Annotated in this window: 60 protein-coding genes (2 of these 60 cut by a window edge); 28 read left to right on the forward strand and 32 right to left on the reverse strand. The window is 46.8% G+C overall.

Annotated features, from left to right (window positions below; translation table 11 throughout):
• The 4 genes from QUA97_RS09420 to QUA97_RS09435 form a co-directional block, all read right to left on the reverse strand.
• A protein-coding gene (locus tag QUA97_RS09420) for a DNA cytosine methyltransferase (RefSeq protein ID WP_333194464.1) crosses the window boundary here: on the reverse strand, nt 1-476 show its 5' portion. It extends 667 nt beyond the left edge of the window; 476 of the gene's 1143 nt are visible here — the first part of the coding sequence; it begins with the start codon at nt 474-476; its stop codon lies off the left edge, out of view.
• A gap of 336 nt (nt 477-812) precedes the next feature.
• Nucleotides 813-1241: a hypothetical protein gene (locus QUA97_RS09425; RefSeq protein WP_333194465.1), complete on the reverse strand. Its 429-nt coding sequence runs from the start codon at nt 1239-1241 to the stop codon at nt 813-815.
• A gap of 330 nt (nt 1242-1571) precedes the next feature.
• Nucleotides 1572-3575, reverse strand: coding sequence for an FHA domain-containing protein (locus tag QUA97_RS09430; RefSeq protein ID WP_333194466.1), 2004 nt, complete (start codon nt 3573-3575; stop codon nt 1572-1574).
• 863 nt (nt 3576-4438) lie between these two features.
• Nucleotides 4439-4969 carry an FHA domain-containing protein gene (locus QUA97_RS09435; RefSeq protein WP_194065734.1) on the reverse strand — a complete coding sequence of 177 codons (531 nt, stop codon included), beginning with the start codon at nt 4967-4969 and terminating at the stop codon, nt 4439-4441.
• A 54-nt stretch (nt 4970-5023) separates the two neighbouring features.
• Here QUA97_RS09435 and QUA97_RS09440 point away from each other — a divergent pair, with 54 nt between their 5' ends.
• Together QUA97_RS09440 and QUA97_RS09445 are read left to right on the forward strand one after the other, a co-directional pair.
• Entirely contained in the window at nt 5024-5179 is a 156-nt protein-coding gene (locus QUA97_RS09440; protein WP_194065733.1) for a hypothetical protein, read from the forward strand.
• Between the two features lie 221 nt (nt 5180-5400).
• Complete coding sequence (locus tag QUA97_RS09445; RefSeq protein ID WP_333194467.1) at nt 5401-5559, forward strand: hypothetical protein; 159 nt, start codon at nt 5401-5403, stop codon at nt 5557-5559.
• A gap of 5 nt (nt 5560-5564) precedes the next feature.
• On the opposite strand, the gene QUA97_RS09450 is transcribed toward QUA97_RS09445, so the two are convergent.
• A complete protein-coding gene (locus tag QUA97_RS09450) occupies nt 5565-5795 on the reverse strand; it encodes a KGG domain-containing protein (protein ID WP_194012612.1) in 231 nt (76 codons plus the stop codon).
• 599 nt (nt 5796-6394) lie between these two features.
• Nucleotides 6395-7048 carry a deoxyribonuclease V gene (gene nfi / locus QUA97_RS09455; RefSeq protein ID WP_194065731.1) on the reverse strand — a complete coding sequence of 218 codons (654 nt, stop codon included), beginning with the start codon at nt 7046-7048 and terminating at the stop codon, nt 6395-6397.
• A gap of 397 nt (nt 7049-7445) precedes the next feature.
• On the opposite strand from nfi, the gene QUA97_RS09460 reads away from it, so the two are divergent.
• Together QUA97_RS09460 and QUA97_RS09465 are read left to right on the forward strand one after the other, a co-directional pair.
• A complete protein-coding gene (locus tag QUA97_RS09460; protein ID WP_194065730.1) occupies nt 7446-10457 on the forward strand; it encodes a bifunctional diguanylate cyclase/phosphodiesterase in 3012 nt (1003 codons plus the stop codon).
• 48 nt (nt 10458-10505) lie between these two features.
• Nucleotides 10506-11222, forward strand: a complete 717-nt coding sequence (locus QUA97_RS09465) for a Uma2 family endonuclease (protein ID WP_333194469.1) — start codon at nt 10506-10508, stop codon at nt 11220-11222.
• A 103-nt stretch (nt 11223-11325) separates the two neighbouring features.
• Here the strand turns inward: QUA97_RS09465 and QUA97_RS09470 are convergent, their stop codons facing one another.
• Genes QUA97_RS09470 through QUA97_RS09480 form a run of 3 tightly spaced genes read right to left on the reverse strand, consistent with a single transcriptional unit; the run spans nt 11326 to nt 15523 of the window.
• Nucleotides 11326-12780 (reverse strand): DUF1802 family protein, encoded by a 1455-nt coding sequence (locus QUA97_RS09470; RefSeq protein ID WP_333194470.1) that lies wholly within the window; start codon nt 12778-12780, stop codon nt 11326-11328.
• Between the two features lie 42 nt (nt 12781-12822).
• Nucleotides 12823-14751: a P-loop NTPase fold protein gene (locus tag QUA97_RS09475; protein ID WP_333194471.1), complete on the reverse strand. Its 1929-nt coding sequence runs from the start codon at nt 14749-14751 to the stop codon at nt 12823-12825.
• 49 nt (nt 14752-14800) lie between these two features.
• Nucleotides 14801-15523, reverse strand: a complete 723-nt coding sequence (locus tag QUA97_RS09480) for a hypothetical protein (RefSeq protein WP_333194472.1) — start codon at nt 15521-15523, stop codon at nt 14801-14803.
• 582 nt (nt 15524-16105) lie between these two features.
• Between QUA97_RS09480 and QUA97_RS09485 the strand changes: the two genes are divergently transcribed.
• Entirely contained in the window at nt 16106-16585 is a 480-nt protein-coding gene (locus tag QUA97_RS09485; RefSeq protein WP_194065809.1) for a rhodanese-like domain-containing protein, read from the forward strand.
• 298 nt (nt 16586-16883) lie between these two features.
• On the opposite strand, the gene QUA97_RS09490 is transcribed toward QUA97_RS09485, so the two are convergent.
• The 4 genes from QUA97_RS09490 to gpmI form a co-directional block, all read right to left on the reverse strand.
• Nucleotides 16884-17351 (reverse strand): bis(5'-nucleosyl)-tetraphosphatase, encoded by a 468-nt coding sequence (locus QUA97_RS09490; protein ID WP_333117429.1) that lies wholly within the window; start codon nt 17349-17351, stop codon nt 16884-16886.
• Between the two features lie 109 nt (nt 17352-17460).
• The gene (locus QUA97_RS09495) at nt 17461-18192 is read right to left on the reverse strand and encodes a peptidase (protein WP_333194473.1); all 732 of its coding nucleotides are present in this window, start codon (nt 18190-18192) and stop codon (nt 17461-17463) included.
• Between the two features lie 103 nt (nt 18193-18295).
• The gene (secG, locus tag QUA97_RS09500; RefSeq protein WP_194065723.1) at nt 18296-18535 is read right to left on the reverse strand and encodes a preprotein translocase subunit SecG; all 240 of its coding nucleotides are present in this window, start codon (nt 18533-18535) and stop codon (nt 18296-18298) included.
• A 400-nt stretch (nt 18536-18935) separates the two neighbouring features.
• Complete coding sequence (gene gpmI, locus QUA97_RS09505; RefSeq protein WP_194065722.1) at nt 18936-20534, reverse strand: 2,3-bisphosphoglycerate-independent phosphoglycerate mutase; 1599 nt, start codon at nt 20532-20534, stop codon at nt 18936-18938.
• A 368-nt stretch (nt 20535-20902) separates the two neighbouring features.
• Here gpmI and QUA97_RS09510 point away from each other — a divergent pair, with 368 nt between their 5' ends.
• Nucleotides 20903-21103, forward strand: coding sequence for a hypothetical protein (locus QUA97_RS09510; RefSeq protein ID WP_194065721.1), 201 nt, complete (start codon nt 20903-20905; stop codon nt 21101-21103).
• A 147-nt stretch (nt 21104-21250) separates the two neighbouring features.
• Here the strand turns inward: QUA97_RS09510 and QUA97_RS09515 are convergent, their stop codons facing one another.
• Nucleotides 21251-21964, reverse strand: coding sequence for a retropepsin-like aspartic protease family protein (locus QUA97_RS09515; protein WP_333194474.1), 714 nt, complete (start codon nt 21962-21964; stop codon nt 21251-21253).
• A gap of 224 nt (nt 21965-22188) precedes the next feature.
• Here QUA97_RS09515 and QUA97_RS09520 point away from each other — a divergent pair, with 224 nt between their 5' ends.
• Genes QUA97_RS09520 through QUA97_RS09530 form a run of 3 tightly spaced genes read left to right on the forward strand, consistent with a single transcriptional unit; the run spans nt 22189 to nt 25042 of the window.
• The gene (locus QUA97_RS09520; protein WP_194065720.1) at nt 22189-23604 is read left to right on the forward strand and encodes a hypothetical protein; all 1416 of its coding nucleotides are present in this window, start codon (nt 22189-22191) and stop codon (nt 23602-23604) included.
• Complete coding sequence (locus QUA97_RS09525; RefSeq protein WP_370588902.1) at nt 23601-24383, forward strand: MORN repeat-containing protein; 783 nt, start codon at nt 23601-23603, stop codon at nt 24381-24383. Before QUA97_RS09520 ends, QUA97_RS09525 begins: the two co-directional genes overlap by 4 nt.
• 35 nt (nt 24384-24418) lie before the next feature.
• A complete protein-coding gene (locus tag QUA97_RS09530) occupies nt 24419-25042 on the forward strand; it encodes a DUF6391 domain-containing protein (protein WP_194065719.1) in 624 nt (207 codons plus the stop codon).
• A 278-nt stretch (nt 25043-25320) separates the two neighbouring features.
• Here QUA97_RS09530 and QUA97_RS09535 read toward each other — a convergent pair whose 3' ends face one another.
• On the reverse strand, nt 25321-26091 hold the full coding sequence (locus QUA97_RS09535) for a Uma2 family endonuclease (protein ID WP_333194475.1): 771 nt from the start codon (nt 26089-26091) through the stop codon (nt 25321-25323).
• 190 nt (nt 26092-26281) lie between these two features.
• Between QUA97_RS09535 and cax the strand changes: the two genes are divergently transcribed.
• Nucleotides 26282-27379: a calcium/proton exchanger gene (gene cax, locus QUA97_RS09540; protein ID WP_333194476.1), complete on the forward strand. Its 1098-nt coding sequence runs from the start codon at nt 26282-26284 to the stop codon at nt 27377-27379.
• 114 nt (nt 27380-27493) lie between these two features.
• On the opposite strand, the gene QUA97_RS09545 is transcribed toward cax, so the two are convergent.
• Nucleotides 27494-29155, reverse strand: coding sequence for a DUF655 domain-containing protein (locus tag QUA97_RS09545; RefSeq protein WP_333194477.1), 1662 nt, complete (start codon nt 29153-29155; stop codon nt 27494-27496).
• A gap of 309 nt (nt 29156-29464) precedes the next feature.
• Between QUA97_RS09545 and QUA97_RS09550 the strand changes: the two genes are divergently transcribed.
• The 7 genes from QUA97_RS09550 (at nt 29465) to QUA97_RS09580 (ending at nt 35114) form a co-directional block, all read left to right on the forward strand.
• A complete protein-coding gene (locus tag QUA97_RS09550) occupies nt 29465-29866 on the forward strand; it encodes a DUF7682 family zinc-binding protein (RefSeq protein ID WP_194069079.1) in 402 nt (133 codons plus the stop codon).
• Between the two features lie 167 nt (nt 29867-30033).
• A complete protein-coding gene (locus QUA97_RS09555; protein ID WP_333194478.1) occupies nt 30034-30351 on the forward strand; it encodes a four helix bundle protein in 318 nt (105 codons plus the stop codon).
• Between the two features lie 193 nt (nt 30352-30544).
• Nucleotides 30545-31735 carry a cysteine desulfurase family protein gene (locus tag QUA97_RS09560; protein WP_333194479.1) on the forward strand — a complete coding sequence of 397 codons (1191 nt, stop codon included), beginning with the start codon at nt 30545-30547 and terminating at the stop codon, nt 31733-31735.
• A 216-nt stretch (nt 31736-31951) separates the two neighbouring features.
• Nucleotides 31952-32974: a hypothetical protein gene (locus tag QUA97_RS09565; protein WP_333194480.1), complete on the forward strand. Its 1023-nt coding sequence runs from the start codon at nt 31952-31954 to the stop codon at nt 32972-32974.
• A gap of 267 nt (nt 32975-33241) precedes the next feature.
• A complete protein-coding gene (locus tag QUA97_RS09570) occupies nt 33242-34162 on the forward strand; it encodes a hypothetical protein (RefSeq protein ID WP_333194481.1) in 921 nt (306 codons plus the stop codon).
• Between the two features lie 200 nt (nt 34163-34362).
• Nucleotides 34363-34668: a hypothetical protein gene (locus QUA97_RS09575; protein ID WP_333194482.1), complete on the forward strand. Its 306-nt coding sequence runs from the start codon at nt 34363-34365 to the stop codon at nt 34666-34668.
• Nucleotides 34653-35114 (forward strand): hypothetical protein, encoded by a 462-nt coding sequence (locus QUA97_RS09580; protein WP_333194483.1) that lies wholly within the window; start codon nt 34653-34655, stop codon nt 35112-35114. Before QUA97_RS09575 ends, QUA97_RS09580 begins: the two co-directional genes overlap by 16 nt.
• 94 nt (nt 35115-35208) lie before the next feature.
• Here the strand turns inward: QUA97_RS09580 and thiL are convergent, their stop codons facing one another.
• From thiL to QUA97_RS09600, 4 genes are all read right to left on the reverse strand, one after another.
• Nucleotides 35209-36204, reverse strand: a complete 996-nt coding sequence (thiL, locus tag QUA97_RS09585; RefSeq protein WP_333194484.1) for a thiamine-phosphate kinase — start codon at nt 36202-36204, stop codon at nt 35209-35211.
• A gap of 164 nt (nt 36205-36368) precedes the next feature.
• On the reverse strand, nt 36369-36683 hold the full coding sequence (locus QUA97_RS09590; RefSeq protein WP_194069063.1) for a hypothetical protein: 315 nt from the start codon (nt 36681-36683) through the stop codon (nt 36369-36371).
• A 216-nt stretch (nt 36684-36899) separates the two neighbouring features.
• Nucleotides 36900-38033: an RNA-guided endonuclease InsQ/TnpB family protein gene (locus QUA97_RS09595; protein ID WP_333194485.1), complete on the reverse strand. Its 1134-nt coding sequence runs from the start codon at nt 38031-38033 to the stop codon at nt 36900-36902.
• Nucleotides 38034-38278: 245 nt separating this feature from the next.
• Entirely contained in the window at nt 38279-39400 is a 1122-nt protein-coding gene (locus QUA97_RS09600) for a peptidylprolyl isomerase (protein ID WP_194069061.1), read from the reverse strand.
• Nucleotides 39401-39781: 381 nt separating this feature from the next.
• On the opposite strand from QUA97_RS09600, the gene efp reads away from it, so the two are divergent.
• The 3 genes from efp to QUA97_RS09615 all read left to right on the forward strand — a co-directional run bounded on the left by efp (nt 39782) and on the right by QUA97_RS09615 (nt 41498).
• Entirely contained in the window at nt 39782-40339 is a 558-nt protein-coding gene (gene efp, locus QUA97_RS09605; protein WP_194011576.1) for an elongation factor P, read from the forward strand.
• A gap of 185 nt (nt 40340-40524) precedes the next feature.
• Nucleotides 40525-41073 carry an acetyl-CoA carboxylase biotin carboxyl carrier protein gene (gene accB / locus QUA97_RS09610; protein WP_194069058.1) on the forward strand — a complete coding sequence of 183 codons (549 nt, stop codon included), beginning with the start codon at nt 40525-40527 and terminating at the stop codon, nt 41071-41073.
• Nucleotides 41074-41138: 65 nt separating this feature from the next.
• Nucleotides 41139-41498: an ArsR/SmtB family transcription factor gene (locus QUA97_RS09615; RefSeq protein WP_194069056.1), complete on the forward strand. Its 360-nt coding sequence runs from the start codon at nt 41139-41141 to the stop codon at nt 41496-41498.
• Between the two features lie 485 nt (nt 41499-41983).
• Here QUA97_RS09615 and QUA97_RS09620 read toward each other — a convergent pair whose 3' ends face one another.
• The 4 genes from QUA97_RS09620 to QUA97_RS09635 form a co-directional block, all read right to left on the reverse strand.
• Nucleotides 41984-42724: a GerMN domain-containing protein gene (locus QUA97_RS09620; RefSeq protein ID WP_194069054.1), complete on the reverse strand. Its 741-nt coding sequence runs from the start codon at nt 42722-42724 to the stop codon at nt 41984-41986.
• A gap of 73 nt (nt 42725-42797) precedes the next feature.
• A complete protein-coding gene (locus QUA97_RS09625; protein WP_333194486.1) occupies nt 42798-44030 on the reverse strand; it encodes an IS110 family transposase in 1233 nt (410 codons plus the stop codon).
• A gap of 708 nt (nt 44031-44738) precedes the next feature.
• Nucleotides 44739-45212, reverse strand: coding sequence for a hypothetical protein (locus tag QUA97_RS09630; RefSeq protein ID WP_333194488.1), 474 nt, complete (start codon nt 45210-45212; stop codon nt 44739-44741).
• Between the two features lie 84 nt (nt 45213-45296).
• Nucleotides 45297-46208 (reverse strand): hypothetical protein, encoded by a 912-nt coding sequence (locus QUA97_RS09635; RefSeq protein ID WP_333194490.1) that lies wholly within the window; start codon nt 46206-46208, stop codon nt 45297-45299.
• Between the two features lie 198 nt (nt 46209-46406).
• Between QUA97_RS09635 and QUA97_RS09640 the strand changes: the two genes are divergently transcribed.
• On the forward strand, nt 46407-46667 hold the full coding sequence (locus QUA97_RS09640) for a helix-turn-helix domain-containing protein (protein ID WP_194069042.1): 261 nt from the start codon (nt 46407-46409) through the stop codon (nt 46665-46667).
• Between the two features lie 145 nt (nt 46668-46812).
• Complete coding sequence (locus QUA97_RS09645) at nt 46813-47529, forward strand: hypothetical protein (RefSeq protein ID WP_333194491.1); 717 nt, start codon at nt 46813-46815, stop codon at nt 47527-47529.
• Here the strand turns inward: QUA97_RS09645 and QUA97_RS09650 are convergent.
• From QUA97_RS09650 to QUA97_RS09670, 5 genes are all read right to left on the reverse strand, one after another.
• Nucleotides 47418-48017, reverse strand: a complete 600-nt coding sequence (locus QUA97_RS09650; RefSeq protein ID WP_333194492.1) for a C39 family peptidase — start codon at nt 48015-48017, stop codon at nt 47418-47420. The two genes, QUA97_RS09645 and QUA97_RS09650, sit on opposite strands and share 112 nt — an antisense overlap.
• Before the next feature lie 200 nt (nt 48018-48217).
• Nucleotides 48218-48487 (reverse strand): hypothetical protein, encoded by a 270-nt coding sequence (locus QUA97_RS09655; RefSeq protein ID WP_333194493.1) that lies wholly within the window; start codon nt 48485-48487, stop codon nt 48218-48220.
• On the reverse strand, nt 48488-48820 hold the full coding sequence (locus tag QUA97_RS09660) for a hypothetical protein (protein ID WP_333194494.1): 333 nt from the start codon (nt 48818-48820) through the stop codon (nt 48488-48490).
• Entirely contained in the window at nt 48817-49362 is a 546-nt protein-coding gene (locus tag QUA97_RS09665; protein WP_333194495.1) for a hypothetical protein, read from the reverse strand. Before QUA97_RS09665 ends, QUA97_RS09660 begins: the two co-directional genes overlap by 4 nt.
• Nucleotides 49363-49455: 93 nt before the next feature.
• On the reverse strand, nt 49456-49701 hold the full coding sequence (locus QUA97_RS09670; protein WP_333194496.1) for a hypothetical protein: 246 nt from the start codon (nt 49699-49701) through the stop codon (nt 49456-49458).
• A gap of 183 nt (nt 49702-49884) precedes the next feature.
• On the opposite strand from QUA97_RS09670, the gene QUA97_RS09675 reads away from it, so the two are divergent.
• Genes QUA97_RS09675 through QUA97_RS09700 form a run of 6 tightly spaced genes read left to right on the forward strand, consistent with a single transcriptional unit; the run spans nt 49885 to nt 55491 of the window.
• Nucleotides 49885-50376 carry a hypothetical protein gene (locus QUA97_RS09675; protein ID WP_333194497.1) on the forward strand — a complete coding sequence of 164 codons (492 nt, stop codon included), beginning with the start codon at nt 49885-49887 and terminating at the stop codon, nt 50374-50376.
• Between the two features lie 23 nt (nt 50377-50399).
• Complete coding sequence (locus QUA97_RS09680) at nt 50400-51791, forward strand: hypothetical protein (RefSeq protein ID WP_333194498.1); 1392 nt, start codon at nt 50400-50402, stop codon at nt 51789-51791.
• A 14-nt stretch (nt 51792-51805) separates the two neighbouring features.
• Nucleotides 51806-53434: a hypothetical protein gene (locus QUA97_RS09685; protein ID WP_333194499.1), complete on the forward strand. Its 1629-nt coding sequence runs from the start codon at nt 51806-51808 to the stop codon at nt 53432-53434.
• Nucleotides 53427-53690, forward strand: coding sequence for a hypothetical protein (locus QUA97_RS09690; RefSeq protein WP_333194500.1), 264 nt, complete (start codon nt 53427-53429; stop codon nt 53688-53690). Before QUA97_RS09685 ends, QUA97_RS09690 begins: the two co-directional genes overlap by 8 nt.
• Nucleotides 53687-54628 carry a hypothetical protein gene (locus QUA97_RS09695; RefSeq protein WP_333194501.1) on the forward strand — a complete coding sequence of 314 codons (942 nt, stop codon included), beginning with the start codon at nt 53687-53689 and terminating at the stop codon, nt 54626-54628. The genes QUA97_RS09690 and QUA97_RS09695 overlap by 4 nt, the downstream gene beginning before the upstream one ends.
• Nucleotides 54629-54645: 17 nt before the next feature.
• Nucleotides 54646-55491 carry a hypothetical protein gene (locus QUA97_RS09700; RefSeq protein WP_333194502.1) on the forward strand — a complete coding sequence of 282 codons (846 nt, stop codon included), beginning with the start codon at nt 54646-54648 and terminating at the stop codon, nt 55489-55491.
• Between the two features lie 44 nt (nt 55492-55535).
• Here the strand turns inward: QUA97_RS09700 and QUA97_RS09705 are convergent, their stop codons facing one another.
• The 3 genes from QUA97_RS09705 to QUA97_RS09715 form a co-directional block, all read right to left on the reverse strand.
• Nucleotides 55536-56165 carry a hypothetical protein gene (locus tag QUA97_RS09705; protein ID WP_333194503.1) on the reverse strand — a complete coding sequence of 210 codons (630 nt, stop codon included), beginning with the start codon at nt 56163-56165 and terminating at the stop codon, nt 55536-55538.
• Nucleotides 56111-56446, reverse strand: coding sequence for a hypothetical protein (locus QUA97_RS09710; protein WP_333194504.1), 336 nt, complete (start codon nt 56444-56446; stop codon nt 56111-56113). Before QUA97_RS09710 ends, QUA97_RS09705 begins: the two co-directional genes overlap by 55 nt.
• A 131-nt stretch (nt 56447-56577) precedes the next feature.
• A protein-coding gene (locus tag QUA97_RS09715) for a tyrosine-type recombinase/integrase (protein ID WP_333194505.1) crosses the window boundary here: on the reverse strand, nt 56578-56849 show its end. It continues 319 nt past the right edge of the window; the window shows 272 of its 591 coding nt (coding positions 320-591); its start codon lies beyond the right edge, outside the window; it ends in the stop codon at nt 56578-56580.

Here is a 56849-nt window from a genome sequence, read left to right on the forward strand (position 1 = left end):
TTAAGCTTGAGTTCGTCGTAAAAAGCCTTATGTTTTTTAGTTCTCCACAAACCTTTGACATTTTCAAACAAAAAGAAATCCGGCTGCTGCTGACAAATTAATTCAATGTACGAAGCTGAAAGTTGACCTTTATCTCCTTCCCCACCTCGGTTTTTGCCACCAATAGAAAAATCAGGACAAGGTGGCCCAGCAATAAATCCAATAATATCGTGATGCTTGCGGGCATCCTGCATCAATTCCCGCAAGTGAAGTGCTGGTTTTCCCTCTATAAGTCGAGTCACATCTGCTTCCTCTCCTTCGCAGTATCCATATTCTGGTAACGGCAAATTCAGACACTGGCGAGAGTAGCGGTATGCTTGCATAAAAGGTGGGAAAATTTCATTGACATACACTACATTAAAGCCGCTCAATTCAAAACCGAGGTCAAGGAATCCCGAACCGGAAAAAAACGAAAATATACAAGGAAGAGAGTGCATTAAATCATCCCATTTATTTAATAAAAAGCTTACTATAAATCCGGCTTTGTTATCCCTTTTATCGCTGGGCGGTTGAAACCGCTACTATACACACAAAGTCGGCCTGCGCCGACTCAAAAATAAACAGTGTCTCAAACCCTGATTTCGTATTACTATAAATTCAGTTGAGCGTGTACCTTCGGCTGACCCAAAATAGACTTTTCCTTGTCGGTATGCGCTACCAAATTCTGCCTGATATGGAAAATCATCTGCGTTTATCTGTGTTTATCTGTGTTTATCTGCCTGATATCTGCGGTTTTACTTCAAATTACAAAAATACGCAACTAAAATCTATGCTTAAAACCACTGGCCGCCTCGAAAACGCCAGTAGGGAAAAAAAATCCGCATTAGTGTTTGGGATGCCAGATAAATAGCCAGCCACACTAAACTATAATGCAGTGCAAAAGCTCCCAAGTCAAAATCTTGGGCTGGTATTCCCGGCAAACCAATAATCTTGATTAAAAATAACACAAAAAGCGCTTCCCAAATGCCGGCAAGCAATTGAAATACGCCGGGCCAATCTCGATCCCAGCGAAACTGCTGGATATAGATATATAAGGCATCCCAGCCGAGACCAAAAATTGCTAGATAGCCTAAAATCAAGAAAAAGATTGAGCCGGATTTGGTTGTCATTAAACCCATAAAAAAGGGCAGTGTTACTAAAATGCCTACGGTTGCAAATAGTAGTAACCGGGTTTGCCAGCGGCCGAATAAGGTGGGGGTCATTCGATTTTAGATTTTGGGTTTTAGATTTTAGATTGAAGGCGAAGATTATTCGATGCTGGATTTTGAATTTTGAATCCCACATTCCGCACGTCAACTTGTAGTATACCAAGTAATACGAAAATTCTGAGTTATTTGACGTTTTATTTGTTTTGTTTGCGTATAAATATTTAGCTTTTTCTGTTTTGGTGTTTGCCAAACTACCAAACAGGTGTAATAATTACATATTACATTTTGAAGTGCGGAATGTGGGTTGAATTATAGATTGAAGACGAAGCTTTTTTAAATCCGTTAAATCCGTTAAAAAATCCGTGGCCGAACTTCTTTTTCAAATTATCCTGGAGATTTATTTAAAATCCACTTTAACCATTGTAGGAACGATCGCCAAACGCTCAATTTGCCGACACCCGGAACTCTGTCAACCGCCAGACTTTCAACAGAACGCAGGGCGGCGTATTGCAAGCCCAAAAAGCTGTCTACCGGCGCGTAAGCCCCGCCCAAAGTAATCGCGCCCGCTGCGTACACTCGCCCTTCTCCGTGGGTGGGGGAAGTGTTACGCAATTCGGGGACTTCAAAATTTTTGTGCACGCTCAGCCGCCCCAAATTGTTGAGGGGAAGATTGTATTGAACTACCAAATCGTTTAACAGGGGACTGGTTTTTACTTTAGCGTCCAAACCCGTAGCATCAATAATAAAATCAGCTTCTAACTTAATTTGCCCCTTGAGTTCTTTTTCCTGAATGTACGTCACGGTGCGGTTTTGAATGTCGCGCTCGACTCGCTCGACTTCGCCGAAGGTAATTTGATACCATCCTTGACTTAAACCTTCTTTGACTATCCGCCGCCAGTCGCTGCGGTTGGCTGTAGTGGTGCCGCCCCAGTCTGCGAGCAATTGCGGGCGCAATTCTGGTTGAGCTTTTTCTAAAAGTACGCGGAGTTCGCCGCCCCAGCAGGCTTTGGGCCAGTTGAAAGGTTGAAATTCGTAGTGATTTTCGACTTGTCGCACGGCGAGGTTAAATTTGTTGCCTTGGGGTTTTGCCGATCGCATCAAATGCAATACTTGAATGTTGCCGTTGCGCTGTCTGGCTTCGTAAATTCGCTGCACAACGCGAGAAGCTACAATCCCTCGGCCTCTAATTAACACGCTGCCGCCCTTAGCCTCCAATTTTTGGTAAACGCTGTCGTGGTTTTCATAGGCGTTGACAACAGAGTTAAAATCCTGGGTTTTTTCGCGGTATTCCTGCAAGTCTGGCAAAAATTGAATCGCGGGATAGCCGGTGGCTAAGTGTACGTATTTGGCGATTAAAAAAGCCCGATCGCGATGATCGGCATTCGATCGAGAATAAGCGATCGCGTACCTGCCGTCATCTGTTTTGCGAATGGCCCGCACTCTCCCGTAGCGAAACATCTGACTCCACCCAATTCGCAGAGTTTCCCTGTCAATCGCATCAAACACATTTCCGGCGCGAGGCGTATAAGTTTCGGCAAAAGTCGGTTCCGCAAACACCTGCCACATCAACTTTAGCGATACAATCAACCGCCCTTTGAGCAATTCCTGCCAAGCTTCCCGCAGGGCATAGGGAGGCCAGCCCCAAATGTTGTCTGGGCAAGCGTCAGAATTCGATCGCAGCCGTTCCCGCAGCGGAATTTGAGAATTTAGGCATAACCGGCGGTAGCGGGCGTAAGGCTGCTCTTCCAGGCCCAAAACCGCAATTCGATCGACTTTCACGCCGCAAATTCTCAGCAAATCCACCCACATAAAGCTGCCCAAGCCGCCCCCAACGGCGACCCAATCAACTTCGACTACAGGGATTCCCATCGATTGGAGCGATCGCATGGTTATTTGATTCGCCTGCAAAAATGCGATCGGCGGAAATTCTCCGCTGCTAGCTGTTTGAGGATGTGGCGACACCATTGGCGGCGCGATCGACGGGTCTGGCCCATTGGTCTGCGGGTTAAAGAAAATGTGAGAATTGACAGAGTGGATTTCTGCGGAGTTCACAGCAAAGGAAATGCCGATCGCGTAGGGCCCGATTTGCAGCATATCCCCGTTGGCCAGCACGCACCGATTTTGGCGGGTACCGTTGACAAAAGTACCGTTGCGGCTGCCGGTGTCAGTAATTACGATACTGTCGCCTTCGGTAGCAATGACTCCGTGAAAGCGAGAAATTTGACTGCTGCTGAGGGCAATTCGAGAAACTCGTTTCCCGTTGATTGTGGCGGGCATAGCTTCAAAAATTCGTCCCAAGGCGATCGGCAAGTCGAGTATCGGAGAGTGACAATCCCCGGTAGTTGTGTCTTTCCAAGTCAGTCGCAGGCGCAAGGGTTGAGGATTCATTATGATGATTTTTTAAACATTAGCCGTCGGCTTTGAGCTTTCTGTGAAAAAAGATTTTTGAATTTGAGGGTTCTGGTTTGATATCAAATTCTCTCTTCATCGGAATAGTAAATTCACTGTTGACTGTTAACTGTTAACCGTTAACAGTTAACATCATGTATGAGTGCAACGGGAATTGATTTGAGATGAGAGCTGATCTCACAAACTTTAGTAGTTTTAGAGGCACGGGGAGTTAGAAACTACGCAGTTCGGTAGACTTATGCAGGAATTACGCATTAAAACCCAAGAAACCTGGTTTTTTGCCCTTACTCTGGGTGACAACGCGCTTTTTGGTAAAAAAAAACCGGTTTATGACCCCCCGTCCGTCTAGAAATATTCTGGTTGCTGGGCCCGATATTTCCCTAGAAACCGGGTTTATACCATTTAGAAAAAATGTTGCAACAATAAAATTTTTGGACGCGGTGAAACGGAGGGTTGTTTAGTTCACCCAATGTATTAAGGTGCGTCGCTATTAGATTGTCACTTTTTTTTAGAGATTGTCGATTTATCCATACCCTACATATACTGTTGCATTAATTTGGAAAATTGGTATGAGTAAGGTAAATGGGCGGATATATTTAAGTGTGGGCGGCTTCGGTTCACTTTACCCGCGAGATTTTGAAGGGAAAATGAGCTGGGGGAAACGCTAGGATTTTAGCGAGAGCATCTGGGACATGGCAAAAAGGATGTTTTTTTGAGAGCGATCGCACCTCAAATGCAAAGCACAGATGTACCAGATCCTAGCATCGGCGATCGCCCTAGCCTCTGTCTCAAATCAAAAATTAAAAATCTCGCCACAATCAAAAATCAAAAATCAAAAGCCATCAAGGAGAAAGCACCACACTCATCGCCGCCGCCAGAGAAGTACCGCACCACGGACACCCCGCACTCAACTGCGCGTAAGGCGAAACGCGGCTGCACTTGGGACACTGCAAACCATATTTTGAAGGCCCTGTCGGCGGGGAAGAACTTGGAACCGCGGGCCCGCACAGCAAAACTGTCTGCGGCGCGGCTACTTGTACCGCAGGCGCAGACACCACATCGATTTGCACTTGGCCTAAATGGATCCGGCTGTCGGATCTCAATGTTGCTTCGCCGGAGGCGAGAATTTTTCCGTCTACCAGGGGCGGATTGGTGGGGCGCAAATTCCGCACTGCATATTCTTGCAATTCTCGATCGAAAAATATTTCGACGTGAAGTCCCGATACGCTGCGATCGTCCAATACTAGATCGCATTTTGCCCGATCGCGCCCCAGTCTTACGGTTCCCGGATTTTTGCTCGGCTGTCCGTGTTGAATCGTCTGAGTTTGACGCACCCCAGCCTCTGTCCATGTTAAAGTTAGCTGGTTTATCATAATTCTATTGTTTCCTGAACATATAAAATATTTTACCTATTTATATCAACACTTATGCTCGTTTTTGGACTCGCGCGATCGGGCAAAAAAGCCAGGTTTCTACGACGAGTTTTGGGTTTGGCAATCAGAAATCTGCAAAGAAACCCGGTTTCTGACGTCACAATGGCGATCGCCCAATGTATACCTCTGATATCATTTCCGGCAGATTAACCGCAATTAGTAAGGTTCGCAGTACGGTTTTTGTTATGGTAATCTATCGGACTTGATGTAAAAAAATATTTTGTTAACTTCAACAAAAAAGCCCCTACTTTGGGGCTTTTCGTATTCCTATCGGCTTTGTTTGAGAAATCGAATCGCGCAGTTTGCCAGCTTTTTTTCCTGAAAAATTCTGCACCCGACTGGCGCTTTGTTATTGATTTGCCGGCGATTGCTTGCTAATCACTAATGGCTGCGGGGTTTTTGCAGTTGTCAAGCGGTGCGCTGTTTGCGATTTTTTGATGTGGCGATCGAACTCGCTGATTGCGGGAATTCGATCGCTCCACTTCCTCAAACGCGAGCGTTTGCTCGTTTCGTTGCAGGCAAAGGTTTAAGAGAATTAACTTTCGCTCTTGCGGCTTTTCTTACCACCTTCTCGACCAATTTGAGCCATGTGTTCCCGATTTCTACTGACAGCTTCACCACCTTTTTGACCAGCTTGTCTGGCTTCTTCCGAAGTAAATTCGTGGGCTGTTCCTTTCGCGTGTGCAGCTTTTCCACCTTTGCTAGCAATTGCGCGCTGTTTTTCGGCATCCATAGAAGCGAATCCGCGTTTGCTTTTCTCAGCCATGACTGTCTCCTTGTGTTTTTTCTGATTTTTTAGCTCGATCGCGCCTTCGCCTCCCACTGTAATTGGTATTTCCAGTCAGTGGTGAGATATCAGACGGTAAATTATCAAACGCCATCGCGCGAATTTAAACTGTTGGTTTAAGTCACAGAATGACTGTTTTGTAATTTACAAATGTGAACTAAAAATAGTTCACGCCCGGGTACTGTAATTAGAGCCGCCCATGTTTAAGCAGTTTACCGTCTTTCAATCATTCTATAAATCCCTCAACTTTTATACCTCTTTCTCAGGTATAGTCATTCTTTAGTTCGCTAGAAGGATGGAACCGAAAGCTGATTGGCGGTAAACTCAGAGGATTTTTCGACAAGGGGGCGACACTTCAAAAATTTCAAGTCTAAAGACGGATACTTTTTTGGTCTTTTTACTTTTCTTTTTTTGTGTTCCCACCCAAAAATCGATACTTGCTTTCCGACTTCACCCCTAGAGAGATCGAAATTTTAGACAAGAGTTCAATCTCCGGTGATTCACGGCGCTGCAAGTCAAATCCCCCATCGAAAATGCGAAAAATGCCAAAATCCACCGAGCCCTTCCGGGTTTGCCAGTTATTCCGCTGTTAGTCGATCGGCCGATCGAGTGGTTTCAGGCAAGCGGTATCTTGGGGTGCAGCACAGGACGTACTCGATCGCACTTATCAAGTTTATTCTGTGACCGATCGATACATAAATCGGTTTTACCCCTGTTTGCGTCCTGAGTGCCGCACCTAAAATCGAGCCATCCTCCAGCAAGGGCTGCCAACTGCCCCGTTCGAGTCCTACTTCTGAATGTTCTCCAATAAATCGAGTTTTGGCAACTCCGATCGTCGCAATTCCTGTCAAAACTCCCAAATGGCAGGCAAGACCGAACCTGCGGGGGTGAGCGAGTCCTTGACCATCGCACAATATCAAATCTGGTTTCAAACTGATATTTTCTAAAGCGTCCAGGACTGCAGGCACTTCTCGAAAAGACAGGAAACCGGGAATGTAAGGAAAAGCTGTAGGACTGCGAACCACAGACTGCTGCTGCAATTGCAAGTCGGGAAAGCTCAGAACTGTGACAGCCGCCAGCGATAGGCTGTCTGCACTGTTGTAGCCGACATCTACGCCTGCGACATACCGAACTGTCTCAAGTTGATTTTCGGTAATTACCAATGGCCGGAGGTGTTCTTGAATGGCGATCGCCTCTTCAATTGTTTCGGGCCAAGGGTGTCGCTGCCACATTAGATATCTTGATTCAACCGTTCTCATCTAAGTTTAACTTATTTTCTGCCATTTTTCATCTGGGATTTTGATCCTTGGTCGTTTTGATGGGGGAGAAATTCAGGGTTTTTCACTGCGCGATCGCGAAGATGTGATTTTTTTAATGGCGCAACACCAACATTAGAAAAGACAACCAATACTATTTTTATAAAGATGTGCTGATGAAGTCTTAGCCCCCCCGATGTTTTGGGGGGTGGGGGATAATATCTAGCGCTACTTTATGAACTTGGTATCACAACGCTGGGTGAAATCCTACGTATTTTAACGCCAAGATACAATTTACGTGGCGGGCACCCAGAAAAACGCTAAAGTAAGAAACAACTCGGAAATTGTAAAGGTTTGCTTGAAAGTTCGGCTGATGGGAGATCGGGAAAACCAGTCAATTTCTAATTTAGGTGAAGTGGAAAGTGCGGCCGATCGCCATACGGCCTCAGATCCACTGTGGCTGCGCGATCGAGCTTTGGCAGTTACTAGCAACGCTATTATCATTGCTGATGCCATTGCACCAGACTGTCCCATACTTTATTGCAATCCTGCCTTTGAGCGGATCACGGGTTACTGCGCCGATGAAGTGTTGGGGCGCAACTGCCGATTTTTGCAAGGTTCCGATACCGATCGCACTACCGTAGCTAAGATCCGCGAGGCCTTGCGCCAAGGTCGAGAAATCCAGACAACAATCAAAAATTATCGTAAAGACGGCACTCCTTTTTGGAACAAATTGTTCCTATATCCCCTGCGAGACGACAGCGGTAAATTGACTCACTTCGTAGCCGTTCAGTCGGACTTGTCCGAACGCATAGAAGTACAGGAAGCTTTGCAGCAAGCTAACGACCAACTGCAAACGATTTTGGAAGCAGTTCCGGGAACAGTGTCTTGGATTAGCTCGGATTTGCACTATTTGGGGGTTAACCAGCACCTAGCCAAACTGCACGGTTTGCCGCCCTCGGCTTTTGTCGGTCAAGATATCGGTTTTCTGGGCGCGAGTGAGGATTTTCATTCTTTTGTGGTGGAGTTTTTTGCCGGCGACGCTACGGAAGCGATTAAAGAACTCAGCGCTAAGGTGAAAACCGACGGCGGACAGTCGGCGGGACATTATTTGATTGTCGCTCAAAAGTACGATCGGGGGAATGCAGCTTGTCTGGTAGGGATTGACATTACCGAGCGCAAGCAAGCAGAAGAAGCTCTGGTGCTGACTCGCAAGGCGGTGGAAAGTTCGAGCGACGCGATCGGCATGAGCGATGCCAACGGCACTCACATTTATCAAAATCCAGCGTTTTCTCAGCTATTTGAATGGGACACCGCAGAGGAATTGAAACTCGCTGGAGGTATACCGACAGTTTTTGTAGACCCCGCCGTCGCTAGGGAGGTACTGGACACGATCGCCCAAGGTTATTCTTGGTCTGGTGAAGTTACCAACCGCACAAAAAGTGGCGAAATTGTGCAAGTGCTGCTGCGGGCCGATGCTATTAAAGACCCGACGGGGAAAATTGTCGGTCTGATTTACCTGAATACCGACATTACCGATCGCAAGCGCACGGAACAAGAACTGCGGCAAAGCGAGAAGCGTTTTCGCTCGCTGATTGAAAATGCTAGAGACATTATTGTAATTCTGGACGAAAAAGGCTTTTGCCGCTATGTTTCTCCTTCCGCCGAGCGGATTTTGGGCTACCCGACGGCGGAAGTGCTCGGCCGCTCTGTATTTGATTTGATTCACCCTGACGAATTGCCGATGGTGGCTCAAGTTTTCCAAGGTGTCATCGAAATGCCGAGGGTTGGTATGGGATTGGCGGAATACCGAGTGTGGCACAAGGACGGTTTCTGGTGCGTTTTGGAAGCGGTGGCGACGAATTTGCTCGCGGAACCTTCGGTGCGGGGAATTGTCGTCAACTGTCACGACGTGACTGAGCGCAAGGCGGCTGAAGACCAATTGTTGCACGATGCTTTGCACGACGCGCTGACGGAGTTGCCGAACCGCGCTTTGTTGACTGACAGGTTGGGGCAAGCTTTTGCCCGCGTCAAACGGCATCCGAACTATCAGTTTGCGGTGCTGTTTCTGGATTTGGACAGGTTTAAGGTGATTAATGACAGCCAGGGACACGGTACGGGCGATCGGCTGTTGGTGGCTGTAGCCCGCCGTCTCTTGACTTGTTTGCGACCGGGCGATACGGCGGCTCGTCTGGGAGGAGATGAGTTTGTGATTTTGCTGGAGGAAATTCACGGTGTTGATGAGGCCATCGCCCAAGCAAAGGAAATTCTCAGGGCGATCGAACGACCGCTTTATTTAGAAGGTCATAAAGTTTTAATTACTGCTAGTATCGGCATTGCTTTGAGTACCGAAAAATATCAGTTACCTGGAGATATTTTGCGCGATGCTGATATTGCGATGTACCGCGCCAAAGCTCTCGGTAAAGCTCGCTACGAAGTGTTTACCAGTGCGATGCACACTCGGGCTGTGGCTTTGATGCACTTGGAACACGATTTGCGGCAGTCGGTTGAAGAACTGAATTTGACATATTCAATTGTGAATTTTGCAGGTGGGCTGGTGGGGGAAAATTCGCCTGTATGCGAAATCGATCGCCGGCGGGATCGTCTGAAATCACAATTGGCTCCTCCTCTTAAATTGGAATGTCCTTTTACTGTTTATTATCAGCCGATCGTTTGTTTAAAAAGTGGCTCAGTTATTGGATTTGAGGCGCTGGTGCGCTGGTTGCACCCGGAACGGGGTTTGGTTTCCCCGATGGAATTTATTGCGATGGCTGAGGAAACAGGCTTAATTATGCCTTTGGGTTTGTGGGTTTTGAATGAAAGCTGTCGCCAAATTATTCAGTGGCAAAGTTTGAATTTACCTGCTGACAATTCGCGTCTGACAGTAGCTGTAAATCTTTCGGGAAGACAGTTTTCGGCAACCGATTCGATCGAGCAAATGAAGCAAGTTTTGCAGAAAACTGGTGTTGATGCTCGCTGTTTGAAGTTGGAGATTACTGAGACTGTGGTGATGGCAGATGGGGAAGCGGCGGCGGCGATGCTTTCGCAGTTGAGAGAGTTGGGAATCGGGTTGTGTATTGATGATTTCGGTACTGGTTATTCGTCTCTGAGTTATTTGCACAAATTCCCGATTAATATTTTGAAGGTCGATCGCTCTTTTATCGGCCGCATCGGCTCTGCTGGGGAAAATTTGGAAATCGTGCGGGCGATCGTCATGCTGGCCCGCAGTTTGGGGATGGAGGTAGTGGCAGAAGGTGTCGAAACCGCCGTGCAATTGGCTCAAATGCGGGCGATCGGCTGCGAGTACGGTCAGGGGTACTTTTTCTCTAAACCTCTCGACAGTGAGGCAGCTACAGCCTTGTTGAGGCGATCGCCCAAATGGTAATCCGATCTACAATAGGAAATGTATCAAGGCCAACTAATATCAAAACCTATGTCTCAATCGATCGCCCCAGTTGTACTCGACCAGAAAATTGATACTTCCCCAACTTTAACCTTTGAAGAATACCGAGTTTATCAAGGAGATCCTGATGTAAAATATGAACTGTACAAAGGCAAATTAATCCCGATAGCAACGGCTAGCGCATTACACACAAGCATCGGCGAATTTTGGGTTTACAAATTACAGCGTTATCTCGCTGAACACAATCTCGATTTAGTAGTAAAAACTTCTGTAGGAGTGAGAACAGAAGATGCTACATCCCGCATTCCCGATGTAGTTGTCTGCACTCAAAGTTTGTGGGAACAAGCTCTTGCAAGACCCGGTTCCGGCATCCTTGGCTTTGATGAAACGCCGTTAGTAGTAATAGAAGTGGTCAGCCAAGATCGGCGGGCAGATTATATAACTAAACGAGGAGAGTACCAACTAGCTAACGTACCGGAATATGTAATTGTTGACCCAACAGAAAACAGACAACGGGTGCGAGTTATGGCATTTCTCGAAGGTGATGACATTTATACAGAGGTAAATTACTTGCCGGGTGAAGAAATGGTATCTGTAGTATTTCCCAATCTGAGATTATCAGTCAATGAAATTTTAGATCCGCCATTGGTGGAAGGGTTAATTAAGGCAGAACAAGCTCAATTGCAGAAAGCTGAAAGATTGGCGGCGAGGTTGCGGGAGTTGGGCGTAGATCCTGATACTGTGTAGGAAATTGGATGAAGTACCCGCGTGCAAAGCTATCCCGTTCTCCGAAGGAGTTCCCGTTCCCCGTAGGGGTTCCCGTAGGGTAGGGAATCGCTCTTTTTTAGTCTCAATCATCTAATTGCAAATCGCGCAGGAAATAAAAGCGATCGCGCCCTAAACTCTCGCCTTTAATTCGTCCTGCATAACCTGTCAGCGGAGAAGAAAGCTCTACTAACATTTCGTGTAACTCTTCGCGGGATAACTTCTTGGGTGGGTTAGACATTGAGTACGCACCGCTAAGAGCATCGACACTTGCTCGTTCAGAACCAGAATTTTCGTGATACTTTTTCAGAATAGCAAGAATGTGCGATCGCACTTTAATTTCTTGTTCAACTTGCTCAATATATTTAGCAACTTCATCATCAGATTGTCCCGGTTTTAAGTATTCTTTCAGTTTAAATAAGTCCACCGAGTTAGGATAGTTGCTTTGAAGTTTAACCAGTTTTTCAAGCGTCTCAGGGTTCATAATTGCCATACCGTGTTTTTTTGCTGCATCCATAAGTTGAGTAGTTGGAACGCCAGGGCCAATAATCAACTTAGTTGCTTTTGCGAGTGTTTCTTTATCTGGGAGGCGTAGCGTTCCTAAATTCAGCAATTGAACTGCTGTATCGTTAGGGATTTTTTTACCGGATTTGCACTCGCCAACTAAGGGGTAAGGTTTTGAGCATAATAAATCTAAGCCGCCAGCACCACCTTTGTGAGCATAATCTATTGTAAACCCCAAAAACTCAAGGCTATCGCGCACTACAATTTCAAAGTCTGTTCCTGCTTGATAGTTGCTTTTGTCTTTATCTAGTTCTTTGGTGCGATTTCCCAAAGCTGCTATGGTATTTATCCAAGCTAAATCCGGTTTGATTGGTTTTACAGGCTTATCGCTACTCCAACCTAGAAACATTTTGATTTCTGCGTCTAGTTGTTTGGCTTTTGGGTTGGTGGTGGATAAATGCACTAATGCACTTTGCAATTCTTCCAATTCTGGATGTTCGGGAGGCTCTAGTTTTTCCAGTTGTTTGCGACGTTTGGCAAAGATATTATCGCTCAACACTGGCGTTGAATCAGTAACAGTTAGGGGTTTTGGCAAAGATACAAAATTGCCGCTGGGATGCACAGGCATTGCAAGCGGCTGAGGTAGCAGATAAACCCGCAGGTAAGCTACAAAAATGTAAGGTTTTTCTAAGAGAATTTGCTGCAATCCCTCTGTTTTCCAGACTGTTAACCGCGACAAAGCTTCTAAGGATTCACAATCGTTCACCATTTGGCACAATTCGCACCTAGCCCAAGCTTTGATCGAAACTTTATCTGAATTTAACTGAGCAAGTGCCTTTTGAGCAACGGGTAAAAAATGCGATCGATAATATTGAGCGTAGGGCAAGTTACCTGAAACAGTGCCTGGATAGAGTGCATATTGTTCTCCCGGATTAAACGTTCGCCACACTATAGCTGCAATCATTCGCCCTTGGATTAAACCTTCTACGTCTGGGGCCGGCAAACGGATAGCCCTGTCAATATTGACTAGCGACATGAGAGTATTTGTCCCCATATGAAGTTGATAGTTTAGGAAGCCTTAATTAAACTCGCTCAGTAAATTCTCGCACGACTTATCTAATTCTTCTGACTCGGATAAGTCATCCATAATAGACTCCGCTACAGCTACGGGTTCATCTTCAATCAGATCGGTAGGAACCTGATAGGACGGATCGCTAAGAATCTCTGTAAGCAAGGGGTTGCTAGCCCCTAGCATTTTATCAGCACCTTTTTCTGCAATAAAATTGAAAATTTCCTCCTCACTCACCCCATAATCTACTTCGCGCTTCTGATGAACAGCCCGAATAGCTAACAGCGGTTTAATTTCATCTTTTTTCAGTTCGACATACTCTCCACCTTGCTGTTTAATGAGCGGGACAAGATACTGTTGCTCAAGGTAGGAAGTAATCTTTTTGCTCTGGGAACGAACCAAACAACCACGAGTCAGATTAAAAGCTTCGTAATCATTTAACCTTCTTAAACCCGCTCCTAACCCTTTGCCACCAGCATACTGAAGCACTGCTACTCCAATGATTACATCTTTTCCGTTGTCTTTGCCAATTACTTTGAAATTGATGTAATCATCCTTGCCTCCACGTTTTCTAACTCGATCTGTGGCTTCCTCAACTGTTACTCTTTCCACCGTCTGACCAATCAAACTCTGAAATCCAAATAAAATAGCATCAGCAAGCAGATAATTATCTTCTAAATCATTTCCTATGTCTTCCTCTAGCTCTTTGACAAAAGCAAGTTCAACGGGATTAGAAATATCGGGATTTTTAGTGCCTTCACCCGTAGAAATAGGAGGCTTACAATTTTCTTTACACCACTTCAAAACCTCTCTAACAGTGGGTTTTCCTTTGCCAAGCTCGCTAAGTTGAATTTGATTGAATGGATAAATTGGCTCAGGAGGAATTAAGTTTTGCCGTTCATAATATTTGTCTAACCAAAAGGTAGCTAAGTTAACAATTGATTCTCCATCCATGTATTTCAAGTCAATCGGATTTCCCTGAACCGAAACCTTAGTGAACACTCCACCAGGTAGCTGCTTTATTTTATTGCTCCATTGAGGAGGCATCATTACACTCAGTATCAAACCCCGGTTTAGATTTTGGAACAAATCTTTGATTAGTCCTGCAACAATCTGACTGATGTGTAAGCCACTAATATCGTCGTAGGCATCAGGCGTGTCTAACTCATCAAAGCAAATGACCAATTCCTTGTACTCACTAATCAAATCTAAGATTTGCAAAACCGCCTCAAAAGATTGGCATTGAGTTGGTAGTTCCAACTCATCGGCTTTGTATTTAGCAAGTTCTTGACCCTCTAACCATTTGATTGCATAAAGTGATTGCTCGTCGGAGAGTGTCCAAAAAATTGCCTTGACAATATCAGGATCGTTAACACTTTTCGCTTGCAGAAATGCTTTTGTTAGATCCTTAACCCACTTTTTTAGTTGCTTGGGCGTGCCTGCCTTAAATTTTCCCAATAACTCTTGAGAAGAAAAAACTTTAGCATTGGGTTTGGAAACCTTTAAAGCATTGTTAGCCATTGCCGTTGCTAGTTCTTGCCACTGTCTCACCCCATCTCTACCAATCTTTCCCAGGCTCTCAGCCAATATTCGCTGAAATCCTTGCTTAATTTGATTGATATTACCATATTTATTAGCGTAGACAAACAAGCCCCCGCCATGCTCTTGTAGGCGATGGCGAATGCGGCTAATAATGTGAGTTTTGCCTGTTCCATCCTGAGCAGTTATAGCGATGGAAGTTGTCTTGTAGTGACCAGCACGAATTTGAGCTAGCGCCTGAAATACAGCATCAGAGGCGTGGGCATTTATTGTCTCAACATCGAAGAATTCCTGGCCCCAAACATCACCAGCATTGAGAAAAGGAGGTTTAGCAAATGGATTTAGATTTAAAAGAGCCGCGTTCAGGTCTTCAATGGAAGAAAAAGAAGAATTAGTCATGATTTTTTGTGTGAGGTTAACGAATTTACAAAGGGATTTTAGGCCAATTTTAAGGATTTAGCCGTTTGACATAGTAACGGAGTGCACCAAGTGCAGTTTTGATGGAATCTTCAGCTTTATCGATCGAGATATCTGTCATTTCACCCCCGATTAGCTGAAAAATATCAGTAGCCTGCATTTCCAACAGCCACTCGTTGAATTGAGAACGGCTGACTTTTTCTCCCATCGCCCGACGCATCCGATAAATCGGCACTAAATCATCTAAGTTATAATCCCGGTTCAAGGTGTCATACACATCGATCGCCACAGCCTTAAAATCGTCATAGGAGGCGATCGCCCCTACATCCCCTTTCCCCGCCTCAACCCCAACACCCGCCGCACCATCCTGATGCCGAATCCACTTCAACAAAGCATTTCCCAGCCGAGTACCGATTTGAGAACCATCAAACTCAAACAGAGAATCGGGACTTTTCAAGCCATCCGCCAAAACTTGTTTCCCCTTCGCACTCAACTCCACCAGCGTCACCCGATTTACTAGCGAATACTCGATCGCCCCAGTCGCCTGCAACTCGCCCAGCACTCCCAGATATCTCTGACTCGTCTCATTAGTGCGAACAATCCGCTTAGTCAACTCCCCCTTTTTAACCTGCATCTTCCCACCGCCCAAATCCCACAAATTCAGCAGCACCCGAACCTTCGCCTTCGCATCCCAAACCGCCTGCTGTTCCGGTGTCAAAGTTTTAGACACCGCAATTTCACTGTTTTCAGACATATCCATACCTTTAAATACCTATTGTTAGTATCAAATCTTACCAGAAATTTTGCAGAAAAACCTCTCAATTTTTCAGCAAAATAGCGCACCATACCGCCCACAGCATCCAGCAATTTTCATTTTAAAATAATTAGGATTGACCAAAGTGTCATCATTTGATACAATACTCAACCAAAAGGGCGATCGCACTTCAAAACATCCGCTGCAAACAATACCAATTTTCAAAATTCATACCAGAGAATTCCCAGGCTGCGGATACCGCAATAAATCCCCACAGTCCATCGACTTTTCGAGTAGATCCGCACCTCAACAACAAAGTAAAAAAACACAAAATTTCTTTTTTAGCATAGTTTTAAACAACTGGTATAAAATCGCACTTTTAAATCAAAACAATCCGCAGCCGGGCCGGAACAGGTTAACAAACTCAACAAATATAGCGTTCCCAACAGCAGTCAACCACCAGCAATTCAACTCAACTGCGACTTTAGTTAAATACCCGATTATGCCTTTAGAAAGACGCATTCAACTTACACATCTCGTTACATTGCAATTGCAATCAAAACAGTGAACAATTCTTTTCCTATGAAAACTATTCCCGACCAAATTGCCGACATCAAAGAAAAACTTCCCGACCTTACTTCCACCCCTCCCGCTTTAAGAGCCCAAGTATCCAGCCACGACCTCAAAGCCCGTTTAGATTGGGGCGAACCAGGACTCACAATCATCGACGCGCGCGATTTTGAAAGCTTCAACAAAAGTCGCATTACCGGCGCAGTACCGATGCCAATTGACGAATTAGTAGAGCGCGCAAAATCTAGTCTAGAAACCGTTCGCGACATCTACATCTACGGCGAAACCGACGCACAAACAGCAGAAGCCGCCAATCTTCTCCGCGCCGCCGGCTTTAGAAAAGTAGCCGAACTAAAAGGCGGAATTCCAGCTTGGAAAGCCATCGACGGCCCCATCGACGGCGCAGTCGAACACGGCAATCCAGGGCCCGATGCCTACAACGTTTTCGCTCGCCTAGAACATCACGCCAAAACCCAGAAAACCCACAAATAATCTCACATAATACCTATAGCAATCCTAAATCATTATCACGTGCGGCGAACATAAATGTGATTTCCCCAAAATCCATCTGTAGGGACACGGCAGTGCCGTGTCCGGGAGACGGCAATGCCGTGTCCCTACAGACAATCATTTAGGATTGCTATAGATACCCGACTTCTTCAAGAAGTCGGGTATCTAACAGAACAATTTGTTTGCATTCAGGACTTCAGCCCTTAGCGAATTAAAGTTTTAAAAGAGAACTAAAGTCCTGACTGTAAACTTAATTATGCTTAGATAACCGGATTTGATATTAACTATTTTTTTTATCGTCCAAAAATGCTTTAACTTCCCTCAAAATCTGCCGATTCCCATCAAAAGTAATCAGCTTAACTGCATCCTCAAAGGAACTCCAGGCCGAATTTTGAACTTCCTCTACTTGCAACTGAACTTCCATTGAATTTACAAAAGCCAAAAAGTAAGTAACAGTTTTTTCAATTGATTCTCCTTCCTTCGCAGAGGAATAATGTTGCACAGAACTAGGCTTCCCTTCCTTAACAAAGGAATAACGTTCCACAAAACTAGGCTCCTCCAGCACTTCACAATCGCGGATGCCAGTTTCCTCCTCAAACTCCCGCTTCGCAGTTTCTAGCGCTGATTCCCCCGGATTTGCGTGACCTTTAGGAAACGCCCAATGTCCGGCTTGATGTTGAATCAACAAAAACAAACTATCAGTTTCTGTCGCAAAAACTGGCACAATTCCAAAAGCTTCATCTTTCATCTTTCTTCTCTTTGCTATGAATAACTAATCGGAATCTTCTCTTAGTCCACGCAGGTGGACTTCGTTTGTGTAGACGCGATTTCCAAGAGCCGGGAATTTGTGGTTTAAACTACAATTCCCACCCCAACCGAGTTGGCTGCTGATAAACCCGCTTCAAAGTATTAACATCCCTCGCAGAAATAGGCGGAGGATTGCGTACCTGAGAAAAATAAAGCACATCAGTCTCCATCGAACTGTGGCCCCAAATTCCCAAGGCGTGGCCCAACTCGTGTCGCGCCGTCGCCGCAACATACTTACCCACTTGATTGGGATTCAAATAAACCGAAAATCGGTGAGATAAAACAGTTTTATCACCATCTTGACGGGTGTACAATTTATAGGTAGATTCCCCAGAGCGCGATCGCAAAACCCCTTGACGCAAAGGCGGAGCCCGACGTAAAATTGTAATATCAGCTACCTCCGAACTATCCACCACCTCCAAAGGTAAATAAACGCCCCATTCCCGCACAACATCCAACACAGCGGTCATCCATTCTTCAGACTTATTAGCATCAGCGGGACGCTCAACATAAACCTGAATCGGGAACTTCGACCACAGCAAATGACCAACATTCGGTGGCTTAACCCGATCGAAATAATCACCGCTATTTGTTGAATCCTGCCAATTTTCCAGCATTGGCGGCAAAGGGTGAACCTGTGGAGCAGGCCAACTATTCTCCAGAATAGAAACACTAGCAGCAGGAGTATTAACCTGACTAAAAATTATCAGGCTAAAACAACATAAAGCCAATCCCAAACCAGCCCGCAATCGATTTTTGATCCTAACTTTCCACAACCGCATTGTTCCGCCCGGAGATAAACACAAATAAACGCAGATTAATGCAAACTATCTCACATTTATATCTGCGTCAATCTGCGTTTATTTGCGGTTCAAAATCCTCATCTTACGACGCAGGAGTCAACCAACCAGCACTCAAAATTACAGTCAAACCCATAAAAACAATACACAAACCCCAAGTAATGCGATTCAGAGTCGTTTCCGCACTCTTAGCGCTAGTAAACAATTGAGCTTGTCCGCCAATCCCTCCAATACCATCGCCTTTAGGGCTGTGCAGCAACACCAAAACCACAAGTCCTAGAGCAGACAAAGACCAGATCATTTGTAACAGAGAAACAATATTCATAATCGGGGGGGGTAATTGGTAATTAGTAATCAGTAATTTATTATGATATCAAATTCGGTCGATCGCGCACAACCTCGGTTAGACACGGCACTGCCTTTCATCGTGCCAATTTAACCCTGAAAACCTTGAGAAATCTCGCTTTTACCCGAAGCCCGATCCCCCTAGCATAGCTTAATAAGGGGGGGACAGGATTCTTCTCAAAGTCCCCCGACCTAAGGAGGATTTAGGGGGATCTCCGAGGATTTTGGTTCTACACAGAGATGTGTGTACACCGTAGCTTAAGAAGGGGGGGGACAGGATTCTTCTCAAAGTCCCCCGACTATCCGGGGGATGCGAGGGGGATCGGGCCTTGGCTACAAACCAGACTTATCAAGGGTTTTCAGCCTTAACCTGACACCTGCTACAGTCGCACCCGCACCGGAGTGCGATTGGCGCGAACTTCAAAATCAGCCGGTTCAATCATAGAACGTCCGGTCATTTCCGGCGGCTGAGGCAACCTCAACAGATCCAGAATAGTCGGCGCAATATCAGCCAAACAACCGTCCTCCCTCAGAGGAACATCAGTGCCGTGAGCCGGAATTTGCACACCTTCGCCTTCTACCAGAATAAACGGCACGGGGTTAGTAGTGTGAGCCGTCCAAGGATTGCCATTCTCATCGAACATCAACTCAGCATTGCCGTGGTCAGCAATAATAATTGCCGTACCCCCAGCCTTATTAATGCCAGTCAACAGCCGCCCCAAACATTTATCCACAGTTTCGATCGCAATTATCGTCGCACCCATCATCCCCGTATGACCAACCATATCCGGGTTAGCGTAGTTAAGCACCACAAACGAATAAATCCGCTTAGACAAAGCAGCCAGCGCCACATCAGTCACCAGGGCCGCCGACATCTCCGGTGCCGTATCGTAAGTCGCCACCATCGGGCTCTGCACCAACTCGCGGTCTTCCCCCGGAAAAGGCTCTTCCAGACCCCCATTAAAAAAATAAGTTACGTGAGCGTACTTTTCAGTTTCCGCCATCCGCAACTGCCGCAAACCGTGACGAGAAATCACCTCGCCCAGAATATTGTCCAAATTCTGCGGTTCAAAAGCCACCAACACCGACAACTTCGGGTCGTACTGAGTAAAAGTCGCAAAACTGAGCGGCTCAATTAAATGCCGTTCAAACCCCTTAAAATCCGGCGCTACAAAGGCCTGAGTCAATTCTCTAGCCCTGTCCGGGCGAAAATTGAAAAAAATCATCCCATCGCCGGATGCCACCGCGCCCGGAGCAATCCGAGTCGGAAGTGCAAACTCGTCGGTCAATCCGACCGCATAGGATGCTTGCAACACATCAACTGCCGATCGACCATCAGGCGCGCCCTCAATCGTCATCACCTCATAGGCACGCTGCACCCGATCCCAGCGTTTGTCCCTGTCCATCGCGTAATAGCGGCCGCTGATGGTAGCAATCCGGCCAATTCCCACCTGTTCGATATAACCTTGAATCTTGCCGAGAGCTTCCACGCCCTCTTTCGGAGTAGTATCCCGGCCGTCAGTAATGGCGTGAATGCAAACTTCAGAAATTCCCTGGGCCTTTGCTAGCTTTAGCAAACCCAAAATGTGACTCAGGTGCGAGTGAACCCCGCCCTCGGAACAAAGACCAGTCAGGTGCAATTTGCCGCCCCGACTGCGGACTTCGGAGCAAAGTTTAAGTAGGGCGCGGTTGTCTAGCAAAGAACCATCTTCGACAGCATCCGAGATCCGCACCAACTCTTGAGGAACCACGCGGCCCGCGCCCAGATTCAAGTGACCGACTTCGGAGTTGCCCATTTGCCCGTCAGGAAGCCCTACTGCGCGGCCCGATGTTCTAATCAGAGTTCTGGGATAAGCGGCCCAGAGACTGTCCATTACGGGCGTGTTCGCCGCGGCGATCGCATTTCCGTCTTTTTGTTCGCGATAACCCCAGCCATCGAGAATAATCAGCACTACAGGAGATACAGACGTTTGTGCCATGCGAATACCTTATTTACAATAACTAATTTCTCGATCGTCATGAGTTCCGAGTTTGGGGAACATCTTCCGCAAATCAGTTTACATACTTTCTACGCTTTGGCCCAACAAAGCCAACCTAAATTCCCTCAGATGCAGCATTTTGGGAACTGATTTCGACCTGATTGGCGAATTGTCTTGCGTGGAACAATTTTGAATCCAAAGTCTGAGACTGTTACCGATCTCACCAACAGCCGCCGTGCTTTTGCGACCGGATTTTCAGAAATAGTTCAACGGTCTACGGCTCTGCAAACACTCAATAAAGTACCACACTTGGCGGCGTTTGACTACTGCCTCAAGAAATAAATATAGCTTTTATAGGGGTTCTAGCGATGAGGTACTATCGGGCATCGGCCCGCGCAGGGCATTGGGAATTGGCCCGCGCAGGGAGTTGGGAATTGGGCGGAGCGAAGCGGAGGGATTGGCCCGCGCAGGGCGAGCGCGAAGCGGAGGGATTGGGCGAGCGCGAAGCGGAGGGATTGGGAATTGGGCTATCCTCACCACGCTTGAGAACCGGTATATCAACAAAATGAGAAGCCCGTCTATTTTAGATTTTAGATTGATGGATTGGGGAATTGATCGATCGATACCTCAATCTAATTGCTATAAAACAGCTTTGAGGGGGCTGCGAATAATTTTATAGGAGTCGATCGACTATCGGTTTCCGCATCGGCTCGCTCTCAGCGGACATAAAATTCTACAACATCTTTTTTAATTTTCACATCGTAATTGCCAAAGAAATCGTGACCGAGTAGACCAATTGGCATTTGTTTGGCGATCGCCACTTCGACATTTTGGATCGCAGCACCTCCAACCCGAATCGATCGCACTAAGCCGATCGGAAACTCGACAACGCTACCGTCAGCGATCCCCGCCCTGACGGTGCGTACCGGCCTCACTCCCAGTACAGCAGCCATCCGCTGAGTAATCAAAGTGCCACTGGCCCCCGTATCGACAATCATCTCAAAAGTCTTGTCACCGTTAAATACCACGTCAATCACCGGCGTTCCACCATCGCGGCGCTTGATTTTAGCTTGAAATACCTTTGGATTGGCAGATGGAGATGCCGGCGGTTGGACGCGATTTGACGGGCCTCGGCGAAACTGAGAGTACACATTGCCAGTTGTGGCGATCGAGCCTGGTGTGAAAGTGCGATCGAGCTGCTGGTAACTCCGATCCGACACCAATGCGATCGCATTGGTTTCACGCTGCGGGAGCGCCCGATCTTCTAGGTTTTTCATCAATAAACCCGGTTTCTCAAGTTTTGTTGAAAATGCCGCCGGATGTGAAGGAGAATGCAGTTCGCCACCTCCTACTAAGCCAACTGCGGTCAAAACAGCAGCAGAAACAATGCCCGATCGCCAAATCCCCTTGGAAAAAACTTTTGCCACCATAAAATGCCTTTAGTAATTTAAGTATGTCGAAAGAAGACCGCCATTGATATCCTAACCCGCTCCCGAAAACCTAGCGCCCGCTGCAACATCAGATCGTCGGGAAAACTTGGCAATTTAAAAGCGATCGCATACCATCAAACACAGGTAAACTTAAAACCGCAAATGGCAGCAAAGTCGCTAGTCATTTGGATCACTTAAAAGTCAGGCGTTTAGGGCGATCGGCAATGCGTAAACTTTTATATTTTGCAACTATAGGAATGTTGGCTTTCTGGACTGCAGGATGCGGCGGCGACGGCGGCGGCAACACTCCCAGTCCAACTCCCACTCCCGGTGCAGCATCTCCGTCACCGGCCACCAACGCTCCCGGAACTCCCGGCGCCTCCGCCAGTCCCAGTCCTGGAGCTCAGACATTTCCTTCTCCCGTAGTCGCGGCCCAGCCCCCCGGCTTGATCCGATCTACAAACCCCGACGAACGGGCCAGACAAGCTCAAGCAGACATCCAAGGCAAAAAGACAGCATCTGGAGCTATTGTAAACGGGACGGGAATTCCACAGACCACAATCCCCGGCTTAGGAAACGACCCATTCTCAGTCCTTCCTCCTCAACCGCTCAAAATAGACGGTGGCGTGGGCGGCAACGAACTTCCAACCCTGCCAGCCAGACAAGTGCCAAGTCTGCCCAAGCTGCCAGACGAGAGAAATCCGCCTCAGTGGACACCAGCACAGCGCAATAGCACACCGGGCGGCGGTGAAATTGCCCAACTTCCCCAATCTCAAACCCCCGTACAGGTGTCGAGTGTTCCCAACCTGCCGTTAACCTCCTTACCCCAATGGAGACCGCCAATTTCAGCGCGTCCCCAAGCAGCCCCCGGACGCCCCGGAGCCAGACCGGGACGCCCCGGAGCCAGACCGGCAGGCTCCCCAGGCATAGCAGGAGATCCGGCATCTATACCCGGACTGCCATCTATACCGGGCTTCCCAACAGGTAGCACCGGACGGCAGCCAGCGGGCCCCGGACGCCCCGGAACTAGACCGGCAGGCTCCCCAGACATAGCAGGAGTTCCCGCCTCATCTATACCCGGACTGCCATCTATACCGGGCTTCCCAACAGGCACTACCGGACGACCGGGAACCTCACCGGGACGACCGGGAGCCTCACCGGGACGACCGGGAACCTCACCGGGACGACCGGGAGCCTCACCGGGACGATCGCCAGCGATCGCGGCTCGCCCGCCCAGCCCTCCCACAATTCCTAACATCGCTACCAGAGAACTGCCCGGTCTGCCCCAGTTGCCAGGATTAACGCCACCGCCCTCTTGGCAAGACCCAAACCCACCACCGCCCCCACCGACTCCAGCACCCCCACCGCCTCCGCCTTCGACAGACAATGCCAGAGGAGTTGAAGTTAGTGGCGTAGTCAGAGTTGGTAATGACATACTGGTAATTGTGAAAGCACCTAACGAGCCAACCAGTCGATATATCAAAGTAGGACAGCGGATTGCCAGCGGGCAGGTGCTGATCAAACGAGTTGATTTCAAATCTGGAATCGAGCCTGTTGTGGTTTTAGAAGAAAACGGTGTAGAGGTGTCCAAAATTGTGGGAGAAAAATCTCCCCAAGTTGCCCAGAACTCTGTGAAATGAAAAATTTACCTCAATCCTTGGAACGAAAATTGAGAACATTGATGCTTCGCTCAATTCAAAAACTTGGAATCCTGATGTTGGTTAGTTCGGGGGTAGGATACCTCTCGTTGGTAGCCAGCACTCAGCCCTCATTGGCGGAGCCAGCATCAGACCAAACCCGCCCTCCCGTTTGCGAAGGCTCTCCCCCGAACGGTCAAGTCAAGTGCAACTACTCGAATGGTGACAATTATCAAGGAAATTTCGTCAGCGGCAGACCCCAGGGACAAGGAATATACGTCTACTCGAATGGCGATCGCTATGAAGGACTGTTTCGTAACGGCGTGCCCAACGGTCAAGGCGTGTTTCTGTTCGCCAGCGATGCCCGCATGGTGGGAGAGTTCCGCAACGGTCTGATCGTTAGGGGAGAAGCTATTTTTGCCAATGGCGATCGCTACCGGGGAACATTTCAAATTGTCGAACAAATTGGCGGGGGGGCCGCTAGCAGTCAGCCGCACGGCCAAGGGCAATTTATCTTTGCTAACGGCGATCGCTACGCCGGACAGTTTTTCGCAGGAAACCCGTTTGGTCGGGGAGTCTTCACCCGCACTGACGGCACCCGCTGCGACGGTCAGTTTTTTAACGAACAGCTAGACGGCAAAGGTAGTTGCAGTTTCCCAAACGGCATTCGCTACCAAGGCGAACTGCGTAAGGGACTCCCTCACGGTAGAGGAGTAATTACAGATGCTAAAGGCAGACGGTTTTCAGGAGAGTTTCGCGCAGGCAAGCGCGTTCAACCCTAAAATTTAATATCTGATATTAGTGGAGCTGTTTTGAAATGACGACAAATACTGCTTCTGCTTCCGATCGCGCTAACGAGTTTCCTTTCGACTTTGCCCCGCAGCCGACTCAAGATGCTGACTTGTTGCGGCAACTCGATTTCGTGCCCGGTTTGAAGCAAATCTTGACTGTGCGCCAAGTTCATGCTTTAGAACACGCTACCGTTTGGGTACTCAGTCAATCTGGCCCTGCGGCGGCAGCAAAAGCCGATAATCAGTTATTGGGCGGGATGTCCACAGACGAAGGATTTTATCTTTACGGTCACGTTGACATCGCACAGTTGCGCCGCGCAGTGGACGAAGCTTTGCACCGGATTGCTGGCGGAGAGTGGGATTTAGCCGTACATCCCCGCTGCGGCACCAATTTGTCCGTGGCAATGCTACTGACTGCTGGACTTGCTGTCGGTATCAATTTAGCCCTGCCGAAAGGGCCCATCCTGCAACTTTTAGGTTTGGGTGCTGCGGCTGCGGCTGCGGCTCAGTTAGCTCCTGACGCGGGTTCTCTGGCTCAGCGTTACGTCACAACTGCTATTCCGTTTAATTTGAGTGTGGTTGATATTACTGTAAGTCATGACTTCTGGGGACGCGAAGCTCATTTTGTGCGGGTGCGTTGGGTTGAATAGCTGCACAGTATCAAGCCCGATCGATCGCAGTCACGGACACAAAAAAGTGTCAACGATCGCGGACTGTGCAACCGGAATATATCTAACTCATCTGCGTGAATCTGTGTTAATCTGCCTGTATCTGCGGTCAAAAAAAGAGAATTTCTTCACCGTAGATGACAAACGATTGACGCGGATTCACGCAGATGAATAGAATAGATATCTGAATAATTCCGATGCAGCGCGGATTTAATCTAACTAATAACAATTAACTCATAACTTCTGGGTCATCGAAGCTCCTAAATGCGATCGGGATCTACTCCTAATTCTCGCAACCTCGCCGCCAATCTTTCAGCCCGTTGGCCATGCTCATCAGCCCGTTGGCGCTCCACCGCAGCTTGCTGCTCAAGTTCGTGGAACCGAGCTTGTTCTGCTTTAATCAACCCTTCAACTAATGGCGGAGACAGTATTTCATTCACTGATAATGTCAGATTGGGAAATACTACAGATACCATTTGTTGCTCCGCCCTAAAATCAGTCTGGGTATAGATGTCTTCCCCTTCAGGAAAGGCTAAGACTCGCACCAATTCTTTGTTAGGTGTAGGGTCAACAATGATATATTCGGGCACGTTAGCTAGTTCGTACTCTGCTCGTTTAATCACGTAATCGGCGCGCCGATTTTGACTCACTACCTCTATAACTAACAGGGGCTTTTCCTCAAAATCGAGGATACCTGCACCAGGCCTAGCAGCAGCTTGTTCCAAAAGACTATGAGTGCAAACAACTACATCAGGAATCCGAGAGGTATCTTCTTCTGTTCTTACTCCTAAACCTGTTTTTGCTACTAAATCAAGATTGTTTTCAGCTAGGTAACGCTGCAATTTGTAAACTAAATATTCGCAAATTTTTATATGTAAAACTGTTGCGGTTGGCATCGGAATTAATTTGCCTTTGTACAGTTCATATTGTAGATCGGAATCAGTTTGATAAAATCGGTATTCTTCAAAGGTCAAGGTGGGTGAAGTATCAATTTGCTTTGATTCAACAACTGGCACTACAGAATGAGACATATCTTTTCACCGATGTCGATATAATTCTATTATATTCAATCTGCCTCGATCTGGGTGGATTTGCGGTTAAAAATTCCCAAGAGTCGCACTCGCCACCAGAATTGTCAGAGAATAGTTGAATAGTGTAAAATCAATTTGGCGATCACCCCGATAACTCGATTTCACGCTTCAATACACCATCCGACGCCCTATGTCAATCAAAAAAATTCTTTCCATAGCCCTGTTAGTTTTCATCCCCATTTCCATCGCCGCTGAGTATTTGCACTGGGGTTCCCTGGCAGTTTTTATCACATCCGCTTTAGGTATTATACCTCTGGCGATTTGGTTGAGCACAGCAACAGAAGAAGTGGCGATCGTCACAGGGCCATCCATAGGCGGCTTATTAAATGCAGTCTTCGGCAATGCTACGGAATTAATTATTGCCATAGTTGCCCTGAAAGCAGGCTTGATTGACATTGTAAAAGCCAGCATCACCGGCACAATTATCAGCAACTTGCTATTAGTTATGGGATTGTCCATGCTGCTAGGAGGACTCAAGTACAAAGAACAAGAATTTAAGCCAGTCATCGCGCGGGTGAACGGTTCCACAATGACTTTAGCGGTGATTGCAATTCTGCTGCCGGCGATGGTGATTTACACCTCAAACGGAGTGGAACCAGCAGCCATTCAGAATCTTTCGTTAATAACTGCGATCGTCCTAATTGCAGTTTACGGTCTAACTCTGCTATTTTCCTTAAAAACTCACAGCTATCTTTACGAAGTCAGCTTACTAGAACTAGAGTCAGAAAATACTCAAAATACCGATGAAACTACAGCGCACAAACCGAATTTGTGGCTGTGGGTAGGGGTGTTAGTTGCCTCAACTGTTGCCGTTGCTTTTGAATCAGAAATTTTCGTGGGCGTTGTCGAAGAAACTACTAAAGGATTGGGATTAACACCGCTGTTTACAGGAGTTATTCTGTTGCCGATTGTGGGCGGCGCGGCCGAATATGTAACTGCGGTGGGAGTTGCGATGAAAAACAATATGGATTTGTCAGTTTCTGTCGCGATGGGTTCGAGTTTGCTAGTGGCTTTGCTGGTAGCGCCGATATTGGTGATTATTGGATTAGTGATTCATCAGCCGATGGATTTAAACTTTAGTCCGTTTGAAGTAGTCGCAGTTGCGATCGCGGTGACAATCGCTAATCTAATCAGTCTCGACGGGCGCTCTAATTGGCTGGAAGGAGTGCTGCTTTTAGCAACATATATTGTGTTAGCATCGGCATTTTACTTTCACCCCATTACTTGAATCAATCATTGCTGGCAGATAGGACGGCGAATATAATTCGCGCCTATACAAAACCTGCCGGCGCAGGTTGAATCAATAATTGTCGTCCGATCTTGAAGATGCGACTAAATCCTTTTAAAATGCGACTAAATCGCGCCATTTGTCCGCTGTCTTTCTTCCGACTCCCTGCAACCTTTCGACATCCTCCCAAGACTCGAAAGGCTGTTTTTCTCGCGCTGCAATAATTTTTTCCGCTAACTTCGGGCCTACTCCCGGTAAGGTTTCTAATTCTTGTTTAGTGGCTGCATTCAAATTAACTAACTTTTTTCCTGCAATTTGAGGTTTAGCATTCGCAGATTTTGAGGCTGCTTGTAGTGAATCGCATTCTTGTTTCTTAGCGTCGATTTTCTTTTTGATGCGGTGGGGAATTCCCAAGATTGCACCTTTGTAAAGCCGATCGAACTCCCGCTCAAAATGGGCGGCAACTATCGGACTCTCGATCGCCAGCAGCGTCTCATCATTCCCGTGATTTGCAGCCTCACTCCAGTTGTGAGAACCTGTAAGCACCGTATTTCCGTCGATAACGCCGAACTTGTGGTGCAGGCGATCGCCCATTGGTAACAGCGGCACCCCCACCGTAGTCAGCGGCTTTCTCCACGGGCGATTGTCCGCTTCCCAGCGGCAATCTTGCATCAAAGTCGCCCCCATCATGTCTAAACCTTCGCTGTAAGGGCGATAAATGAAATTTGAGTCAATCAAACCTCGCACCGCAACACCCCGCCTAGCGGTAATTTCCAGAGTATTTGACAACCGCTGAGCCGAAAATACAAACAGTGCCAAATCCACCGACTTTTTCGCACTGCCCAATTTTTTGTTAATCAAACTATTGACGCTGTTTTCCCAAGGCAAAGTCGTAGTTGTCGGCGAGAATTGCACCGCAACAGTGGCATTTCCTACTATTACTTTTTGGACAGAGCGAAACGGTTTTTTGATGCCAAATTTGCTGTCCGGTTTACCTCCCGGCCCGTCGCCCCACATGATGTTAAATTCTTGAGTAAATATTTTTGCTAATTCAGGGCTGGCAATTTTTAATAAATTGTTGGCATTGCCGCGACTTGCTGCTGTTTTGAAATCGCCGTGGATATCGCTGGTTGTAAAATTAGCAGAAGTTACGATTACTGTTTTGTTATCAATGACTACAAATTTGTGGTGCATCAAACCGCTGCCTTTACTGCCGTCAGCAGTATCGTCAATGACAGGAATTCCCGCATTTTTGACAATTACTAAAGCATCGTTTTGTTTGATTTCTTCCGGGCTTAATTTGCCGTCTTTATTGGTATCGGCAAGTTGGACGAATTCGTTGTAACGATCGCGATCTCGTTCGGGTAATTTCGCTAACTCTAGGGTTGTATAATCGCTCCAAGGGCGTGTATACAGATGTTCGACTATTAATCTGACTTTAATGCCCGATCGCGCGCGATCGGCCATTTGTCGCGCAATACCGGGCAAGCGAAACTCTTGAACCGCTACATCTACTGTCGATCCAGCACTGGCTACTGCCTCGGCGACCAACTTTTCTAAATCATCCCCAGGTCTAGTTTGCGCGCGATAAGGCTCTGTATAATTAGAAGTGAGGGACTGATTGAAGTATACTTGCAACAAGGCGTCTTGAGGCAGCGGAGGCAGACTCGGAGGCAAATTCTGCACCTTTTGCTTTGCTTGTCCGCAACCCGCCAGAGCGATCGCCAGCAGTCCAGCACAACACAAACCGAGTAAATTATCATAAAGTACAGTCACAAAATTTAAAAAATTATTGAGGTTAAGATGTTGTGCAAATAAACATTGTATATTTTGACGATCATAAAAAATCGTCAAATCCTCTCCCCCTCTCCCCCTCTCCCCCTCCATCGCCATACACAATCTATATGAGCAACAGCTTATAGGCTTACCCACAATTCAAACATATTCGATAAAGTCAACTTAGAACCTATAAATTTTATGAAAGGGAATAGATTTTACGTCTTGTAGAACTGCCTCGATGCCGGAAGCATCACTGGTAGGGTAGCAGCATTCAGGGGCGTGGGTCAAACCCGATACTGCTGCTTTATGGCTAAAAGAAAAACAATTTTTGATTGCGGTCACAAAGGATATGGTAAAGCGTGCCATCGCTGCACGCAAGAGTTGGCAGCGCAGCAGCAATATGTTGAAATGCTGGCAGAAAAACAAACTAAAAAACAAGAGAGGGAAGCATCATTTGCTAAAGATGCGATCGATCTCAGAGGTCTACCCGACCACGTAGTTACTAAAGCTCGCGCAATTATAGCAGCTTTGGGGGAAAATAAGAATTACAGAGATTTCGGTGGCAAACGCCTGCGTCACAACCGATGGATTGTGAGCATTCCTGTAACACGCAACTACAGAATGCTTTGTGAAGATTGCGGCACTTTCTTAATTCCCCAAAAAGTTTTGTCCCACGAAGACTACAACGTTTGCAAACCAGGAAGTTAGTTAGTTGTTATTGGTTATTGGTTATTGGTTATTGGTTATTGGTTAGTTGTTATTGGTTAGTTGTTATTGGTTAGTTGTTATTGGTTAGTTGTTATTGGTTAGTTGTTATTGGTTGTGCTTTTTTTGGGGGAGATGTTATAATTGTTCAATGTTCAACTTGTAAATGTATGGTTAGGTTTCAAGAGTTGCAGGTTTATCAATTAGCAGAGCAAATTTCTAATGAAGTTTGGTTGATTGTTCAATCCTGGGATTTCTTTGCTAAAAATACAGTGGGGCAACAATTGGTTAGGTCAGTCGATAGTATTGGTGCTAATATTGCCGAGGGGAATGGGCGGTATAACTACAATGATAATCAACGTTTTATCAAAATAGCCAGGGGGTCACTGCATGAAACAAGACACTGGTTAAGATTAGCTTGTGCCCGACCTGCTAACCACGGAGCAAATCGAGCGCCTAAAACCTTTAATAGACGAACTATCTCCTAAACTCAACGCTTACCTAAACTCAATTCAAAGCAAAGCAAATACTCAAGCGTTGAAAATCAAGAAAATACCCAAAAGCAAACTACCCACAGACTCTTGACAACTAACAAATAACCAATAACAAATAACAAATAACAACTAACAACTAACCAATAACAACTAACAACTAACAACCAACAACTAACTCATTAAAACCATGCAAATTTACCTCGACTATAGCGCTACAACCCCAACACGCCCAGAAGCAATTGAAGCCATGCAAAAAGCCCTCACTCAGCAGTGGGGAAATCCTTCTAGCTTGCACGAATGGGGACAAAGAGCGGCCACTACTTTAGAATTAGCTAGAATGCAGGTTGCTAGCCTAATTAACGCACTACCGGAATCGATAATTTTTACCAGCGGGGGAACTGAAGCGGACAATTTGGCAATTATGGGAATTGCCCGTCTTTATACAAAGCCGCAGCATATCATTATTTCCAGCGTAGAACATTCCGCAGTCGCAGAACCGGCGCGACAACTCGAACAGTGGGGATGGGAAGTAACGCGATTACCGGTGGATAAATTGGGGCGAGTTCACCCCTTGGATTTGCAAGAAGCATTGCGATCGAATACAGTGTTAATTTCGATTGTTTACGGGCAAAGTGAAGTTGGCACGCTGCAACCAATTGAAGCATTATCACAAATTGCCCGATCGCGCAATATCATATTTCATACCGATGCAGTTCAAGTAGCCGGGAAACTGCCAATAGACGTGCAGAAATTCCCCGTAGACTTGCTTTCGCTTTCGAGTCACAAACTTTACGGGCCGCAAGGTGCAGGCGCGCTTTACGTGCGTCCGGGACTGGAATTAGCGCCAATGTTGGGGGGGGGCGGACAAGAGTTGAAACTGCGTTCAGGGACGCAAGCGCTGCCCGCAATCGTGGGTTTTGGAGTGGCGGCGGAGTTGGCTTTGCAGGAAATAGATACAGAAACAGCGAGATTGATTGAATTGCGCGATCGACTTTTTGACAAATTAGCCCACATATCCAGTTTAGTACCAACGGGCGATCGATATTGCCGACTGCCGCACCACACCAGTTTTTGCATTGTCTCCCCCCAATGTAGCCCTTACCAAGGGATAGATACAGGGCGAATCACAGGCAAAACTCTCGTGAGACAGCTAAACTTAGCAGGAATTGGCATAAGTTCCGGTTCCGCTTGCAACAGCGGCAAACTAACAGCAAGCCCAGTTTTGTTAGCAATGGGATATAGCGAAAATGATGCTGTTTGTGGAATTCGCTTGACACTCGGACACCAAACAACCGAAGCTGATATTGATTGGACAGTAATTGCGATCGGGCAAATATTAGATAGATTGATGCCCAAAGTAGCATTGTGCAGGCATTAGAAACAATCTCAGAAACCGGGTTTTTTCCACTATCTTCGCATCACATCGAATATCTTCGCAAAAACCCGGTTTCTCGCTACCCACGCACAATCTCAGAAACCGGGTTTTTTCCAATATCTTCGCATCACATCGAATATCTTCGCAAAAACCCGGTTTCTCGCTACCCACGCACAACCATGATAAAATAAATCCTGATATTATTCACAACTCCCCACAATGGAAGAAAAGCGCGCCCAAGCCTACCTAGAACTAATTCATACCCTGCTGAATTGCCCCAGCGGATCGGAACCGCAGATATTGCAAGATAATATAGAATTGTTGGATGTCGAATTTCTGGAAACTTGCGAGTTGGTAGCAGAAAAGATGGCACAGCAAGGAGGAGAAAACGGCGCTAGCTTCCTGCGAAATCTGATTAGTCAGCTATTACAATTAATCGATATCAACGATGGCGATAACTCCGAAGGTGAAAATCCCCAAGAGTATGCAAACTTTATCCTAGAATTATTGCAAGCAGAAGATGCTAGCACTAGCACTGCAGCAGCAATTCACCCCATGCTAGCTGAAAGACAACATCTCCTCAATGACAGTTTTCCTGGGATTTTAGAGCAAGTATTGCAGAGGTTAATTGCTGGCGAAAATGCCCAAACCATTGACTCAATGGTCAGCCTCGTGGAAGACTTGGCCATTAATATTAGCAATTTTTCGGGTGGGAATAGAGCGAATAATATTGAAATTGCCATTGCTGCTTATCAGATTGTTTTGAATAATCGGCAACCCGGAAGCCAAAAGTTTGCTCAAACTCAAAACAATTTAGCTGCTGCCTATATTAGCAGAATAAAGGGTTCGCGGGCGGAAAATGTGGAAATGGCGATCGCCCTTTATGGTGCTGCTTTAACAGTCTACACCCTTGAGGCTTTCCCGGAAGATTGGGGAATGGCTCAAAATAACCTAGCTGCTGCTTACGCCAACAGAATCAACGGTTCGCGGGCGGAAAATATCGATCGCGCGATCGCATTTTTTGAGGCTGCTTTAACTGTTCGTACCCCCGAACAGTTTCCTGAAGATTGGGCAATGATTCAATATAACCTAGGTAATGCCCATAATGACAGAATCAACGGTTCGCGGGATGAAAATCTTTCCAAAGCGCGATCGTTTTATGAGGCAGCTTTAACAGTATATACCCGTGAGGATTTCCCTGAATATTGGGCAATGATTCAAAAGAAGCTGGCTAATACCTAATGTGAGGCTGCCTTAACAATCTCAGAAACCGGGTTTTTTCCGATATCTTCGCATCTCATCGAATATCTTCGCAAAAACCCGGTTTCTCCCTAGGACGCACAACCACGATCAAATAAAAGCTGGTGTTATTCAGAACTCCCCACAATGGAAGAAAACCGCGATCGACTTCAATCCGAAGGTGCATATTCCCAAGAGTATGCAAACTTTATCCTATAATTATTACAAGCAGAACAAGATAGCAATAGCTATATTAAAGTAATTTATCCGATGCTGGCCGGGCGGCAACATCTCCTCAATGCCCGTTTTGCCGAGACTTTACAACAAGTAGCCCAGAGGTTAATTGCCGGCGAAAATTCAGAAGCAATTGAGTCAATTGTCGCCATCATTGAAAAATTAAGTGCTCATATTCATCAATTTACCCTTGGCAGTATAGCGAATAATATTGAAATTGCAATTACTGGTTTTCAAATAGTTTTAAATAATCGGCAACCGGGAAGCAAAGAGTTTGCTGGAACTCAAAATAACCTAGCTATTGCTTACAAAAACAGAATCCAAGATTCGCGGGCCGAAAATCTGGAACGGGCGATCGCCTTTTATGACGCTGCTTTAACTGTTCGTACCCTTGAGGATTTCCCGACCGATAATGTAGAAACATTAAATAACCTGGGCTGGGCTGATCTGGCAAAACTAGACCACATCAACCAACAAAAACCCGTAGACACAAACCAAAAAGCAGCAACTCTCCAAAGTGCCTACGATACCTTTAAAACTGCCATAATCGGAGCTACCCAACTGCGGAAGTTGGAATCGCAAAATGAAAGCAAGCAAAAACATGATTTGCAGTGGGACAGACTCTACAAAGGCATGGTGCAAGTATGTCTCGATCGCCAAAGCAATCAAGAAGCACTCTTATATGTCGAAGCCAACAAAGCCCGCAACCTTGCCGAATTAATCGCCCAAAAACAGGAAATTCCCACAACCCTAGCACCCATCACCTTCACCGAAATTACCCAACTCCTCACCCCAGACACCGCCCTAATAGAGTGGTACATCACCGACGCTGAAATCATCACCTTTGTAGTCACTTATCCCGACGTGCTGACAGTGCATCGCCATCGTCAACAGGATGAATTAACCGACTTAGTTAATGAGGGGTTGCTTAATCAGGGTATGAAAAAAATAAGTTGAAAATTCAGAAATTTTGTGGATTCTGGTTTCTATGACTTGCATATTTAGCCTTTCATACCGTAAATCAGCAACGCCGTTAATGAATAGCGGGAATCCTAAAAAACCAGCAAAACCGACTGGCCAAAACAACTTGCTACCTATCTCCAGCGCCTCGTCGCAGCAATTATGATTTACTTAAGAAACTCTATGCAGAAATTGAGGTGACAATCGCTAGCTTAGAAACAAAAATCGCTGACTTTGAATCGAGCAATGATGTTGATTCCCAGGAAAATGTCGCTCTAGATAAGTGTTTAACCTATCTCAAAATCAAACTAAAAGAGTTACTTGGAGAAAGTTTGAATTATGAAAGAGCGTTAGAAGATCTCGAAGCTTTTAATAATACGATTAATCTTCATGTTTACCATTATCAGGAAAAGCTGTCTGAGATTTCTTATAAATGGCAATTTTCAACGGATAAATTGAGCGCATTTAATTTTTTTATTGAGAGAAGTTGTCCGTATTTTTAACGACAAATTCAGGGGATTTAGGCTATTTTAAACATGGTACTGATTTGATTAAGATTGCGGTGGATTTGGTAGCGGGGATTGTGGATATAGAACAAGCAGAAATCGATCGCTCTTTAGAGAGAACTATTCAAATATGGGGTACTGGATTAGGGGCTGGAGGCCTTGTGGTGTCTGCGGTTTCAGGTTATATCGAGACACCGGTAGTGTTCAGAATACCTCAAAAAGGGGATGTGCTTCATCCGGCTGTAGCTAGTCTGTTGTTGAGTCTCTTGGTTGTAATTCTGGTTTCTGGATTGATGGGCTGGATTAATGGTGCGTGGAAGATTAATCAGTTGAGATGGTTGCGGCGCAAGTCTCAACCTCCGAGATTGCCCGATTCCCAACGTCCACCAGTTAATGATATTTTACAGGAAGCGGCCCAAGTGCGGGAGACTTCTGAACAATAAGGCCAAAGAAACCGGGTTTTTACCGAATCTTTGCGCCACAATTAATGATTTTTCCCAAAAACCCGGTTTCTGACTCCGCCGGCTAAGAGATAATTTAAAAGTGTTGAAATCCTCGATCGATCTTTAAGCCAACATCAGGACAAATACCGCTGCTATCACTCAACAAAATATCGTTGCTTTCGGTAGTGATTCCCACGATCGCAGCACCATCACCAATTCGATCGACCAATAGCTTAGCATGGGCGATCGGCAAAAACAACACTAACTCAAAATCTTCGCCGCCGTACAACGCCCAATCTAAAGCTGTTTCGGTTGATACGATTTCCCTTAAAATAGGAGGAATTGGTATTTGGGCGCGATCGACTTTTGCACCCACACCGCTAGCCCGACAAACTTGCACAATCGCATCTGCTAAACCATCGCTGCTATCCATTCCGGCGATGGAAAATTCACCCGCAGCATCTAAAATTTCCCAAACAACCGGCAAAACATCCAGCCGCGGTTTAGGCCGCTGATGAGCGAGAATTAGAGAAGTTCGATCGCCCTTTTCCAGATTGAGCCCAAATTCTGGATTTAACAACAATTCTAATCCCGCGCGGGAGGCTCCGTGCACGCCAGTCGCCACAATCGCCCAATTCGATCGCGCATTTGACCGACAGATGGTACGATCGCACTCAACTTGTCCAAAAGCCGTAATCGCAACTGTCACCACGGGCGATCGCACCACATCCCCACCCACGATCGGCGTATGATAAACTTCCAAACAAGCCGTCATCCCCCGATAAAACTCTTCCACCCAATCCACAGCCGTATCCGCACTCACAGCCAGGGCTACCGTCACCGCCACAGGGGTTGCTCCCATTGCCGCGAGATCCGACAAATTTGCCGCTGCGGCGCGCCAGCCTGCGTAATAAGGGCCTGTGGTGCGATCGCTAAAATGCACTCGATCTACCAACATATCAGTAGTAATAACTAAAGAGCGATCGGCTGGAACGGCAATGACTGCTGCATCATCTCCCACAATTTCCGCAGCGCAAAATCTCTGCAAAATTGTTAAAAGTCCCTGTTCTCCAATCTCCTTAATTTTCATACCTTCTTTCTCCTGCCTTCTTCCTGACAACCAATAACCCACAACCAATAACTACTAACCAATAACCAATAACCAATAACTAATAACCAATAACCAATAACCAATAACTACTAACCAATAACTACTGACTACTGACTACTGACTACTGACTACTGACTTCCCAATTACCATTCCTTGCCAGAAATCGGCGGCAAGCGCAACCTAGGAAATCGATAAAAAGTATCTCCTTCATCATCCACCTCTAAAATCGCAGAAAAAATCTTCACTTGCCGGTTTAAATACTCCTGAGCAACTTCAGCCTCCACCCTAGCGCTGGCGGCCAACTGAATCAGCGACATCTGACTGTTTTGATTTTCCAACAACTGATAAAATGCCTCATCTAACTGTCGCTTTTGCTTGCTTTCATTCAGATTATTGACAATCAACAAGCCCGCGAATCCGCCCAAACCAATTACCAATAAAAATTCTAAAATTGCCATAAAATCGATTGCATTGCGAGTTTGAATAACGCTGAATAAACCTAAATGAAATAATGATGTTAATTCACCTTCTACTTATCTAATAAAATTTTGCAGCCTGCGGAGGCAGGCTTTGTTTTTGTAGAAGTGATGTGAACTACCAGACGCTGACCACTTAATTGGTACAGCGCCAGCTTCCTGATTCAACGGGGCGGGGCGTCCAACAAAACCGAAGTTTTACTCTTGTCCACTTACATCCCCTCTACAGGCAGAAGCGCTAGTTCCTAACGCCAAAATCCGCAAGGCTTGATTCCTAATGTTGATGGCGGCGTTGACATCGCGATCGTGGTGATGACCACAATGCTGACAACTCCATGCTCTAATATCAAGAGTGAGATGATCGACGCGATTTAGGCATATATGGCAAGTCTTAGAGCTAGGAAACCATCTATCGATTTCGACATATCGTTTTCCTTCACTCTCGGACTTGTACTTAAGCATCGTACAGAACATACCCCAACCAACATCGCTAATAGCTTTGGCTAAATTATGATTCTTTACCATGCCTTTAATATTGAGATTTTCCACTGCAATAACTTGGTTTTCGTCAACTATCTTGCGGGATAGCTTGTGCAGAAAATCTTCGCGACACCGGGCTATTTTGGAGTGGACTTTTGCCACCGCCAGTTTTGCCTTTTTCCTGTTTTGACTGTTTTTAGTTTTGCTAGCAAGCTTTTGCTGCTTGCGTTTCAAGTTTCGTTGACCCTTGACAAAGTGTTTGGGATTGCCAAACTTAGAACCATCACTGGCGATCGCAAAATGAGTTAACCCTACATCGATGCCAATAGCTTGATCCGCTGGAACGAATTCAGGTTTTTCTTTCCCATCCGAGATCAAAACAGAAACAAAATGTTTACCGTCCCGGTTCCGAGACACGGTAACAGTCTTAATGTTTCCCTCAAAGTCACGATGTCGCCGACAGAAAACTAAACCAATCTTAGGTAGATGGATATAGTCACCGTCAAATTTAACATTTTGAGGATAACTAATCGACTGCCTACCGTGCTTGGCTTTGAATTTGGGCGGCATCGCCCTCTTGTCAAAGAAGTTTTTATAGGCAGTAGATAAATTGAGGGCAACCACCTGCAAACATTGAGAATAAGGCTCTTTTAACCATTCGTATTCTTTTTTAAGTGCAGGGAGTAAGCCTTGTATATACCCTCTAGTTAATCCCTTGCCAGTATTCTTGTAAGTTTCTTGACATAGATTTAAAGCGTAGTTCCAGAACCATCTCGCGCAGCCAAAAGACTTTGCGAGCAAGACTTCTTGTCCACCTGTGGGATAAATTCTGTACTTGTAGGCTTTATACATTTATCAAGATTGCCGAATACAGATAAAAACATCATAGCTCACAAAAACAAAATTGATTCGCGGTTGCTCAATTTATTTTCACCGCGAGTTTTCATCCTGGCGCTCACCTTCGGTAGAGCGCGGGACTTCCCATTCGCATTAGTTAAATCACCGTCTTAATTGATTATTGCAGCCCGCAGAAGCGGGCTTTGTTTGTGCGATCGCGTTGCTAGCGATTTAAATCGCCGTCTGTGTTTGCCTGTCGCTCAAACTTGAGGTTGAACTAAATTTTCCTTACCTTTAATCACCTTAGCAGATACAATCTTGTCTCCCTGCTTCAGTTGCTCCAAAACCTCTTTTCCTTCAGTCACGTAACCAAAAACAGCATATCTACCGTCCAACAGATTCAAACCAGCGGGCGTAAGTTCAGGTTCAAACAAGAAAAAGAAAAATTGAGAAGAACCGCTGTCGGGATCGGCTTCTTCCCTAGCCATCGCCACAGTACCGAAAGCCGAAAAAGGCAAAACCGGTTCGTCGCGATAGCGCCCCGCATCTTCTAGAGTAATCCCGTAAACAGGTTCTTTTTCGTCCCTAACGAGCACTTCTAGCGGAATATTCCGATATTTGCCAGTAGCTGGGTCAATAAAACCCACTTCCTTGCCTTCAGGGTCTCCCGTTTGCAAAACATAGGATTCTTCCGAGCGAATAAACGGCAAACCGTCATAAAAACCTCGATCGACCAAATCCACAAAATTACCAGCAGTCACCGGCGCGCTGTAACCGTCAACCACAAGAGTCATTTTTCCCTTTTGAGTTTCCACAGCCACAGTAGCGCGCCCTTTCAGTTGAGGCAGATTAGCATACTTTGCCGGTACTTCAAACGGAAACTCTGTCACCATCAACTCTTGGATTTCGCCTACCGAACCGAGGATTGTGGCTTTCAAATCAATCACTTTTTCCCTGTCTTTAGCCTCAACAGCCTTTTCCAGTTGGGCAACTCCCTCCTTGACTCGCACGACTAGCGCCTCAGCTTCCGGCTTTTGCGCCTCGGGAATACTCGCTAAAAGATCTGACTCCCGCAGGTTGAGAATCCTTGAAGCCTTGCTGACATCGCTGCTAATGGGCCCCCAACGCTTAGAACGTATGTGGTTGCCAATGTCTTCGAGACTGATTTGCAATTCTCGCACAGTCTGATTGTCAATCGGTAAAGCTAAGCGCAGCAGCGCCCGGCCGTCGGTAATCGCATTCCCCGCAGGCATACTGCTGGAGCGTTTGGCATGGGATACTTCACTGAAACTCAGGGAGAGTGAGAACAGCAGGAGTGCTAAAGCGACGGTTTTGACCAAGCGCTTGCACCTATCGATCGAGAAATTCTGCAAATGCAACATAACTTTAACTTTTATTGCCTCTTTTATCTTCCCACAGCGCTGCCCGCCTTCTAACCGTTACATCCGTTCCCAAACTTCGTTCCTGAGAGAGCTTTTTAGCTTTCGGTACAGAAGTTGCTCCCTTTCAACGGTAAAATAAAATGCCAATTGCTTTTTGATGCCGTCGGCTAGACTGCGGCTTTAAGCTGACACCGCTCAAAAACTGATACAATCCCCAGACTCCTGTCGTGGAGAGATCGAACATTTTAGACCGAGGTTCCTGCTTTGGTGACTCACTCAGCCACCAGTAAATCTCAAATCGAAAAATGGCAAATCTAAAATCGACTGACTGTAGTTCCCCCGTGCCCTCCGGCGACGGGATTGCCCGCAAAAATTTATTATATGATTTCCAGTAACGACTTCCGAACAGGTGTTTCAATTGAATGGAATAACGGCGTGTGGCGGGTTATCGAATTCCTCCACGTCAAGCCAGGAAAAGGCTCAGCTTTTGTGCGGACAAAATTAAAAAACGTCCAAACAGGAAGCGTAGTAGAACAAACTTTCCGGGCTGGCGAGACTATGCCTCAAGCCAATCTCGAAAAGAGCTCGATGCAGCATACCTATAAAGAAGGCGACCAGTTTGTCTTTATGGATATGGAAACTTACGAGGAAAGTCGCCTCAGTGCTAAGGAAATAGGCGATCGTGTCAAATATCTCACTGAAGGAATGGAAGTCAGCATCCTTCGCTGGAATGACCAAATCATGGAAGTGGATCTGCCCAACTCTGTCGTCTTGGAAGTGACGCAAACCGATCCCGGAGTCAAAGGAGATACTGCCACCGGTGGCAGCAAACCCGCCATCCTCTCCACCGGCGCTCAGATTATGGTGCCTCTATTTATTTCGATTGGAGAACGGATTCGGATTGATACTCGTGAAGACAAGTACCTCGGTCGAGAGTAGAAACGACGGAGGAAAAGGGAGTTTTGAGCTTGGGTTTTAGAGTTTTGAGTTAAACAGCTAAAAATTCCACACTGATCGCTCAAAGCTTAAAAACCATCCCTTTTATCTCCAAACTCGGTGAGTTTGCTAGCTTCGCCGGATTCCTAATTTTCAATTATCAATTCTCAATTACCCTTTAATTTGCTGTGGAATTAGACTTAAACCAGCTTTGCGAATTGCTAACTGTTTTAGACAAAACAGGCATTTCGGAACTGACGTTAAAAAGTGGGGAGCTTGAACTGACAGTACGCAAAGGCATTCTAGCCAGCGAACCAAGCACCGCTGCAGCGCTCCCTGCTGCTGCTGCTGCTGCGACAATCGCTCCGATCGCCTTGGGTGCTGCTAGCTCCACTGCGGCATCACCGGATGCTGTGGGCGAAAATTCAGGAGCGGCTCAGGCTCATCCCCCTGCTGCCGTTTCTGCTGCCGTTTCTCCTCCTGTCGATACCAAATGGGTGCCAATTATCTCGCCGATGGTAGGAACCTTTTATCGCGCTGCAGGCCCCGATGAGCCACCTTTTGTCAATGTGGGCGATCGGATCAAAGTCAGCCAGACAGTTTGTATTATCGAAGCGATGAAGCTGATGAACGAAATTGATGCTGATGAAGTGTCCGGTCAAGTGATGGAAATTTTAGTTCAAAATGCGGAACCTGTCGAATACGGTCAAGTTTTGATGCGAATTAATCCGGATTGAAAGATTACTTTATTGTTATGGAATAAATCCTAATATTTCCAAATCGCTTCTCTCCGGTGAGTTTGATGAAGTCATCCCAGCCTGTCCCGCAAGAGGTTGTGCAACAAGTTGCTGAGTATTTCAGCATCCTGAGCGAACCAATGCGTTTACGAATTTTGAACTTGCTTCGCGACGGCGAAAAATGCGTGCAAGAGTTGGTGGAAGCTACTCAAACGAGTCAAGCCAATGTTTCTAAGCACCTCAAACTTATGGTGCAAGCTGGTATCCTCACTCGCCGGAGCGAAGGGACTTCAGCTTATTATAAGGTGCAGGACGAGTTAATTTTTGAGCTGTGCAATATGGTGTGCGATCGGCTTGCTACCAGGATCGAAGAGCAAGCCTTGCACTTTAGGGCATTTAGCGTGACATCAAATACTAAAAATTAGTTTTTAGTTGTTAGTTGTTAGTTGTTAGTTGTTAGTCCTTAGTCCTTAGTCCTTAGTTGTTACAGCAATCCTTGCAGGATTTGCAGGACTATTCCTTACCATGCTCTTCGAGAGCATGGCAGATGGTTCGGCTCTGCCGATTTTAACAGCGGAGGCTCTGCCTCGCTTACATGGGTTTCCAGGCTCTGGGAAAGCCACCAGTTAACGTCATTAGTCACAAGTGCGATCGCCCCCGAATAGCAAACGTCATTAGTCCCCAGCCATCAGTTATATCAAATCCAGTAACTGCGGAATTATACCTGACAAACGAGCGGGACACTTAGCTGCACGATCGCACTGCACTCAGAAAATATTATTTTTTGTAAAATATAAAAATATCATCAGTTATCAGTTATCAGTTATCAATCCCTACTTTTTTCATTCCGATCGATGATCTTTGCAAGCGGGGACAGCACTAATGACTAATAACTAATGACTCCTAATTTTTAAAGAGGAAAATTTTTGTCAAAACTTTGGCGGGTACTCGGCTGAGCAACCTCCAAACCTTCGCCACCCAAAAGTTCTAAAGGCTTGCCATCCACCGAAATCCAAACCTTAGCATTCGGTTTTAAACTCGTAGCCGTATAGATAACTTGCCCTAACCGGCCAGTCATCGAAGTGCTGCCTCCGCCCGAAGTAAATTCGGCCGACAAATCGACATAAACTCCGTCATTCTTGACACTCAAACTGCGGAGTTTTGTCCCCTGGGGAATTTCGCTATAAACAGTTGCATCCTTGGGCCCAGCCAACAAACTGTTAAAAGCAGCTTCTAAAGCTGTATCAGGCTCGTCAGCAGGTTTGACAGCTACTTTGGTAGGAACTGCTTCAAATTTACCACCGGCCCCTTTAACCCAGTAAACTTGGACTGTTGGAGCACCAGCCTCCGGCAAAGGCTTTGGCTGTGGCGACTTGGAAACCAGAGCCTGCTGTGGCAGAGTCTGTGGAGTCTGAGCCTGCGGCACCTCAACAGGATTGGGAGGAGGTACGGGAATAATTACAGCAGGGGATTCTGCAGGAGTTGGGGACAGCGCCGGAGCGGTAGTCGGAGCGGAGGAGTGCGTCTCTGCGGAGTTTGGCGAACGGTTCGCCGTCCACAAGGCAATACCCCCTCCCGCTGCTAAAGCGAACCCGCAAACACCGGCAATGACTGCTGTGGAGATGCGGCTTACTTCTGGTCCATCTTTCATAATACAAATCCTCCGCACACTTTGAAAGTTTGATTTAGTAAAAAGCGATCGCCGTTGACCGCTTGCTTATAAACTACTTCATTTCATTGTAAAGTTCCCGGAAGACTAGATCTGCCAACTTTCGGCAACTGGCATTTCGAGCGTCTGCTAGCCGACCGCCGCGTTTTTTTGTTTCATCTGCCTCGAAGGCGCGACCGACGAAGTATTCTCGCAGCTCCAATTGGACAGGGGTGTAACTCCGTCCTTTGGCGTTCTGCGGCTCAATGCGACAGTTGATGTAAGTCCAAAGAGTCGATCGCGTGTTGGCGCATCCCGTCCAGTTTCCCCCACCGCGACCGGCTTTGACTTGGCCGCTAGATTTCTCAACCTTGCCAAGACCGCAAGCTTGCCGGAATCTTCGGAGCGCTCGCTTCTTGGGCAAGCACAGAAAATCTTCAAAAGGGAAGATTCTAGAAAGAATCCATCCGCGCTCGCGGTAGCCGAAGGCAAACCGGTCAAACACCCGATGGTATCGATCGAAGTCAGGCTCGCAAAGCAGGTTGATTAGTCTGAGTTCAATTTGTGCCTCGGTGTCGTGAAGGTCGCAAAGTGCCGATGCAAATTGGCGCGTCATTTCGGAGATGTTTGCCCGATCGCACTTTTGCTCTTTTTCGTAATGATTGTTAAACCGCGAGAGGATGCTTTTAGAGAGGAAGTCGCCGCGACCTGCGAGCCACGCCCAAAATGCCGGTGGTTTTCCGACATCGAGAGAGCCGTTCGCTCTCTGCGATTTGACCGTCGCGCGCGCTGGATATTCCCAGGCAAGGCGGCCTTTGATTGAGTTGATGAAGCTCGTTTGCTTGCGCGTCGTGGTTTTTAAGTCCAGCAGCGCGCGCCGCATCTGTTCAATTTTTGGATCGAGTTCTTTCACCCAAAAGCGGCGATCGTAAACATCGAGGTAGTGGCGGCGGTAAAGTTCGCACATCACCAGCGCGTCAAACGGATCGTCTTTATTGTCGGTTCCTCCCAAGCTGCGGCGAGTTGACTTGACCATACCTTGATCCGCCGTCAAGACAAAGATGCCGTTTTTTTTGAGATGCTTGCGCCAGTAGTAAGAGTAAGTTCCGGTTCCTTCCAGTATCGCCACAGCCGGTGAGTCTCCCACTTTTACGAGCAAGTTATCAAGTTCTGTGACCTCGTAAACTGCGTGAACTTTTTCAAATTCGGGCGATAAGTAAAAATCCCTCAATGCGATTTGCGGAAAATTCTCAAGCAAAACCACATCGACACGGTGTGCCGACACGTCAATTCCTATTACTTTAAACATCACTTCCTACCTAAAAACCTCTTACATAACCCACGAATCACCCAAGGGCATTACACCCATATCCGCACAGGGGCTTAGGAGATTTATCGCGCGGTGGGGTTGGAATCCACCGCGCGTTTGCGATTAATTGGTCGTTCCCACGAGAATTTTGGGACAGCATTTAACTGTCCACCTCCTTACTGAAGAACTAGAACTAATGCGAGGACGCAACCCTTACCCGCGACTCCCCTTTAAAACGGGAGTTTCGACTGTTAGGGCAAACAGTTCATCAGGCGGGATTCACCTTGTCAAAGCTTGATGCAGTTGAGGGATATTAACGCTATGTAAACGTACAAAGCTTCGGGCTTCTTAAATTCAGTAGTGAGTCCACTCTCGGTTCGGTAAGTCTTCAAGATATCGTTAGCTATATTCACTGATTCCACTAAGCAGCGATCGTGATTTTTATGAACACCGAGATAGCCCTTTGCTCTTGCCTGCTCAATGATAAGAAGGGTCTCTCTCAACTTGCTTCGATCAAAAGCCTCGCCAAACATTCTCTCGCAGTCGGCGACGAGGCTTCTAACCAATTTGTTTTTATTGTTTGCGCTTGGATTCATGGTATTACTAAGGGTGAGAAGTAACTTTTGATAGGGCGAATTCTCGAAGGAGCGATTGAGTTGAATCCTCAATCGCTTCTGATATTAGATTTTAGAGTTCGATGCCGAACTTTCAGTCGTGGGGAGACTCCCGCACTTGCTCGGTCAACTGATTGAGAACGCTGTCCAGTAGCTCCTGCGTGAGTTCCCCGTACTCGAACTCGACCATTTCTTTGACCTCGATCATTACTTGTTCCAAATCGCGTTCGAGAAGGTTGCTCAGTATCTTAGTCGTCACTGCAGACGCAATAACAGTGGATGCGATTATGCGTTTTTCTTGTAGGGGTAAGTCCGCTAAGCCGATCGCCCGCGCAGGCCCCTCGCCGTCGCCGTCGGGAATAATCCGAATGCACTGCAAGTTCATTTCGCAACTGTCCAGACAATCAGCAAGAGTTTCTGCTAGTTCAGATAGTGCGCGGTAATTGCCCTGAAACTTCAGAATCAGATTCGCTGTATTAAAATCAACTTCTGCGATTTCCGATTTCATCTCATCGGTCATCGGCGGCATTTCTGAATGCCGATAGGTAAAAGTATTTGGTGGTTCCATTGTTGTTTTTAGTGGTAGGAAGCGATCGCCCGATCGGACGATCGCACTGGAAGCAAAGTGATGGGAATGTGAGATACGTTCAAATTACATCGCATCACCCCCTTCTGGAGGAGACAGACCGCTCGACTCCGCACCCGCAGGATTCAAGCTCCAAATATCGATCAGGTCATCGCTGCAGAAGGGAATGGCACCGTATTTACTGTGAGTTGGGGGGAAGATCGGTTCTGGCACCACAGGTAGAGGTGGCGGGAATAAATCCGACAGGTACCAGTCGCCGGAAACTAGCAAGTCCCAGATGTGGCGCAGCTTCCCGAATTTGCGTTTGAGGTGTCCCATGCTCAAAAACCAAGCACCTCCCTCACCCCTGGAGAGGTTGAGAAGAGCCGCTTCGGCCAGCGCGAGAACTCGCTTAAAACTCGGCTTTTCAACCGGCGAGATGTCTTTGGCGTGTCGAATTGTCTGAGACGGCGATCGCACTTGTTCCAGCAATTCCTGATTCCGCATTCGCAGTCGGGCAATTTCTGCGAGCGCATCTGCCAGGTCGGGATTTTCTGTCGGCTCCTGGGCTAGATCGACACCGGGGGAATTTTCTGTCGGCTCCTGGACTAGATCGACACCGGGGGAATTTTCTGTCGGCTCCTGGGCTAGATCGGCATCGAGGAAATTTTCGATTGGCCCTGAAGGAAAGGCTAGTTGCAATTCTCGCTCGATCTGATCCTTGGTGAGATAGAGACCTTCCGGGGGTTCGAGTTCGGGAAAATCGTCGTAAAAGTCGCGCTGCTCTTGGAGCCGGTCTAGTTCTTCGTCGGTCACCGGGGGAAGATAGTCGCAGTCTGCGATCGACTGAAATACCGAAAAAGGCCGATCTACAAGTGCCGCAATCCAAGTCTCTCTATAAGCTTTGTTGCCAGCGGGCACGATGCCGAGTTCCTGGGCTATCCGCTTGAGTTCCGGCAGCAGGTGTTTGTCTAAAAGTTCGCGGGTGTACGTGTGCATGATTTAAAGGAAGGGGCGAGGGGTTCGCCCCGCATTGTTGGAGTATGCAATGCAATCTATGGGAGATTTAACGCAGAGATTTAGCTAAACCAAGTTCACGCGGCCGAGCCGAATTTCTTTGTTGTGTCTACCCACTAGCAGTTTAGTGCTAGTCCTGTTTTATGTCAAGCACTAAACTGCTAGCACTTTAGTGCTACTATGAATAAAGCTGACGATGAAGAACGGAACGTACCAACCTTGAAAAGTCTTAGGGAAAGTGCAAACCTCACCCAGCCGGAACTTAGCCGCCGGATGGGGGTAGGAATTCGCATTATTGGTGACTGGGAACGGGGAGAGTCTATCCCCCGATTTGATCGAGCCATCCTTCTCGCGAAAGAGTTAGGGATACCCCTAAAAACTCTTGCTAGGTCTTTTGGTCTGAACGTAGAGAGCGTGCCAAATGATGAGTCTGTAAATTGACGATCGAACGTAAAAGGATCTCAAGTTTTGAGGCGGATGCGCGATCGGCAAAACTGACACGCTCCCAAAATACAGCTACACATAAATGCGTCTCCCATGAGAAAGCATTTATGTGTAGCGCAACAATAAAGAATCTCTCAATACTATGCAGAGACAACTATCTATATTTGATAGCCTTCAACCGCTTGACATACCACAAGTCAGCCTAAGACCTGGCGACTGGGTGAAGCTGCGGCGTAAGACTCCCCACGCTGCTCACTGGAAAAAAGGCGAGATTGTGCAGATTGAATCTGTACACCCGGTTAATGGTTGCGGCCGATTTTGGAATGAGCGGGCGAACGATTGGGGATACTTGTATCCCGATGACGTGACGGTGACGTTGCCGCCGAGGGATTCAGTGTCGCCGGGGGCGATCGAGCAATCTGTTACAGAATTAGAACCCCAGCCGACTGTTACAGAATTAGCAGTCACGCCAGTTGTTACAGAATTGGAACCCGCACCGGGGGCGATCGAGCAATCTGTTACAGAATTGGAACCCCAGCCGACTGTTACAGAATTAGCAGTCACGCCAGTTGTTACAGAATTGGAACCCGCACCGGGGGCGATCGAGCAATCTGTTACAGGCCCGGTGTCTACTTACTGGCCGCGAGGCACTGCCGGTCGCGGCGAATATTTCCGATTTAGCTACCGTGCCGGAACCAAGGTTAAGCACAAGCACATTCCCGGCGGAAATACTGGTTCAATTTTGGCTCAATCTAGAGCGGCCGAAGTGATGGAACTTTCGGCCGCTGGAGTTCCGGCACTTGAAATCTGCGAGCATATCAAGCGCTGGAGCACTCGAGCTCGATGCCCGACGTGGTGAACCCAGAACTCGCCGTCGTAGGCGCAAGCCCTAGCAATCAACCCGAAACTGTAATGTAAATTTTCACCGCTAACCCTAGTGTTGTAACCTTTCGGGAACCATTCGCCATAAGGATCGTTCACCAACAAGCCCGCTTCGTCGTAGCCTCGCACAACAATGATGTGGCCCGACCTGGTGAACATCCCGTGAATGATGCAGGGGTTGTTGTTGTCGATCGACTTCTTGATGGAGTCAATCGACCCGTTCCAGGTGAAGTCATCTTGGCAGCCGTAAGCACGAATCACTTTCGCGATATCCTCTGCAGAATGGCGGCTGAGTTTGCGATCGTAAACCCACTCGAAAAGCTCGTCCTCTAATTGTCGCGCCGAGTTTTTCGGTCTGATGCCGTGGTAATCCAAAACCATCGCCGCCGAAGTTAGATTGCAAGTCCCTTCCGGGTGATAGACATTGTCTAGTTGCGAGAAGTGGCGGACGTTTAAATTTTTCATTCTTTATCTCTTCTGGGTGCAGGAACTAACAATCCAATCAGTGAGCCAACGCACCCCGAAGCCAGCCCGGTCAATTCTTGCGGTATCCTCTTATCTTGGGAAGCTAGCGAGATACCCCCAACCGCAACAGAACTCGATATCAAACAGAGGGCAAACACAATTGTTCGATAGCTCCAAACGTCAGACATGATCAATATCCCTTAGATTCCCGTGTCGCTATCCCTGTAACTTCTACTGAAAAACTCTTCTATTTCCGAAGGTGTTTCTCGAATGTGATAACCGTGATTAACCGAATTAAACTTTTCTAAATCGTTTAGGCGCGATTGCAAAACTACAATCAGACCCATCGAAGCGTCGAGCCTTTGCTGAATTTTTACCAGCCGTCTAATCCCCGAATTATTGGCAACCCAAAGCGCCAGCAATCCCGAAAGGATGCTTATGCAGAGAGAAATAAACGTAACAGTTTGCATTTACAAAGATTGCTTTATTTGAACCTCGAAAGATTCTATCCAGGGTTTAGGGTAGAACTTCAAGGAGTAATACTCCTGGCCCTCAACTCCAGGAAAACTTATCAGTTTCCAAGCGTTGAGCGGCAAAACAGTAGACGCGCCCTCTATATCTACTTCCCAAAGCGTCCCGAAAGTCTGCACCAATTCCCCAGCAACGCGCCAAGATGCCTTAGCAGTTGGCGAAGTGACTAATACCAACGCAATGGGCAAGTATAAATCGATCGGGAAGCGAATTGGCTCGACTTCCCAACTGACATCTCGATAAAATTGCCCCGAATAAGTCGGAGTAATCATTCACCGCTCTTAAAAGAAGCTAGTGGCTTCAATTTAGAAGGCTCTGTTAGAGTCGAATCGATATTTACCCGTGTTCCGCTTTCCAATATAAAATAAGTCGGTCTTCGGTTTGCATCAAAAGCTGTATTTATCCAAAGAGCAATAGCAGCCGCGGACATATAAGTGGGAACTCGGAAAGTCATCCACTTTTTACGCTTGGTTCCGTTGGCCTTTACCAGCGGCGCATCCCCACCAGTTGTGGGAACTTTAATCTTCTTGTCCGGCAGTTTCCGCCCTTTGCTTGAATAACTGACCCCGTTGCCCTTGTTCGTTTCTTTTGAACTACTTGTTTTAGTAGGTCTTTTGGGCCTAGCTTTTGTGGCGGTATCCGCAACAACCACCTTTATATCATAATACTTGTAAAAGTCCTCTCTAACGTAAAAGTTGACATAAGTCGTCGGCTCTAAGTAAGCCTGAACTAATATTCGTTGAATGCCTTTCTTTTCCGTTACTTCGTCAAGCTCTTTTTTTGTGTCTTCCGTTGTCTTTGGTTTGGCTTCCATTTTAAATACCTCTTTGAGCCTAAAAGCTCAACCTGTCTTGATTGGCCAATTGCTTACAAAAGTTATTGCTGCGAGGGCAGCAATTTGAGGAAACTAAGAGAATACTTCCGTGGCGTTAGCAACTCTTCCTGCTTCTGTGTGGGTGACGGTTGTAGGAATTGTCAGCGAAGCGGAAATGACACCAGTTAATTCGTTCTGGGTAAACGATGTAATAATCGTTCGATTTTGTAGGTTTGTGGTCGTGGTACCGGATTGCAGTGTTGCAATCATTCCCAAAATTTCGAGAAGTGCATCTTCAACCGTTGTCGAAATAATAGCGTTGGCTGCTAGTGCTGTCATAAATTTTTGCCTTTAGAAGTGTCTTTCAATACTAGCGCGTCAAACCCTTACACGGCAAGGCTTTGGGTTAAAATAGTTTAGAGCGCGGACTTGTAGAACCTTAATGTTTTGTAAGTCTAGCCACAATATCAAGATAAAGTATTATTTAAGAGGTCTGTCTATCAGGAAAAACCAAAGTAAGAAATGACAAGTATCATCGCCGGACAAGGAGCAACACTCGGAGCAACCACTATTGAGGGACTGTTTATTCAATTGATTGAATACTACCAATCTCTAGAAGCAGTCGCCCAAAATACCACTAACTTTTTCTCAGGAACTTATGACTCCGACACGCTAATTTTTTCGGGGAATTTCTCTATCCCGGTCAAACTAAACGACCCCGTAAATTTAAATCTAGTTGGCGACCCAGATGCAGGCGGCTTCCCTTCGGGCACATTTTCACCCGGAACCGGGGGGACATTTACAGCGCCGCTGGCTATCAATTTTTTTATGCAAGTTATCGGCAAGCTGATGTCGTTGCAGAATGATTTCAGCAAAAATCCAAACAAGGTGCAGAACGTGACGGCAACTGTAAATTTAAACCGAAATTTATTAACCGGCAGTTTTACAGTCCCGTATACCAAGCAGGCAACGGCGACGGGGATTGCAATTAATGCCGCGTCTTACTTGCTGTAAGACAACATAAAAAGGATATTTAAATGGCTGACTATACTTTCCACAGTCTCACCGAACCGCTCAAAAACAACAGCACGATCCAAACAATTTTAGATGTGGACGCGCTCGCCGCACCGGCTAAAGCCGCGCTGGCTGCTTATGTCACGTCGCTGGGACTGCCATCAATAGAAGCTCAACATTTAACTTGGGAGAATGTCGGAGTTGCGGTTTTAATCCGTAGTTTGGCGCTCACTTATTACTTGCCATCACTCGGAACCCAAACGCCGGCCGCCGATGTTAAGCGGACATCAACCCTCCGGGATAGGGTGACTGAGATGCAGAAATTACAGTCAGGTTATCCCAAGTGTCAGATGCTCATCTATGGGAAAACTACGCCGGCGAGCGAGTGGATATGGTTAAACACCGAGGTTATCCAAAACTCAGGCAATCAAGTTAACACGCTTAAGCTGTTGCCCTACATTAACCAGATGGAGGACTTCGCGCCCGGTCGCGGATGTGCGATCGGGATTCAGTTTATAGCAGACCTCGCGACGGGTGCGACGCTTCCGCAAGCGGGCGATCGAATCACGGCTCAAGGAAGTGTATTTCTCGATGTTAACCCGATCGCCGACTCAAAAAAAAATGATGGGGCAAGCGAGTTAGAGTCGAGGCTCGCCGCGCTCGAAACATTACTGCAACCGTTCGGCGCGGCGACCGCAGAAACTGCAGGCACAACTGGATTAGTGCCTGGCGCGGCCGTCGGGCAAACTGACTTTTTACTCAGAAGTGATCGCACTTGGCAAACTCCGACGGCATTCGTGCGGATGGTTGGCGAGCAATTGATAGAAGGAATTAAAACCTTCGCTCAAACAATTGTGGGAAATAAAACTATTCGATCTACTGGCTCTGATAGTTTAAGTACGTTGTCAAGTGAAAGTCAATCTTTCATGTTTAGTACGGGAAGTGGTGGATATTTTGGCCTTGCTTCTGCTGTCGCCCCGACCAATAGAAAATTAATAGATTTCGGATTATCAGATGCCGGGGTTTTCACTATAAGACGGTTAAATGATGCTTATAACGCAGTCGTTTCAACTTTGTTAGAATTTGATGCTGCACATAATTTAAGATTGTTCAATTTTACAAATTTTGGCGGGAATGTATCGTTAAAATTTTTGAAAATTGAGGGGACGTTGCCCTCGACTCAAGGAGGCGCAATAGAACTCCCACTCGGAGTGAGTAGCTCAAAAGTAGAGGGGATTATTCCTTTCGTTCAATTTGACAATAACGGAAGAATACCGCCAGGAAATGCAGTTAATCCCGGATGCGAGTACGGTTGTTTTATAGATGATGACGTTATAGTTATGAAGCTTCACGCTACAAATTCCGCAAACATTGTGTCCAAACCTTGGTCGTGCCTAATATTTTATAGTCCTTAATGGAATCACAAACCATGAGTAAAATTAACTTCAATACAGAAAACCCTGAAATAGAAATCACCCGTGCTATCGGCAAAAAGAGCGAGGGAAAAATCACGCTCAACACCGAGGGCGGCTCAATCGAAGTTGACCTTGGCTTTGCGTCCGTCGGCGCGACAACCGACTACGGCGGCGCAATATCTGTCGGGCTATTAGGGCAAGAGATAGTTTGGGGTAGAGAAGGCGGAACTATTCACATCGGAATTGGCGGCTTCGCTGTCGATGTTGAGGCGAGGGACTGCATCGTCACCGAAACTAAGTCGATTTTCGGGCAAATTGTAGCTCAAAGAAGTTACCCAGATCCGGGTTGCAAGCTGCCAGATCCGCCGACCCCGACCCCGACACCGACACCGACACCGGGCCCGGACGGCGGAATAGATTTGCCAAATACTGAGGATATCGGCTGGGTTATTTTTAATATGCGGGAACTGTACTACTTGCCCTATGCACGAATTCCAGGTTACGACAATACTACTATCAGAACGGCCTCTAACATAAAAGAAAAAGATAGGACAGCTAGCTCTTTGCCTTTTAAGCTTGTTTCTACTAAAAATCGCTACAACGCCCTGGATTACACTATTGAGCAGGGGACAGCGATTCACACTCTCCAGACTTATACAACAACTGGAACGTTCGGGAATATGTCAATCAGTGCTTGCCAAAAATATCCCCCGTATACTTATGGTTTCGATTTTGTCGCTGCTTTTTACGGAAAAGTGGGAACAATTAAGCAGTTTATAGAACTTAACAAGCAAAATACCGATGCAGCCATTGCGGACAGATTGACAAACTCAATCCATACTTCTCGTTCTTTCTTCTTTTATATTCCAACTCTTTTTATTCCGCTAACTCCTTCCAAGCCCACAGCGCCAAAACCGTTTTTACCTACAGGAAACAAGCCGCCCATGAAAGATTGCTGCGAAGATGTTTTGGATATGCTCGAAGACATTAAAGAAGCATATGCCGTGGATCGAATTCTAAAAGATAAATTCCCGGTGTCGAATGTTTTTATGGCCCCAGGATGCGACCCGGCAAGCCAAACCATCGCTAAAAATTTCTACGAGATTCTACAGTGCTTGTTTAGAACGCTGGCGCACGGGATGATATTCGAGCCGCGCGTAAGTATTAAAGACGGGGATGCGGCAAAAGCCGGCGACCAACCGGTCGAAACTAAATACCTCAACGCGACTGGATGGGCCTCAGCAATTGCAGAGGCACTGCTCGAAGTCAAGGACGACGGCAACGTCAGCACTAACATGGATATTAGAAACGCCTTCGCCGTAACTCAAACGATGGTAGGTTTGTCTGATGCCATCTACAGATTGAATGCACTTCTTGACTCTATTGGAGTTGAGTTAATACCTGTAGTCGAAACGGTTGACACTCCCTATAATTTGCAAATTCAAATAGGCAAGGGATTCGGCGAAGGGAACGAGAGGCAAATCGATTTAAATACGGACGAAGCAACCGAAAAGTTGTTACCGGAACTGCTAAAAGTTAAGACGAACAAGATAAAAACTGTAGAGACTCACCCGCGCAGTCGCTCAATCAAGGACATACTGGAAAGCATCGAATCAAATTTACCCACTATCAACAATGGCTAAAATTTCAACAATTACTCAAGGCGACATTAAGGTCTATCTGGGGCGAGTCGTTCGCGACGATGTGCGGCAACTCCGCCGCGAAATGGCGATGGAACGGATTAATATTTTAAAAACTGTCGGAGTAGGAAGTTTAGACAATTATATTGAGGAATGGGAGACAGACTTTTCTGGCTCTACAACCTCCACTAAACCCCCAGAAGCTAAAAATAAAAAGCTCAAACGCATCACCAAAACCAAAAGGAATCCTAAATTATGAATCCACCGGCCGGCGTAACTGCCGAAAATTCTAGTCTTGCAATTTCCCTCGGCTTAAAACTTGGCAACTGGTTTCAAGGTATCGGCAGTCAAATTGGCGGCATTCTGTCGCGAGGCCTGCTGAATGTCAAGAACTTGCTCGGCAATATGGTCAACGGGGCAAAGGAGCTATTTTCGGCGATCGCCCGCGGCGACTGGAATATTTTTAAGAATTGGCTCAAAGAGGATCCGATCGCCGCGGCGGCCGGCGCGGTCGCCGTCGTCTTAATCGGCGGCGTTGTTGTTGGCGCTGTTTCGGCTGGGGTGGCGGCCGTCGCTGCTGCGGTCGCCGGTGCTGGAACAATTGGGGGGATAACTCTGGCGGGCATCATGCCGGGATTGGTGCAGGGTGCGGTATCGGCCAGCGAGGTAATTTACAATTTCGATTTCAACAAGAGCGACGATCAACTGCTTAAAGAACTCAATCAAGGATTTATCAACTTCGCGGGTGTTGCCGGCGAATCGCTAGGTCGATCGCTTGCCAATTTCATAATTGGCGCTGACAAGCTTCCAAAATTGCGAGTAGACAGAAACGCGATGCGAACGTTATTTCTCGTTTTGGAGGATGAATCTGACACCGGCGAAGAAATACTCGAAGAACTCAGCACGATTGGGTGGGCAATTTTCAAATTAGCAAGACAAGCTTTGTTTTCGATCGGGTTTATGAATTTTAGAAAATGGGCCAAGCAAAATGTCAAAACTGGCATTCCGTGGGTTGATAAAGCTATTGCGAGCTGGGGAACTGGTAAGCCGCTAATTATCAGCGAGAAAGTCAACGAATTTTATGAAGCTGTAGAAAAAGACAATGCCGCGCTCGGCAACTTTTTAGAGAACTTTGGCGAGGGTTTTGGAGAGGGAACCAAAGAAGCAGTTATCCGCCGCTTCGTCTCTTACGCTTAAATACCGGAGCCGACAGCATGACAGACGAACGAACGCAGAATAAAGTCGCCAGGATTCTCGCTAAAAGTGACATTACTTTTACTCGCATCGACGGACAATCAAGCGACAAACCTTCAGAACAAGCGCATTTTGACGTTTACGAGCTCACTCTCGACAAGGAAGACGATCCGATAAAAATAACGATTTCGGGTAGTCAGCCATTCATCGCGCTGCAAGCAAGTTTGTTGCCAGCGATTCAGCAGTTGATTCGCGCTGAGCTTTCCCGCGCGGATTTGGCTCAAATTGTCGGCTATCCCTACGGGGATTATGTAGAGCAACACGTCGCCCCGGTATCGGTACAAATTCATTGGAGATTGTCCGGCAAGCGGCCATACGAACCGGTGAAGCTGACTAAAAAGCTCGGCGACAAAGCACCGCCGCGACCTTTCTTGACAATTCCCAACATTCACCGCTCAAAAATTACTTGGGATAATATCTTGGCAGCAGCAGGCGGCGAGAATGGCTATACCTACGGCGGCCATTATGCCGTTGCATTGATGGGCGATCGCACTACCGACGCAAAAATCGGCAAAGGCGGCCAGATGAAAGCTTATGCAAGCTCGAAGGCGGCAGCGGTCGAGTTGGTAGAGCGCGCCGCCGAGTTGAGTAAATCTCGGATACTGCGGTTGGTGCACGGTGAAGAAGCGCGATCGACTAAAGTAAAAATGCGAGTGTTTCCCGCGTGGTTTCTTATTTTCAATTCTCGGCTCGCACAGAAAAACCGCGAGTTAAACATCAGGACAGACACCGGGCAAAAAATCCAACTCGGTTACAAACCGGCCGACGTGCGGGAAGTGATTCGCAAGTGTTTAGAGAAAAGTTAGGCGCTGCAGGCGATCGCACTTGGCGACATCCTCCAATCTAAAATCTAAAAATCAACGGCTGGCACGCCGTCGTAGTCGAGAATTTGTTGCAAGTCTGCCGGGGGATTCTTGGCGTAGTATTCAACCGCATCGGCTCGCAGTTCCCACGCGCGACAGTAACCCACAAAAACGATCGAACGGTACACAATTAGACCGTTTAGCGTTCGATACCACTGCAAGGCAACCGGGGCCATCCAGCGAGACAGGGCGAAGATGTGCTCTTGACCGCCGGGGATTGAGACGATCGGCCCGTAACTTAGCGGCAAGGCGACCGCGATGTGAAAGCCGTCGCGGTTGTAACAGACATTCATCATTCTAAAAAAAGTCTTGTCACAGCCTATATAAATCTTCACTGGCAATCTTTCGGCCCTGACTTGATCCGGGCGGTACCAGCCAAACACTAAAAAATCATCCTCGAATAAAGAGCCGGGGACGAAGTATTGCATCAGTTCAACAGGCAGGGCCCAAAAATCTCCTAAAACTTCTAAGATTGCCTTGCGGCCTTCTTGCGCTTCTACCCGATCAACCAAATTTAATATCTCGATTTTGGTGTTGTAAATATCAATATCTTCAACTGCTGTTATATATTTTGTGAGCTTTTGTCGGAACGCAATTTTAAACGGTGTGTTTTCCATCTTTCCTCCCTTTCCGCAAAAGTCCATCGCTCGCAATCGGTAAAGTTTAAGTCGATGCTGAATTTTGCCAAGTCTAGCGCAATCAGCGGAGTAGAACCTCCCCATATTTCTCGCGACAGTCGCGGGTTGGTTTCGTCAACCAGCGCCACGTATTTGTACTTTGTCGCCCACCTGTCAATCTCGCGGTAAGAGTAGCCGTGGAGCGAATACCAAAGACCGTCAATTCGCTTGCCTATCCATTCCGATTTCCAAATTCGGATCGAATATCCTTTGTAAAGCATGATTGTCTAGCACCTCGCTAGCAGACCGACTAGCACCCCGATAGTCAACAGTCAACAGTCAACAGTGCGATCGGACTTGTTGCAGAATAGAACGCGCCGAAAAAAGTATTCTGTAACAACTTGCCGCCGCTTCATTTTTCCCATAATGTTTTAAACCTCGCCGGGTCTAGCGCGGTATATACGACAGTGTGCTTAATCTCGCGATGGCCAAGATACTCTTGAATCAGTCGCGTGTCTGTCCCCTTTGCTGCGAGTGCGTAGCCACAACTGTGCCGCAGCATATGGTGGTGAAACGGAATCTCCAATTTGGCGATCGCACAAACCGCCGCTAAAGCTTTTGTCACGCCGTCGCGAGTCAGCGCCAAGCCAGTGCGGCTGGTGAAAATCCAAGGCGATTTTGTGG

The organism is Microcoleus sp. CZ3-B2 (assembly GCF_036705055.1).
GTDB lineage: Bacteria > Cyanobacteriota > Cyanobacteriia > Cyanobacteriales > Microcoleaceae > Microcoleus.

Bases quoted from the DNA above. Each gene is read 5' to 3' on its own strand.
- QUA97_RS09425 (WP_333194465.1), bottom strand. From the start codon at position 1,241: ATGACCCCCACCTTATTCGGCCGCTGGCAAACCCGGTTACTACTATTT.
- QUA97_RS09680 (WP_333194498.1), top strand. From the start codon at position 50,400: ATGGCTGACTATACTTTCCACAGTCTCACCGAACCGCTCAAAAACAAC.
- QUA97_RS09475 (WP_333194471.1), bottom strand. From the start codon at position 14,751: ATGACTAATTCTTCTTTTTCTTCCATTGAAGACCTGAACGCGGCTCTT.
- efp (WP_194011576.1), top strand. From the start codon at position 39,782: ATGATTTCCAGTAACGACTTCCGAACAGGTGTTTCAATTGAATGGAAT.
- QUA97_RS09495 (WP_333194473.1), bottom strand. From the start codon at position 18,192: ATGCGGTTGTGGAAAGTTAGGATCAAAAATCGATTGCGGGCTGGTTTG.
- QUA97_RS09625 (WP_333194486.1), bottom strand. From the start codon at position 44,030: ATGTTTAAAGTAATAGGAATTGACGTGTCGGCACACCGTGTCGATGTG.
- QUA97_RS09685 (WP_333194499.1), top strand. From the start codon at position 51,806: ATGAGTAAAATTAACTTCAATACAGAAAACCCTGAAATAGAAATCACC.
- QUA97_RS09565 (WP_333194480.1), top strand. From the start codon at position 31,952: ATGGAAGAAAAGCGCGCCCAAGCCTACCTAGAACTAATTCATACCCTG.
- QUA97_RS09520 (WP_194065720.1), top strand. From the start codon at position 22,189: ATGCGTAAACTTTTATATTTTGCAACTATAGGAATGTTGGCTTTCTGG.
- QUA97_RS09450 (WP_194012612.1), bottom strand. From the start codon at position 5,795: ATGGCTGAGAAAAGCAAACGCGGATTCGCTTCTATGGATGCCGAAAAA.
- QUA97_RS09675 (WP_333194497.1), top strand. From the start codon at position 49,885: ATGACAAGTATCATCGCCGGACAAGGAGCAACACTCGGAGCAACCACT.
- QUA97_RS09595 (WP_333194485.1), bottom strand. From the start codon at position 38,033: ATGTATAAAGCCTACAAGTACAGAATTTATCCCACAGGTGGACAAGAA.
- QUA97_RS09635 (WP_333194490.1), bottom strand. From the start codon at position 46,208: ATGCACACGTACACCCGCGAACTTTTAGACAAACACCTGCTGCCGGAA.
- QUA97_RS09480 (WP_333194472.1), bottom strand. From the start codon at position 15,523: ATGTCTGAAAACAGTGAAATTGCGGTGTCTAAAACTTTGACACCGGAA.
- QUA97_RS09570 (WP_333194481.1), top strand. From the start codon at position 33,242: ATGCTGGCCGGGCGGCAACATCTCCTCAATGCCCGTTTTGCCGAGACT.
- QUA97_RS09485 (WP_194065809.1), top strand. From the start codon at position 16,106: ATGAAAACTATTCCCGACCAAATTGCCGACATCAAAGAAAAACTTCCC.
- QUA97_RS09660 (WP_333194494.1), bottom strand. From the start codon at position 48,820: ATGATTACTCCGACTTATTCGGGGCAATTTTATCGAGATGTCAGTTGG.
- QUA97_RS09465 (WP_333194469.1), top strand. From the start codon at position 10,506: ATGTCTCAATCGATCGCCCCAGTTGTACTCGACCAGAAAATTGATACT.
- QUA97_RS09665 (WP_333194495.1), bottom strand. From the start codon at position 49,362: ATGGAAGCCAAACCAAAGACAACGGAAGACACAAAAAAAGAGCTTGAC.
- QUA97_RS09620 (WP_194069054.1), bottom strand. From the start codon at position 42,724: ATGAAAGATGGACCAGAAGTAAGCCGCATCTCCACAGCAGTCATTGCC.
- QUA97_RS09710 (WP_333194504.1), bottom strand. From the start codon at position 56,446: ATGCTTTACAAAGGATATTCGATCCGAATTTGGAAATCGGAATGGATA.
- QUA97_RS09615 (WP_194069056.1), top strand. From the start codon at position 41,139: ATGAAGTCATCCCAGCCTGTCCCGCAAGAGGTTGTGCAACAAGTTGCT.
- QUA97_RS09460 (WP_194065730.1), top strand. From the start codon at position 7,446: ATGGGAGATCGGGAAAACCAGTCAATTTCTAATTTAGGTGAAGTGGAA.
- QUA97_RS09470 (WP_333194470.1), bottom strand. From the start codon at position 12,780: ATGTCGCTAGTCAATATTGACAGGGCTATCCGTTTGCCGGCCCCAGAC.
- thiL (WP_333194484.1), bottom strand. From the start codon at position 36,204: ATGAAAATTAAGGAGATTGGAGAACAGGGACTTTTAACAATTTTGCAG.
- QUA97_RS09645 (WP_333194491.1), top strand. From the start codon at position 46,813: ATGCAGAGACAACTATCTATATTTGATAGCCTTCAACCGCTTGACATA.
- QUA97_RS09550 (WP_194069079.1), top strand. From the start codon at position 29,465: ATGGCTAAAAGAAAAACAATTTTTGATTGCGGTCACAAAGGATATGGT.
- nfi (WP_194065731.1), bottom strand. From the start codon at position 7,048: ATGTGGCAGCGACACCCTTGGCCCGAAACAATTGAAGAGGCGATCGCC.
- QUA97_RS09555 (WP_333194478.1), top strand. From the start codon at position 30,034: ATGGTTAGGTTTCAAGAGTTGCAGGTTTATCAATTAGCAGAGCAAATT.
- QUA97_RS09600 (WP_194069061.1), bottom strand. From the start codon at position 39,400: ATGTTGCATTTGCAGAATTTCTCGATCGATAGGTGCAAGCGCTTGGTC.
- QUA97_RS09430 (WP_333194466.1), bottom strand. From the start codon at position 3,575: ATGAATCCTCAACCCTTGCGCCTGCGACTGACTTGGAAAGACACAACT.
- QUA97_RS09630 (WP_333194488.1), bottom strand. From the start codon at position 45,212: ATGGAACCACCAAATACTTTTACCTATCGGCATTCAGAAATGCCGCCG.
- QUA97_RS09530 (WP_194065719.1), top strand. From the start codon at position 24,419: ATGACGACAAATACTGCTTCTGCTTCCGATCGCGCTAACGAGTTTCCT.
- QUA97_RS09490 (WP_333117429.1), bottom strand. From the start codon at position 17,351: ATGAAAGATGAAGCTTTTGGAATTGTGCCAGTTTTTGCGACAGAAACT.
- QUA97_RS09655 (WP_333194493.1), bottom strand. From the start codon at position 48,487: ATGCAAACTGTTACGTTTATTTCTCTCTGCATAAGCATCCTTTCGGGA.
- QUA97_RS09700 (WP_333194502.1), top strand. From the start codon at position 54,646: ATGACAGACGAACGAACGCAGAATAAAGTCGCCAGGATTCTCGCTAAA.
- gpmI (WP_194065722.1), bottom strand. From the start codon at position 20,534: ATGGCACAAACGTCTGTATCTCCTGTAGTGCTGATTATTCTCGATGGC.
- QUA97_RS09705 (WP_333194503.1), bottom strand. From the start codon at position 56,165: ATGGAAAACACACCGTTTAAAATTGCGTTCCGACAAAAGCTCACAAAA.
- QUA97_RS09590 (WP_194069063.1), bottom strand. From the start codon at position 36,683: ATGGCAATTTTAGAATTTTTATTGGTAATTGGTTTGGGCGGATTCGCG.
- QUA97_RS09650 (WP_333194492.1), bottom strand. From the start codon at position 48,017: ATGAAAAATTTAAACGTCCGCCACTTCTCGCAACTAGACAATGTCTAT.
- QUA97_RS09435 (WP_194065734.1), bottom strand. From the start codon at position 4,969: ATGATAAACCAGCTAACTTTAACATGGACAGAGGCTGGGGTGCGTCAA.
- QUA97_RS09515 (WP_333194474.1), bottom strand. From the start codon at position 21,964: ATGGTGGCAAAAGTTTTTTCCAAGGGGATTTGGCGATCGGGCATTGTT.
- QUA97_RS09690 (WP_333194500.1), top strand. From the start codon at position 53,427: ATGGCTAAAATTTCAACAATTACTCAAGGCGACATTAAGGTCTATCTG.
- QUA97_RS09525 (WP_370588902.1), top strand. From the start codon at position 23,601: ATGAAAAATTTACCTCAATCCTTGGAACGAAAATTGAGAACATTGATG.
- QUA97_RS09640 (WP_194069042.1), top strand. From the start codon at position 46,407: ATGAATAAAGCTGACGATGAAGAACGGAACGTACCAACCTTGAAAAGT.
- QUA97_RS09440 (WP_194065733.1), top strand. From the start codon at position 5,024: ATGCTCGTTTTTGGACTCGCGCGATCGGGCAAAAAAGCCAGGTTTCTA.
- QUA97_RS09560 (WP_333194479.1), top strand. From the start codon at position 30,545: ATGCAAATTTACCTCGACTATAGCGCTACAACCCCAACACGCCCAGAA.
- QUA97_RS09670 (WP_333194496.1), bottom strand. From the start codon at position 49,701: ATGACAGCACTAGCAGCCAACGCTATTATTTCGACAACGGTTGAAGAT.
- QUA97_RS09535 (WP_333194475.1), bottom strand. From the start codon at position 26,091: ATGTCTCATTCTGTAGTGCCAGTTGTTGAATCAAAGCAAATTGATACT.
- cax (WP_333194476.1), top strand. From the start codon at position 26,282: ATGTCAATCAAAAAAATTCTTTCCATAGCCCTGTTAGTTTTCATCCCC.
- QUA97_RS09510 (WP_194065721.1), top strand. From the start codon at position 20,903: ATGAGGTACTATCGGGCATCGGCCCGCGCAGGGCATTGGGAATTGGCC.
- secG (WP_194065723.1), bottom strand. From the start codon at position 18,535: ATGAATATTGTTTCTCTGTTACAAATGATCTGGTCTTTGTCTGCTCTA.
- QUA97_RS09695 (WP_333194501.1), top strand. From the start codon at position 53,687: ATGAATCCACCGGCCGGCGTAACTGCCGAAAATTCTAGTCTTGCAATT.